This window comes from Ruegeria sp. SATB027 (assembly GCF_059613825.1).
On sequence record NZ_JBXWTH010000047.1, the window covers coordinates 110,172 to 165,796 of the forward strand.

Consider the following 55,625-nt stretch of genomic DNA (forward strand, 5'->3'; position numbering starts at 1 on the left):
TCCAGTGGGGTTTCGGTCGGTCAAGCTGATTGCTGAATCGGCGGCGGCTCTGCCCTTGATATTGCAGGGTCAGGGGCAGCGTTTCGATGCGCACCCGATTCTGGCCCTGTTGCGACGCCCGAATGCGGCGCAGGGGCGGGCAGAGATGCTGGAGGCCCTGTTCGGGCAGCTGCTGCTGTCGGGCAATGCTTATGTCGAGGCGGTGCAGGCCGAGGACGGGCTGCCGGTTGAACTGCATGTTCTGCGCTCGGACCGGATGAGCGTGGTGCCGGGGGCGGATGGGTGGCCCAAGGCCTATGATTACAGTGTCGGTGGCAAGACGCACCGGTTCGCGGCCGAGGCCATCTGTCATATCAAGACGTTCCACCCGCAGGATGATCATTATGGGTTCTCACCGATGCAGGCGGCGGCGACGGCGATTGATGTGCATAACAGCGCCTCGCGGTGGTCGAAATCGCTGCTGGACAATGCCGCGCGGCCCTCGGGGGCGCTGGTGTGGAAGGGCGGTGATGGGCACGGAATGATGGCCGAGGAGCAGTTCCGCCGCCTGTCCGACGAGATCGAGCAGAACTATCGCGGGGCGCGCAATGCTGGCCGTCCAATGGTTCTGGAGGGGGGGCTGGATTGGAAGCCGATGGGCTTTTCCCCCTCGGACATGGAGTTTCAGAAGACCAAGGAAGCCGCCGCCCGCGAGATCGCGCTGGCCTTTGGGGTCCCGCCGATGCTGCTGGGCATACAGGGCGACGCGACCTATTCAAACTATCAGGAGGCCAACCGGGCGTTTTACCGCCTGACCGTGCTGCCCCTGGTGACGCGGGTGGCGGCGGCGGTGTCGGAGTGGCTGACGGGCTTTACCGGCGAGGATCTGATCCTGAAGCCCGATCTGGATCAGGTAACGGCCCTGTCTGCCGAGAGGGATGCGCAATGGGCGCGGGTCAACCGGGCGGAATTCCTGAGCGATGTGGAAAAACGCAGGTTGCTGGGTCTGCCGGAGCGTGCCGATGGCTGAGGGGTATCCGCCGTTCGACTGCGCGCCGGGGCTACGTCTGGCCGCGCATGAGCGGGTGGCCGAGATCCAGCACGCGCATCTGTGCAGGCGGCTGGATCAGATCGAAGAGATGATGGAGCGGCTGGAGAAACGGCTGTGGCTGACAGTCTATGGTGTGGCCGCAGTGATCCTGGCGCAGGCGTTTCAGTCATTCCTGGTGGTAACGCCATAAGTTCAGTGGGTTACATGGAGAAGTTCATGGATTTGGAGCATAAGTTCGCAGGGTTCGGTGACATCCTGTCAGTGACCGAGGATGCGGTGATCGAAGGCTATGCCAGCCTGTTCGGGCAAGTCGATCAGGGCAGCGACATGGTGCAGCGCGGGGCCTATAGCGCCTCGCTTGAGGGGCTCGCCAAGGCGGGTCAGCGGGTCAAGATGCTGTGGCAGCACGACCCGGCGCAACCCATAGGTGTCTGGGACGAGGTGCGCGAGGACGACAAGGGCCTGTGGGTCAAGGGTCGCCTGCTGGAAAGCACCCAGAAAGGCCGGGAAGCGGCCGAGCTGATCCGGGCGGGTGCGATGGATGGCCTGTCGATCGGTTATCGCACCAAACGGGCCGTGAAGAATGACAAGGGCCAGCGGGTCCTGACGGAACTGGAGCTGTGGGAGGTGTCGCTGGTGACCTTCCCGATGCTGCCCAGTGCGCGGGTGGCGGCAAAGGGGAGCGACCCCGACGCCGAGAACACCTGGCGCAGTATTGCCGAGGTGTTCAACGACGCCCGGCAGGAGCTGGCGCGGACCTAGCGCGCCTCAAACCCACCCAAAAACAGGACATGCTGATGAGCAAGACCGAGATCCCGGCCTTGACCGGAGAGGGTGCGCCCCTGGTTCAGGAGGTGAAGCAGGCGATGGCTGGCTTCGTGAATGAATTCAAGGGCCTGAAGGCTGAAGTTAAAACCAAATTGCAACAGACAGAAGAGCGACTGACCATGCTGGATCGTAAATCAACCATCGCGGCGCGCCCGCATCTTGCGGCCTCGACCCTGGACGGTGCCCCGCACCAGAAGGCGTTCGACGCCTATGTACGCTCGGGCGAGGATGATGGGCTGCGCGGGCTGGAAATGGAGAGCAAATCGCTGTCCACCGCCGTCAACAGCGATGGCGGGTATCTGGTCGATCCGCAGACCGCCGAGACGATCAAGTCGGTTCTGAACGCAACCGCGTCAATCCGTTCGATTGCGTCGGTGGTGAATGTCGAGGCGAATTCGTTCGATGTGCTGATCGACCATACCGATGTCGGTGCAGGCTGGGCAGATGAGAATTCGTCCACTTCCGAAACCGGAACCCCGTCGATCGACCGCATCTCGATCCCGCTGCACGAGTTGAGCGCGCTGCCCAAAGCCTCGCAGCGCTTGCTGGATGACAGCGCGTTCGATGTCGAGGGCTGGCTGGCCGGTCGGATCGCCGACAAGTTCGCCCGTGCCGAGGCGGCGGCCTTTATCACGGGTGACGGTGTGGACAAACCCAAGGGTCTGATGATCCACCGTGCGGTATCCGATGACACCTGGTCCTGGGGCAGCCTGGGGTACGTTGCCACCGGCATCGATGGCGGCGTCGATGCGGATGCGATTGTCGATGTGGTTTATGCGCTGGGCGCGCAATACCGGGTCAATGGCACATTCGTCATGAACTCGAAAACGGCGGGTGTGATCCGCAAGCTGAAGGACAGTGATGGCCGTTTCCTGTGGTCGGACGGTCTGGCCGCCGGTGAGCCCGCGCGTCTGATGGGCTATCCGGTACTGATTGCCGAGGACATGCCGGATGCGGCCTCGGACAGCTTCTCGATCGCGTTTGGCGACTTCAAATCCGGTTACACCATCGCCGAGCGCCCCGATCTGCGCGTGCTGCGTGATCCGTTCAGCGCCAAGCCGCATGTCCTGTTCTATGCGACCAAGCGTGTGGGCGGCGATGTGAGCGACTTTGCAGCCATCAAGCTGGTGAAATTCGGCATCGCCTAAGCGGTGACGAATACGGGGGGCCATCGGCCCCTCGGGCGGCGGGCGCGGGCCGGGGTGAGATCCCCCGCGTTGTCTAGCTGCTCCCCTCCGTCCGAGCAACGTGGGGCGGCGCGTGCCCGTCATTTTCCTGACTGAGGCCCCCGGTGGGGTCCGAGATTGCGGAGTGAATGGATGATGTTGATCGAAGAAACCGCCATCGCGGATGCGGCGCTGCCGGTGGATCAGTTCAAGGCGCATCTGCGGCTGGGCAGGGGCTTTGCCGAGGATGACGTTCAGAACGAGGTGCTGAAGGGGTTCCTGCGGGCGGCCATGGCCGCGATCGAGGCGCGCACCGGCAAGGTTCTGATCGAGCGCGACTTTTCATGGAGCCTGAGCGGTTGGCGCGATCCGTCGGGCGAGGTTTTGCCGGTTGCTCCGGTGACATCGGTGCTGGCCGTGACGCTGACCGATGCGGCAGGTTCTGAAACCGTTGCGGATGCGGCGGTGTATCGGCTGGAACGCGATGGCCAGCGCCCGCGGGTGCGGCCGGTCGGGTCGGCCCTGCCTGCGATTGCAACGGGGGGTGCGGTGAAGATCTCCTTCACGGCCGGGATGGCCACGGATTGGGCCGGTTTGCCCGCCGATCTGGGCCAGGCGGTTCTGTTGCTGGCGGCGCATTATTACGAATACCGGGACGAGACCGCGCTGGGCGCGGGGTGTATGCCGTTTGGCGTCACCAGCCTGATCCAGCGCTATCGCATGGTGCGCTTTGGTGCAGGGGTGGTGCAATGAACACGCCGCGTCTGAACCGCAAGCTGGTGCTTGAGGCCCCGATGCGCAGCGCTGACGGGGCCGGGGGATATACCGAGGCATGGGCCGCGTTGGGAACGCTGTGGGCCGAGGTCACGGCGCGCAGTGGCGCGGAACGGCAGATCGCCGGCGTTTCCGTCTCGCGCGTGGGGTATCGCATCGTGGTGCGGGGCGCGCCCGAGGGGTCGACCATGCGCCCGGCGCCGGATCAGCGGTTTCGCGAAGGCAATCGCCGTTTCGTCATCCGCGCCGTGGCTGAGCGCGACGCGCGCGGCCAGTACCTGACCTGTTTCGCGGATGAAGAGGTGGCGGCATGAGCTATGGCGTATCAGCCGCCCTGCAGGCGGCGGTGTTTCAGCACCTGACCGGGGATGCGGATGTCAGCGGCCAGTCCGGTGGCGCGATCTATGACGCGGTGCCCACGGGAACGGTTCCGCAGACCTATTTGACTTTGGGCCCGGAAGAGGTCCGCGACGCCTCGGACCGGTCGGGCGCGGGTGCGATCCACCGCTTTACGGTTTCGGTGGTGTCCGAAGCCGCCGGGTTTGGCGCGGCAAAGACGCTGGCCGGGGCGGTGTGTGACGCGCTGGACAACGCGCCGCTGGTTCTGAGCCGCGGGCATCTGGTCGGGCTGTGGTTCGAGCGCGCCTCGGCCCGGCGAACCGGGACAGGCGGCAGCATCCGCCAGATCGACCTGAGATTCCGCGCCCGCGTGGAAGACGACTAAGCAATCAACGGAGAGAGCACATGGCTGCCCAGAACGGAAAAGACCTTTTGGTCAAAGTGGATATGAACGGCACGGGCCTGTTCCAGACCATTGCGGGCCTGCGGGCCACGCGGATCAGTTTCAACGCCGAAAGCGTGGATGTCACCAGCCTGGAAAGCCAGGGGGGCTGGCGCGAGCTGTTGTCGGGGGCGGGGGTCAAATCGGCCTCGATCTCGGGCTCGGGCGTGTTCAAGGATGCAGGTACGGACGAACGCGCGCGGCAGCTGTTCTTTGACGGCGAGACCCCGGCGTTTCAGGTGATTATCCCCGATTTCGGCATTGTCGAGGGGGCGTTTCAGGTGACGGGCATCGAATATGCAGGCTCGCACAACGGTGAGGCGACCTATGAGATGAGCATGGCAAGCGCCGGTGCGCTGAGCTTTACGGCGCTGTAATCGCATGGCCAATCCGTGGACGGGCGAGGTGGCACTGACCATCGATGGAGAGCGGCGGGTGCTCAAGCTAACGCTGGGCGCTTTGGCGGAACTGGAGCAGGAGCTGAACACCGGATCCCTGGTCGAGCTGGTGCAGCGGTTCGAGGGTGGTGCGTATTCCAGCAGTGACGTGCTGGCGCTGATCGTTGCCGGATTGCGGGGCGGGGGCCGGGATACCAGCCGCGCCGACCTGCTTCATGCCGAAATCGAGGGCGGCCCGATGGCTGCGGCCAAAGCGGCGGCCGAACTGCTGGCCCGCGCCTTCATGGTGCCGGAAACGACATGAGCGGGTTTGACTGGCCCGCCCTGATGCGGGCCGGGTTTCTGGGGCTGCGGCTGACGCCGGATCAGTTCTGGCGTCTGACCCCGGCAGAACTGCGGCTGATGCTGGGGCAGGGCGCCGGGATGTCCGCGATGAACCGGGCAGGGCTTGACGCGCTGCTGGCCGCCTTCCCGGACAAGCAACAAGGAGAGCGTGATGACGGATCGTGACGGGTTTGACGACTTGCAGGAGCGGGGCGCAGCGCTGGGCGATGCCCTGGGTGATGCTGCGACGATGGCCGCGGCGTTTGACAGCCAGATGAAGCGGATCAGCGCCGCGTTCGAGGAAACCGGCAAGGATGTCGCCACGTTGGAACGGGGCATGTCCAGCGGTTTGCGCAAGGCGTTCGATGGCGTGGTTCTGGACGGGATGAGCCTGTCGGGCGCACTGGATGTGCTGAAGAACTCGTTGATCCAAACGGCTTATGCAGCCGCGATCAAGCCGGTGACGGATCATTTTGGCGGATTGCTGGCAAACTCGGTCGGCGGGTTGGTGCAGGGTCTTCTGCCCTTTGCCGATGGCGGCAGTTTCAGCCAGGGCCGGGTGATGCCCTTTGCCAATGGCGGCGTGGTCAGCAGCCCGACGATGTTTCCGATGCGCGGCGGCACCGGGCTGATGGGCGAGGCCGGCCCCGAGGCGATCATGCCACTGGCGCGCGGCGCGGACGGCAAGCTGGGCGTGCGCACGCAGGGCGGCGGGCGTTCGGTGAATGTGGTGATGAACATCACGACCCCGGATGTGCAGGGGTTCCGCCGCTCGCAGGGACAGATTGCAGCACAGATGAGCCGTGCGTTGGGGCGCGGCAATCGCAACAGGTAAATCAGGGAGCAGGTGATGACTTTCCACGAGGTGAGATTTCCCGCCAGCCTGAGCTTTGGCTCGGTCGGGGGGCCCGAGCGGCGCACGGATATCGTGACGCTGGCCAACGGGTTCGAAGAGCGCAACACGCCCTGGGCCCATTCCCGGCGCCGGTATGACGCGGGGCTGGGGATGCGCTCGCTGGACGATATCGAGACGCTGATCTCGTTCTTCGAGGCGCGGCAGGGCCAGATGTATGGGTTTCGCTGGAAGGACTGGTCGGATTTCAAATCCGGCAAGGCCACGTTGGATGTCGATGTCGGAGATCAGGTTATCGCACGCGGCGACGGTGTGCGAACCGAGTTTCAGCTGATCAAGACCTATAGCTCGGGCGGGGTCAGCTATGCCCGCCCCATCGTCAAGCCGGTGCTTGGGACGGTGCGTCTGGGGCTGGATCAGGATGAGATCCGGGAGGGCGTGGAATTCGAGGTTGATCTGGCAACAGGCCGGATCACGTTTGCCGACCCGCCACCGGAAGAGGTGGATATCACCGCCGGGTTCGAATTCGATGTGCCGGTGCGGTTTGACACCGACAAGATCCACACCAGCGTCGCCAGTTTTCAGGCCGGAGAGGCGCCGAACGTTCCCGTGGTTGAGGTGCGTGTCTGATGGCTGTGGATGAACAGGGCCTGCACGCGCATCTGCAAAGCGGGATGACCACCGTGTGCCGGTGTTGGGCGATCAGACGCCGGGATGGTCAGGAATACGGGTTCACCGATCATGATCTGGAACTTGGCTTTGACGGATTGACGTTCAGGGCCAGCACCGGTTTGACGGCGGCGGCCATCGAGCAGGCCACTGGCCTGTCCATTGACAACACCGAAGCCATGGGCGCGCTGTCGGATGCGGCCATTCGCGAGGAGGATATCGAGGCGGGGCGGTTCGACGGGGCCGAAGTGCGCGCGTGGCTGGTCAACTGGGCCGACCCGGATCAGCGCATCCTTCAGTTCCAGGGCTCGATCGGGGAATTGCGGCGCGCAGGCGGTGCATTCCACGCCGAGTTGCGTGGCCTGACCGATTTGCTGAACCGCCCGTTGGGGCGCGTGTATCAGAAGCCTTGTACTGCCGTTTTGGGGGACCGGACCTGTCGGTTCGACATGGATACGCCCGGCTATTGGATTGAGGGCGCCGTCACCGGTTTTGATGGTGGAACCGTTCTGCTTGTCGCGGGCGGGGCAACCATCGAAGACGGCTGGTTCGAGCGCGGCAGGATTGACGTTGTGTCGGGAGCGGCGAAGGGGCTCTGGTCATCAGTCAAGCATGACCGGCAGGTGGCGGACGGGCGGCAGATTACGCTCTGGTCCGGTTTCGGGGAAAGCCTGGTGCCGGGTGACATGGTCAGGCTGCGGGCAGGGTGCGACAAACGCATGGAGACCTGTCGTTTGAAGTTCAACAACCTGCTGAACTTTCAGGGCTTTCCCGATCTTCCGGGCGAAGATTGGGTGATGGCCGTTCCCAAACAGAGCAAAGCCAACAGCGGAGGGAGCCTGAGGTGACGATACACAGGCAGGATATTGTCGCAGAAGCGAGCAGCTGGCTAGGGACGCCTTATGTGCATCAGGCCTCGACCAAGGGGGCGGGCACGGATTGTCTGGGCCTGCTGCGCGGCGTCTGGCGCGCCGTGATCGGGCAGGAGCCCGAGGCGGTTCCGGTCTACAGTCTGGACTGGTCCGAGCCGCAGGGCGAGGAACGCATGTGGGCGGCGGCGCGGCGGCATCTGGTCGAAAAACCGGCCGCCGATTTTGCGGTCGCAGATGTGCTGCTGTTCCGGATGCGCGATGGCAGCGTGGCCAAACATCTTGGCATCGTCAGCGTCGCAGGCCTGGAACCAAGGTTCATTCACGCCTATTCCGGTCATGGCGTCGTCGAGAACGCGCTGAGCGGCCCATGGCGCCGCAGGGTCGTTTCCTGTTTCGAATTCCCGTTGGAGGTGCTCTGATGGCTACTATTCTTCTTTCCGCAGCCGGGGCGGCGCTGGGCGGGTCAATCGGTGGTACCGTTGCGGGCCTGTCCACCGCGATCATCGGCCGGGCCATTGGCGCGACGGTTGGGCGGGTCATTGACCAGAGGTTCTTCAGCCAGTCCGTCATGGGCAGTGGCAGTGAAGTCGTCGAAACAGGCCGCATGGACCGGTTCAGGCTGACGGAAACCGGCGAGGGTGCACCGGTGACCACTGTCTTTGGGCGTATGCGCGTGGGCGGTCAGGTCATCTGGGCGTCGGACTTTCTTGAGACCGAGACCCGGGAAACGCAGGGCGGCGGAGGCGGCGGCAAAGGCAAACCCAAGGCACCCGAAGTGACCACCGTCAGCTACAGCTATTCGATTTCGCTGGCCATTGCCGTTGGTGCAGGCGAGATCGCCGATGTCGGGCGCATCTGGGCAGACGGGGAAGAACAGGACCGATCCGGGCTGAACATGCGCATCTATCACGGCACGCAGGACCAGTTGCCCGATCCCCTGATCGAAGCAATCGAAGGGGCGGGCACGGTGCCGGCCTATCGCGGTACAGCCTATGTCGTGATCGAGGATTTCCCGCTTGCGAGTTTTGGCAACCGGGTGCCGCAGTTCTCGTTCGAAGTGGTGCGCCCCGCGCAGCGCGACATGCCGGATTACCCAAGCGCCCTGCCGCAGATCGTGCGGGGCGTGGCGATGATACCGGGCACGGGCGAGTATGCGCTGGCCCGTTCGCAGGTGAATTATACGCAATCCGGGACAAGCTGGGCGGCCAATGCGCATTCCGCGTCCGGTGTATCGGATCTTGTGAGCTCGACCCGTGCGCTGGAGACCGAGTTGCCAAATTGCGACGCGGCCTCGTTAGTGGTGTCGTGGTTCGGTGACGATCTGAGATGCGGCACATGCACGATCCGGCCCAAGGTCGAACAGAGTGGTACGGACAGCCGCAACATGCCATGGATCGTGTCGGATCAGGTCCGCAGCACGGCGGGCCAGGTCGCGCGGCAGGACGGCCGCCCGGTCTATGGCGGAACACCCGCAGACCCGGCGGTGGTCGAGGCGATCCGACACCTCAACCAGTCGGGAAAGCGGGTCATGTTCTATCCGTTCATCCTGATGGAGCAATTGCAGGGAAACGGGATGCCGGACCCCTGGTCGGAGGCCACAAGTCAGCCCCACCTGCCTTGGCGGGGACGGATCACGCTGGATGTGGCGCCGGGGCGCGCAGGGTCTGCTGATCAGACCGCGGCGGCGGACGCGCAGGTGGCCGCGTTCTTTGGGACGGCAAGTGCTGCGGATTTTACGATCAACGAAGGTTTTGACGCCCCGGTGGACACCGGCGGTGGCAGCGGCACCAGCGGCTCGGGCTCGGGCCCGGTGCTTGGCGGGCGGCCGGATGATCGCGGGCCTGGCGATTTGCAATGGGTAAACGGTGGCGGCACGTTTGGCGGCTTGCTTGGCAATGGTCCGGTTCCGGCCACGAAGATCGTCAAATACTCTGGCCCGCAGGAATGGGGCCTGCGCCGGTTCATTCTGCACTATGCCATGTTGTGCAAGGCGGCTGGTGGGGTGTCATCCTTCTGTATCTCGTCCGAGATGCGTGGCCTGACCCAGATCCGCGGGGCTTCGGGGTTTCCCGCCGTTGCGCAACTGCGTGCGCTGGCGGCAGAGGTACGCCAGATTCTGGGCCCGGACACCAAGATCGGCTATGCGGCGGATTGGAGCGAGTATTTCGGATACCAGCCGGATGGAAGCGGAAACAGGTATTTTCACCTCGACCCGTTATGGGCGGATGACAACATCGATTTCATTGGCATCGACAACTACATGCCTTTGTCCGACTGGCGTGATGGAGAAAACCACGTGGACGCCGAGGCAGGTGCGCCGTCGGTCTACGACCTTGGGTATCTGCGCGGCAATATCGAGGGGGGCGAGGGGTATGACTGGTATTATGCCGCGCCGGAAGAGGCCGAGGCACAGATCAGAACGCCCATCGAAGATCAGGAGCATGATGAGCCATGGGTCTGGCGCTACAAGGACCTGCGCGGCTGGTGGTCAAGTCTGCATCACGAGCGGATCGGCGGTGTTCGTCAGCCCAATCCGACCGACTGGGTGCCCGGATCAAAGCCGATCTGGTTTACCGAGTTGGGATGTGCGGCAATCGACAAAGGCACGAACCAGCCGAACAAGTTTCTGGATCCGAAATCGTCTGAATCGCTGTTGCCTGCATATTCAAACGGACTGCGTGACGATTTCATTCAGGTTCAGTACCTGGCGGCGACCCTTGGATATTGGAGCGACCCGGACGTCAACCCGGTGTCGCAAGTCTATGGCGGACCAATGCTGGACCTGGCGAATGCCTATGTCTGGGCGTGGGATACCCGCCCGTTTCCGACCTTTCCAAATCAGCGAAGCCAGTGGGATGATGGGGCAAACTATGACCGGGGGCATTGGCTGAACGGTCGGTCCGGCTCGCGCACGCTGGCCTCGGTCGTGACTGAAATATGCCATGTGGCAGGGGTGACGGATATCGATGTTACCGGGCTTTATGGCGTGGTTCGGGGATATGTCATCGAAGATGTGACAAATGCGCGGTCGGCTTTGCAACCGCTGATGCTGCGCTATGGGTTCGACGCGATCGAACGGAACGGCATCTTGCGCTTTCAGATGCGGGATGGCTATGGCGCGATTGCCCTGAATCCCGATCATCTGGCGATCAGCGGTGATCTGGATGGCACGGTTGAACACCGGCGTGAAGCCGAGGCCGAGATGACGGGCCGCGTGCGCCTGCGCTTTGTCCAGTCGGATGCGGATCACGATCTGGTTGCGGAAGAGGCGGTTCTGCCCGAGGACAGCACGCATTCTGTCTCGGTCAATGAGATGCCGTTGTCCATGACACGCACCGAGGGCCGGCAAACGGCTGAGCGCTGGTTGAGCGAGGCCCGTGTTTCCCGCGATACGGTGCGGTTTGCCTTGCCGCCATCGCTGCTGCATCTGGGCGCAGGTGATCTGGTGCGGTTGTCAGAAACCGAAAACAGCCCCCTTTACCGGATTGACCGACTGGAATCGGCCGATCTGCAACTGGTCGAGGCGGTTCGGGTTGAACAGGGCGTGTATAAGGCATCGCAATTGCGCGACGACCCGGCGGTTGTCAGGCCCTATGCCGCGCCCGTTCCCGTGCTGCCGGTGTTTCTGGACCTGCCGCTGATCACCGGGGCAGAGGTCCCGCATGCACCTTATCTTGCGGTGACCGCTGATCCCTGGCCGGGGGCCGCGACGGTTTATTCCTCCTCAACCGATGAGGGGTACAGCCTGAGTGATGTGATCCCCGGTCAGGCCATTGTGGGCGTGACCGAAACGCCGCTGAGGCGCGCCAGTGTCGGCGTCTGGGACGAAGGCCCGGCCGTGACGGTGCGGCTGTTGGCCGGTCAGCTGGAATCGCGTCCGCGTGGCGCGGTTCTGAACGGTGTCAATCTGGCGGCCATCGGCGACGGAACACCCGGCAACTGGGAGGTGTTCCAGTTCTCGGATGCCACGCTTGAGTCCCCCGGCGTTTACGCGTTGTCCGGGCGGTTGAGAGGCCAGTTGGGGTCGGATGCCATGATGCCGGATGTCTGGCCGGACGGGTCCATATTCGTGGTGCTGAACGATCAGGTGCAGCAGATCAACCTGTTGCGCAACGAGCGGGGATTGGCCAAACACTATCGCATCGGCCCGGCGACCCGTGGTTACGATGATCCGGCTTACCAGCATCTGATCGCCACATTCGACGGCAATGGTTTGCGCCCGTTTTCCCCGGTTCACCTTCGGGTGCGATCCGACGCAACCGGCGATCACCTGACCTGGTTGCGGCGCACCCGGTTGGATGGGGATGACTGGTCAGGGCTGGAGGTTCCACTGGGCGAGGAAAGCGAATCCTATCTTGTGCGTGTCTTTGTTGGGGGAACCCTTGTCCGTGAAGAGATGACATCCCTGCCAGGGTGGTCCTATTCGGCGGCATTGAAGGCGGCAGATGGTCTGACCGGGTCATATGAGGTCGGGATTGCGCAGGTGTCGGCCATTTACGGCCCCGGCGCGATGGCGCGACTGGTTGTCGGGTAAGCGGCCCGATGCGACCGCTATTGCACGGTGATGTAAGTGCTGCGGCGCGCGCCTTGTTGGCGGCGCCGCCGCCAGAGCGGACCCGCTTATGCGTCCGGATGATCCATGAGGCGGAACTGGCCGACAATCACCGCGCGCGCACGGGTCGGCTGCATCCGGTTTACGGCAACGGATCGTTGATGGCGGTTGCGCGCAACAGGGTGCTGGCCGATGAGCCGGGGTTTGACGATTTGCAATATTGTCAGTGTTTCTCGCTGGTTTTGCACCATCTTGCCGAGTTTCTGATCACCCGGTCGCGCAGCTGACGCATTTGCTGGCAGCCAGATCCAGATACAATCGCCCATCGGGAATTCGGTCGCCGCAATCCTCGCAATATCCGTATTCCCCCTCATCCAGACGCTTTAACGCGGCCTGAAGGCGGCGGGTTTCGACATTGCGATTCACCTGTTGTGCCTTTGCCATCGCCTGGTTTTGCAACGCATCCATGCGGCTGAGCCGACCAACCGCCTGCTGATCCAGTTCAACAACGGCCTGAGCCTGCTGGCCTGATGCGGACAATTGATCCAGTTCGGCCAGACGCTCGTGAATTCGTGTTTCAAAATATGCGCGTTCGGACTCATTCATTTTCGTTGTATCGCGGATCACGGGTTTGCGTTTGGCCTTTTTGCCACTAAATGGCATTCTAGGCGCAGCAAAGGATCAAAAGCTATGTTTGAAAAACGCAGCCCCGTGACACCGGTCGATCCGGTCTGGAACCGTATCACATCCGAGGCCCAAGCAGCCGTCGAGACAGAGCCGCTTATGGGCGGGCTTGTGCACGCCTGTATCCTGCATCACCGCAGCCTTGAGCGTGCACTGTCCTATCGGATCGCGGCCAAGCTGTGTTCGAACGAAATGTCGATGATGGTTCTGCGCGAGATCGTGGACGAGGCTTATGCAAACGATCCCGGTTTGCTGGAAGCCGCCCGCGCCGATCTGATGGCGGTTTATGAGCGTGATCCGGCCTGCCATCGGTTGTTGCAGCCCATTCTGTATTTCAAGGGCTATCAGGCCATGCAGGCCTATCGTGTGGCGCATTGGCTGTGGCGCAAGGGGCGCTATGATCTGGCGTATTTCTTCCAGATGCGATCGTCGGAGATTTTCGGCATCGATATTCACCCGGCCGCGAGGATCGGCAAGGGGATCATGATCGACCACGCCCATTCCATCGTCATCGGTGAAACCGCCGTGGTCGGAGACAATGTGTCGATGCTGCATTCGGTGACGTTGGGCGGAACCGGCAAGGAAGAGGAAGACCGCCATCCCAAAATCGGAGACGGTGTTCTGATCGGGGCCGGGGCAAAGGTGCTGGGCAACATCAAAGTCGGCCATTGCAGTCGTATCGCCGCCGGTTCGGTGGTGTTGCAGGACGTTCCGCCGTGCAAGACCGTTGCCGGTATCCCGGCCAAGATCGTGGGCGAGGCCGGATGCGATCAGCCGTCGATCTCGATGGATCACATGCTGGGCAAAGATCAGTAAACGGTTTCAGTCCGAGCGGTTGTTGCGCCTTTCCAACCGCTCGCGACGCCTGTCTTCCCGCTTTTGCGTGCGCATTTCCCTGCGCTTTTTTTGCTCGGCTTTCTGACGCGCGATGACGGCGGGATCGTTCGAATTGAACTTCGAATTCTCGCCGGGATAGCTGTTGGGCTTTGCGGATACCGCATCAGGTGACGCCCCCGCGAGGAGTACAAAGACGAACAGGATTTGGATCAGGGATCGTAGGAACATCGCGCACCTTTCTTCGTTCAGCATCCGCAGGAAGAAGGTGGGGATGGCGCCAGTGCCGGGCAATCGGTTCGCCGATCACGGGGGCTCAATTCAGCGCCATAAAAAATGTGCCCTCGCCAGAGATGCTTTCTGGCGAGGGCGTTTATTGTGATCAGGCCAACATAACCATCGGGTTTTCAAGATTGTCGACAATGGCCTTGAGCAGCTCGGCCCCCAGCGCGCCGTCGATGACCCGGTGGTCAACCGACATGGTGACAGACATCACCGTTGCCACGGTCAGCTCGCCATCATCCCCGACAACCGGTTTCTTGACGCCGGTGCCGACGGCCAGAATTCCGGCATGGGGCGGGTTCACGATAGCATCGAAATTGTCGATGCCGAACATGCCCAGGTTCGAGATGGCAAAGGTGCCGCCCTGATATTCATGCGGAGCCAGCTTGCGCTCGCGGGCGCGGGCGGCAAGGTCTTTCATCTCGGTCGAAAGGGCTGACAGGGATTTCATGTCAGCGTCTTGCAGGACCGGCGTGAACAACCCGCCTTCGATTGCGACCGCAACAGCCACATCTGACGGTTTCAGTTGCAGCACCCGGTCACCTGCCCAGACGGCATTACAGGCCGGAACCTGTTGCAGCGCATTGGCAACGGCTTTGATGATGAAGTCATTGACGCTGAGCTTGACGCCACGGCCTTCGAGTTGCTTGTTCAGCTGACCACGGAATTTCAACAGCGCATCCAGCTTGATATCGCGGCGCAGGTAGAAATGCGGAATGGTCTGTTTGGCCTCGCCCAGGCGTGCAGCAATGGTTTTGCGCATACCGTCGAGCTTGATTTCCTCGTACGGGCGGCCTTCGTACATCCGCGCGACCATATCCGCCGATGGACCAGACGGAGCTGCTGGGGCAGCTGCGGGCGCGGCGGCGGCGGGAGCAGTGGCAGGAGCTGCTGCCGGAGCGGTGGCAGTTGCGCCTTCGACATCAACCTTGACGATGCGACCGTGCGGGCCGGAACCGGCAATCTGCGTCAGGTCGAGACCTTTTTGCGCAGCAATCCGGCGGGCCAGAGGCGAGGCAAAAATCCGACCACCATCAGCCTTGGCCGGAGCGGCCGGGGCAGGGGCGGGCGCCTCGGGTGCCGCTGGCGCGGCAGCCTCGTTGCCCGCGACGGCTGCGGGGGCAGCCGCCGGTGCAGCAGCCGGAGCCGTGCCAATGTCATCGGCGCTTTCGCCGTCTTCCAGCAAAACCGCGATGGCGGTGTTGACCTTGACCCCTTCGGTGCCCTCAGGGATCAGGATCTTGCCGATGGTGCCTTCGTCAACGGCCTCGAACTCCATCGTGGCCTTGTCGGTTTCGATCTCGGCCAGCAGGTCACCGGAGGAGATGGTGTCGCCTTCCTTGACCAGCCATTTGGCGAGCGTGCCTTCCTCCATCGTCGGGGACAGGGCGGGCATCAGAATTTCTGTAGGCATCTGTCTGTCGCTCCTTACCGGTAGGTCACTTGTTTGACGGCGGCGATCACCTCATCCGTGGTGATCAGGGCCAGCTTTTCGAGATTGGCGGCATAGGGCATCGGCACGTCCTTGCCAGTGCAATTGATGACTGGCGCGTCGAGGTAGTCAAACGCCTCCTGCATCACGACCGAGCTGATGTAGCTGCCGACAGATCCCTGCGGCCAACCTTCTTCGACGGTCACCAAACGATTGGTTTTCATAACCGAGTTGATGATCGCGCCAGTGTCCATCGGGCGGATGGTGCGCAGGTCGATCACTTCGGCGCTGATGCCGTCTTCGGCCAGCTTGTCAGCAGCTTCCAGCGCGTATTGCATGCCGATGCCAAAGCTGACGATGGTCACGTCCGAGCCTTCGCGCCAGATGCGGGCCTTGCCCAGCGGAATGGTGAGGTCATCCACCTGCGGCACTTCGAAAGAGCGACCGTAGAGGATTTCGTTTTCCAGGAACACAACCGGGTTGGGGTCGCGGATGGCCGATTTCAGCAGACCTTTGGCATCAGCAGCCGAATAAGGCATGACGACCTTCAGACCGGGGATCTGCATGTACCACGCGGCATAGTCCTGGCTGTGCTGTGCGGCCACGCGGGCCGCGGCCCCGTTGGGCCCCCGGAACACGATGGGGCAACCCATCTGACCACCGGACATATAAAGCGTTTTGGCCGCAGAGTTGATGATCTGGTCAATCGCCTGCATGGCGAAGTTGAAGGTCATGAACTCGACAATCGGTTTCAGACCGCCAAAGGCCGAACCCACCGCGATACCGGCAAACCCGTGTTCGGTGATCGGGGTGTCGATCACGCGTTTGGAGCCAAATTCATCCAGCAGGCCCTGCGAGATTTTATAGGCCCCCTGATATTCAGCGACTTCCTCGCCCATCAGATAGACGTTTTCATCACCGCGCATTTCCTCGGCCATTGCATCGCGCAAGGCTTCGCGCACGGTTTCGGACTTCATCTCGGCATCCGCGGGCCAGTCGGGTGACAGGTCCACCGCTGGAGCAGCGGGGGCCGCTGCGGCAGGAGCCGGGGCTGCTGTGGGGGCGGCCTCGGGCGCCGCTGCGGCTGCGGGGGTTGCTGCGGGCAGGGCCGAGGCGTCTTCGCCTTCTTCGACCAGCACTGCGATAGGGGTGTTCACCTTGACCCCTTCGGTGCCCTCGGCGATCAGGATCTTGCCGACGATGCCTTCATCGACGGCTTCGAACTCCATTGTTGCCTTGTCGGTCTCGATCTCGGCCATGATGTCGCCCGAGGATACGGTGTCGCCTTCCTTGACCAGCCATTTGGCCAGCGTGCCCTCTTCCATCGTGGGGGAAAGGGCGGGCATGAGAATTTCGGTTGCCATGTCTTATTCGTCCTCTCAGGCGTAAATGTCAGTCCAGAGCTCTTCGACCGAAGGCTCGGGGCTTTCTTTCGAGAATTCGGCGGCCTGATTGACGATCTCCTTGATTTCCTTGTCGATCGCTTTCAGGTCATCCTCGGTCGCGTGCTTGCCGGTCAGCAGCAGCTCACGCACATGTTCGATCGGGTCGCTTTGTTCGCGGACCTTCTGAACCTCTTCGCGGGTACGGTACTTGGCCGGGTCAGACATCGAGTGGCCGCGATAGCGGTAGGTCTTGATTTCCAGGATATAGGGGCCTTTGCCTGCGCGACAGTGCGCGACAGCTTTTTCACCCGCTTCCTTGACCGCCAGCACATCCATGCCGTTGACGATCTCGCCCGGAATGCCGAACGCCTCGCCGCGATGGAAGATGTCCTTGGTCGAGGTCGAGCGGGACTGTGCGGTGCCCATGGCGTATTGGTTGTTCTCGATCACGAAAATCACCGGCAAGCCCCAGATGGCCGCCATGTTGAAGGTCTCATACACCTGACCCTGGTTCGCGGCACCGTCCCCGAAATAGGTGAAGGTCACGCGGCCGTTTTCCTTGTACTTGTCGGCAAAAGCCAGCCCCGCGCCCAGCGGAACCTGCGCGCCGACGATACCGTGCCCGCCGTAGAAGTGCTTTTCTTTCGAGAACATGTGCATCGAGCCGCCCTTGCCTTTGGACAGGCCACCGATGCGCCCGGTCAGTTCGGCCATCACGCCGCCCGGATCCATTCCGCAGGCCAGCATGTGACCGTGGTCGCGATACGAGGTGATGCGCTTGTCGCCTTCCTCTGCAGCGGCCTCGAGCCCGACAACAACGGCCTCTTGTCCGATATAAAGGTGGCAGAACCCACCGATCAGGCCCATGCCATAAAGCTGACCGGCCTTTTCCTCGAATCGGCGGATCAGCAGCATCTCGCGGTAGTATGTCTGGAGTTCTTCCGCAGAAACATTTGGTTTCTTTGTGGTTTTTCGCGCAGCCATCGTGGCGATCTCCCCCTTTCGGACAGATAGTTTAGCGTTAAACTATCTCATAAAGCATTTGGGGCTTTCTGGCGAGGGGAAATGTGACGCAGCGTTCGGCGCGGCGCATCCTGGCCGAAACGCCGGGCCTGAGTTGCTTTTTCTGAAAAGGGTCCTTGATCAGCGGATCACAATTTCGTCCGACCGGATCATGCCCAGAACCGAGCGCGCCTGCTGGTCCAGCAGGTCCAGATCCAGATAGGTGTCGGACAAACGCCGTGTCAGGTTTTCCATCTCGGCGATTTCGACATTCAGTTTTTCCAGACTGCGTGACAGAGCGTCCCGTTCCGCCGCAATTTCGACCCGCCGAAACAGGCCGTAATCCCCCTGAACGGCGGCGAAGGTGAAATACACACCCAGCATGAAAGCCACCGAGAAGAAGAGAACTGCACCCAAACCGGGCCGATGGGAACGGGACACTCTGTTTACCGCCGTATGAAAACTTGCCTCAATAACGGGCTCTTTCCGAGCCTCTGATCGCACTATGTCACAGGCGATTCGGGTTGTGAATCCCCTGATTCGGTTTTTTCATCAGTATTTCGTGTGCGTCCCGGTCAAAGCTCAGCGCCAGGACTGAAGCTGCTGATTTCTTTCAAGCGTCTGCTCTTTCATACAGGTCCAGTAGAACATCGGCGCAGCGCTGCCGCCGCCGGACAGTTCCTTGTCGCAGGTGGCGTCCCGCGTCTTTAGCCACGCACGTTGTTCCGCCAGAAGGGCATTGCCGTTTCCACGTGCATCAGCGACCGGCTTGATCTGTTTCCATAACCGGTTGAGGTCGCGGTCAACGGCTTCCCATTGTTCCTTGGCACAGAAATTTGCGTCAAGCTGTGTCTGGCCACCGCAGCTGGATTGTGCTGTTGCAGGCCACGGCATCGCGAGAAGGACGAGCAGGTATAATGACCTCATGGTATAATCCCCCATTCAAATAGGGGATAATACCATGAACCGTTACAAGCGGCCAATTGCGGCCAGCGTCACTTAGTGTTCCAGCGCAGCGACACCGGGCAGGGTTTTGCCTTCCATCCATTCAAGGAACGCACCGCCTGCGGTCGAGATATAGGTGAAATCCTTGGCCGCCCCCGACGCGTTCAGCGCCGCAACCGTGTCACCGCCACCTGCGACCGAAATCAGCTGACCCGACCGGCTGAGGGCCGCGGCTTTCAGGGCCGCGGCATTGGTGGCCGCGTCGAACGGCTCCAGTTCGAACGCGCCCAGCGGGCCGTTCCAGATCAGGGTCTGGCTTTTGTCGAAAATCGCGGTAATCGCGGCGACGCTTTCAGGGCCCGCGTCCAGGATCATGCCATCCTCGGGGCACTGGTCGGCTGGCAGAACCTTGTGGGGTGCGTTGGCTTCGAATTTCTCGGCCACCACAATGTCACGCGGCAGGACGATCTGGCAGCCCGAGCTTTCGGCTTTGGCCAGAATTTCGGCTGCGGTGTCCTTCATTGCGGTTTCAGCCAGTGATTTGCCAACGCTGATGCCTTGGGCGACAAGGAATGTGTTCGCCATGCCACCACCGATCACCAGGTAATCGACCTTGTCGATCAGATTGCCCAGCAGTTCCAGCTTGGTCGAGACCTTGGCGCCGCCGACAACCGCCGTTACCGGGCGCTTGGGCGCACCCAGCGCGCTTTCCAGCGCCTGCAACTCGGCCTGCATCAGACGGCCCGCACAGGCGGGCAGCAGACGGGCGATGGCCTCGGTCGAGCTGTGGGCGCGGTGCGCGGCTGAAAACGCATCGTTGCAATAGACATCGCCCAGCTTGGCCATGCCAGCGGCCAGATCGGCGTCGTTCTTGGTTTCGGCCGCGTGAAAGCGCGTGTTTTCGAGCAGCAGGACCTGACCGGGTTGCAAGGCTCCGGCGGCCAGTTCCGCCTCGGCCCCGACGCAATCGGCGGCAAACAGAACCTTGGCACCAAAAGCGCTTTCCAAAGTCGGGACCAGTTGTTTCAGTGACAGGCTTTCACGCCGTTCGCCACCAGGACGGCCAAAATGGGCCAGAAGGATCGGTTTGCCGCCAGCGGCCAGAATATCGCGCACCGAGGGGACGATCCTTTGGATACGGGTGGCGTCGGTCACAACACCGTCAACCACGGGCACGTTGATATCCACACGCACCAGCACGCGTTTGCCGTTCAGGTCCATATCGTCCAGTGTTTTCCAGCCCATTGTGCGATCCTTGTCGTTGGCAACCGATTTAGGCGGTTCTTTTCCTGCATTTTGCCCTCAGGTCAATGCGTCACTTGGCATTCGCACGCGTGCGTCATAGGTATTTGCGCAAGATAAACGACAGGAGGGCCTCATGGCCGAGATCAAAGACCCCGAAAACACAATCATCATCGAGCTGAAAGGCGGCAATGTCGTCATCGAGCTGCTGCCGGATGTAGCGCCTTTGCACAGTGCGCGGATGAAGGAACTGGCCCGTGGCGGTGAATATGACAATGTGGCCTTTCACCGTGTGATCGACGGTTTCATGGCGCAAACCGGCGACGTGCAGCATGGCGATATGGAAGACGGGTTCAACCTGCGCATGGCGGGTACCGGCGGTTCGTCGCTGCCGAATGTTCCGGCAGAATTTTCCAAGCTGCCCCATGATCGCGGCACGCTGGGCGCGGCGCGCTCGCAGAACCCGGATTCGGCCAATTCGCAGTTCTTCATCAACTTCAAGGACAATCACTTCCTGAACGGTCAGTACACGGTCTATGGCCGCGTCATCGACGGGATGGAGCATGTGGACGCCATCGTACGCGGCGAGCCGCCTGCAAGCCCGGACCGCATGATCAGCGTCAAGGTGGCCGCAGATGCATAAACTGGCTGCGGCTTTTGCCTTGCTGGCAAGCCCGGCGCTGGCCAGCGGTTTGCAGATCGAGGTCGAAGGGGAAGGGGCCAATGGCACAATCTCGATCGACCTGTTCGAAGATGTGGCACCCCAGCATGTGGAACAGATCACCGCTCTGGCTGCTGACGGTCAGTATGACGGCGTCGTGTTTCATCGCGTAATCGATGGCTTCATGGCGCAAACCGGCGACGTGCAATACGGCAACTCGGGCGCGGACGGCTTCGACATGCGCTATGCCGGGCGCGGCGGGTCGGATCGCGCGGATCTGCCAGCCGAGTTCTCGGACGTGAGTTTTGACAGGGGTGTTGTCGGCATGGCCCGGTCCAGCGATCCGGATTCGGCCAATTCGCAGTTCTTCATCATGTTCGCCCCCGGCCCGTTTCTGGACGGCCAGTATACCGTGGTTGGTCAGGTGACCGACGGTATGGATGTGGTCGACGCGATCAAGCGGGGCGAAGGCCAGAACGGTGCGATCATCGGTGCACCGGATGTGATGAAAAAAGTTACCGTTACCGAATAAGATGATTTAGCCCGGCTCAAGCGCCGGGCTTTTTCTTTGGCCTATTGATCGATGAAATCGCGGATGGCGCGGGTATAGGCACCGGGATCCTGAAAAGATGCGAAGTGGCTGACATCTTCCAGAACAAGCAACTTGGCGCCCGGAATCGCGTCAGCAATTGCTTGTGAATGCGCCATCAGAATGGCCTCGTCATGTGCGCTTTGAACCACAAGTGTCGGGACGGTGATCGATGACAGCGCCTCAAGCCCACCGGGTTTTTCGGTGCCCCACATGGCGGCCACCCCACCAAGGAATGCCTCGAACCCGTCAGGAGTCGGGGACATGGCCGCATAATCTTGCGCCATCATGCCCACATAAGTGCCAAACACCTCGTTGGTTTCCACCGAAGGATCGATCCCGTCCAGTGTGACATTGCCTGCATGGGCAAAGTGACTGACCAGCCGATCCGGGTTGGTGGTCGAGATTGAATACCCGATATTTGCCCCGTCGGACCAGCCGACCAGATGCACCTGATCGACACCCAGATGATCCAGCAGCGCCAGATAATCCTGCGACAACAACGCGTAGGAATAGGGGCTGCCATCGTTGGTGGATCGTCCGTGCCCGCGCGTATCCGCCACGATTACCCTGTGATCCTGGGACAGGTCGGCAACCTGCGCGGCCCAGACATCGCCATGGGCAAGCCCACCGTGGATCATCAGAACCGGGGTGCCGCCCGCATCGCCATACGTGGCGTAATACATGTCGATGCCGTTGATCTCTGCCGTGCCCGCTTCGGTGGCGGCGGGCATCTGGGGGGCTTGCGGGATGCTCAGCCATTTGTCTTCGGCCCAGCCTGCCGTCGCGGCGCAGCTTAGGAAAAGTGCTGTGGTGAATGTCTTCATTGTATCCTCTCGTTGAACCAAAGGCCGTAACCAAGCCAGATTTGACGGAAGGATACCGTGTTTTTCAGTAAACGGGATAATTACCTTTCCCGCGCGGATCAGTCATCCGAGGACATTGCTTTCCAGATCAAGGCACCGATTGCGCCGCCAATCAGGGGGGCTACCCAGAACAGCCAGAGCTGAGCCAGTGCAGGGCCGTCGGCAAACAGGGCAACGCCGGTTGAGCGCGCCGGGTTGACGGAGGTATTCGTCACCGGGATTGAGATCAGGTGGATCAGGGTCAGCGCCAGACCGATGGCAATCGGAGCGAACCCGGCAGGTGCCTTGCCCGACGTCGCGCCCAGAATGATCAGAATGAAGAAAGCGGTCATCACGATTTCGATGATCAAAGCCGACATCAACGAATATCCCTGTGGTGAGGCCTCACCATACCCGTTTGACGCGAACCCTCCGACACCAGCGAAATCGGGTGCCCCGCTGACAATCAGGTACAGAACCACTGCGGCGGCAATTGCGCCAATGACCTGTGCAACCCAATAAGGCAGAAGGTCTTTAGCCGGAAACCGTCCTCCAATCATCAGGCCCAAACTGACGGCCGGGTTGAAATGCCCGCCTGAGATTGGGCCGACCGTGTAAGCCATCGTCAAAACGGTAAGGCCAAAGGCAAAGGAAACACCAAGCCAACCGATGCCGACATCTGCCACACCAGCCGCCAGAACGGCACTGCCGCAGCCCCCCAGAACCAACCAGAACGTGCCGAAGAACTCGGCAAGTAGTTTCGATGACATAGAAAATCCTCCGCCCAATAATGAGGTTAACCGTAATTCAAGAATTAGCTTATGTTAAATTGTTGCGAACGGGGAATTTTTTTCGGCGCTTCCTCAATCGGGTCAGAACGGACCGCTGTGCCACTGAGCGGGATCAAGATGAAAAAGCTTTGACAGCTGTTCATAGATTGCCGGGTCAGAGGATTTCAGTTCCTTCGGCCGTTCAAAGAACACTTCGACCGAAACGGCAAAGAACTCTTCGTGACCTTCCGCGCCGTAGGGATCGATCACTGTGGGTTTTCCGTTTTCCACGGCGTGAACATGTGTCTTGTAACCGTTCAGAAAGGCGGTTTCCCATTCGCCAAAGCTTTGGTTATTGCTGAGCACGGGAACACCATTGGTTGCGCCCGAGAGGTCATCAAGCTGGTGCGCGAACTCGTGAAAGACGACGTTCCGGCCATCGTGATCATTCAGGGCACCGCGCTGGCTGTGGGCCCAGGACAGGATCACGGGGCCGCGGTTCCAGCTTTCGCCGCTGCGGATGATTTCCTGTTCGGTGACGACATAGCCACTGTGGCGGCGCTGTTTTGACTTGAAGGCACCGGGGTAAACCAGAATGGTCGTCAGGTTGTCATACCACTGGTCCGTATTCACCACGAGCAGACAGGCTTGCGCGGCAATCGACACCTGCATGTCTTCGGTGACGTCCAGCCCGTCGCAGCCGACGAAATCGACCTGATCAAGAAACAGGTTGATCTTTCCTTCCAGCGCCCCGCGCAGGTCTTTGGGCAGTTTCCGGATAATTGGCACCTGAGCGTTCACAATATCGCGCTGGTGCTGGGACAGCGACGTGGCCAGCAAGGTCAGGCGGGATTGTCTTTTCGACCAGAAGTGAAAGGCCGCAGCGCCAGCGATCAGCGCGACAACCGTCAGAAAAAGCAACATGGATCGACTGTAGCGTGATCAGATAGGGACGAAAACGGGAAACCCGGATCAACCGGGCACGCAAAAGAAAAGACGCCACGGGTTTCCCCACGGCGTCCTGACAAGAATTGCAGTCTGCTTACTGTTTGACTTCTGCCGCCGGGTTCGATCCGGCTTTGGCGCTGCGGCCGGGGTTCAGGGGGTCGTCCTGACGCTGAACCGAGCCTTCGAAATGCGCGCCGCTTTCAATGGCGATGGTCTTGTGGATGATGTCACCTTCGACACGGGCGGTCGAGGTCAGGCGAACCTTGAGACCACGCACGCGGCCAACGATGCGACCGTTGATCACAACGTCATCTGCGGTGACTTCGCCCTTGATCGTTGCCGATTCACCAATGGTCAGCAGATGGGCGCGGATGTCGCCTTCGACAGTGCCTTCCACCTGAATGTCACCGCTGGTCTTGATGTTGCCGGTGATGTGCAGATCCGAGGACAGAACCGAGGCCGGCGGCTTGGGTTTGGGTGCCATTGCAGGTTTCGCGTCAGCCGGAGCAGGAGCCGCTGGGGTCGCCGGAGCGGCTGGTTTGGCCGCCTCGGGTGCTTTGGGTGCGGGCTCGTTGATTTTGCTTTTAGAAAACATTTTTCGCAGCCTTGATGTAAGTCATTGGGTTTACGGGATTTCCGTTCACGCGCACCTCGTAGTGCAGATGCGTGCCGGTGGACCGTCCGGTGTTACCCATATCAGCAATATGATCCCCGCGCGAGACCCTTTGGCCGACCTTTACGTTGATCTTGGTGTTATGAGCATAAAGTGTCTCAATTCCGAACGCGTGCTTGATTTTCACAAGGCGTCCGAAGCCTGATTGCCAACCGGCATGCGTGACCACGCCATCAGCGGTCGCAAAGATATCGGTGCCAGTCGCTGCGGCAAAATCCGTGCCGTTGTGCATCCGGCTACCGCCGGTTTTTGGGTCGCGGCGGCGACCATATCCGCTGGTAAAGCGAAACGCGCTTTTGACCGGGCTGGCGAAGGGGGCCTTTTCCGCCGCAATCCGGTACAGGTTCAGCTGATCCATCTGGCGCAGCAACGTGTTTGCGCGGACTTCTTCGGGCGAAAGCTCGTCTTCTTCGCCGCGTGTGCTAAGGGATAAAGGGGTCAGCGGACCGCCCATACCGCTATATCCGCGCCGGACCTCTTCGATGATGCGATCTGTCGGCATTCCGGCCTCTCGGAACATCTTGTCCAGAGGTTCGACCGAGATGACCATCGCCTCTTCCAACTGGCGGAAAATCTCGTCGCTGCGTTCCTGCATCAGACGGATTTCCAGTTCCAGATCGTCCCGCTGTTCCAGCGCGTCCTGCGCGTTGGTGGCGATCAGGTCGCGTTCTTTGGCGGTTCGCGCCAAGGCGTCCGTCATAAAGGCCATCTGCACCGGGGCGCTGGAAACCGCGGCATACATATCGGATCCGCTGGTGTCCTGTTTCAATTGGGCCAGCTCTGAGCGCGCCTCTTCGCGCTGTTTCATCGTGGCGCGCAATGTCGTCTGGATGACTTCAATACCTGTCTCAAGCTCGCGGCGACGGTTTTCCGAGGCCAGCAGTTCCGACTGCATCGCGGAAATCTGGTCCAGGGCGGCATTGAATCGGTCCTGAGCGGCCAGTGCCTCATGCGCACGGGAATCGCGTTCTGCCGACAGGGTGTTCAGGCGTTCCTGATAGATGGCCTGATCGCGCTTTGCCTGTTCCCGGAAATTCCCGGCCCCGATGCTGTCCATCAACAATATGGCTGTCGCAACCGCTGTCCATCCGACCATGACGGCAACGCCGGCCATTGCGACGACCTGAGTTTCCGAACTGAGCCGGATAAATTTTGTGTCTGTGTCGGATTTCAGAAAGACCCGGCGTTCCGGGAAATGCCTCTCAAGCAGTGAGTGCAGTTTTATTGCCAGACGTGTTCGCACGCGCCCTACCTTTCATCCCCAAGATCGGAACCGGTCGTGAGTGCCTGCCGTCCCTTGCGCCGATTGCATAAAGCGGCAGGGGCGTTCGGGCAAGTTTGTTGACCAATCAGGTGCAAATGGCGCTGAAATCCCGCAAAGATCGGCGAGATTTTGCCGAAAATAACGCAGAAGTGTCAGTTCGAGAGGTCTCCGGGTGCCGGCAGGTCTTCGGTCAGGGGCCAGTAGAAATCGGGGGGCAACCCGGCTTCGGCCCGTTTTTCTTCGTTGAAGGGGGGCTTGAGAACACCGTGGAAGTACCGCCGGACCAGCGCGTGAAACACATCCTTGGGGTCGGCGTTTTCGCGGCCACACAGGAAGTGGAACCATTTTGAGCCGTAAGCGACGTGGCCGACTTCTTCGGCATATATCACTTCGAGCGCGGCGATGGCCTGCGCGGCCTTGGCCTTGCGGAATATCTCGATCATGCCGGGAGTGACATCCAGCCCACGCGCCTCAAGCACCATGGGTACAACGGCCAGCCGCCCCATCAGATCTTCGGCTGTATCTTCGGCGGCGCGCCACATGCCAGCATGGGCGGGCAGGGCGCCATAGTGGCTGCCCATCTGTTCCAGACAATCGCAGACCATCTCGAAATGGCGCGATTCTTCTTCGGCGCATTTCACCCAGTCATCATAGAACCCGATGGGCATGGGTACATGGCCAAAGCGCGCGATGATGTCCCAGTGCAGATCGACGGCGTTCAGTTCGATATGGGCAACCGCGTGCAGCAGGGCAATGCGCCCGGCCTCGGTACCCGGTTTCCGTTTGGGTACTTCGCGCGGAGACAACAGCGCGGGCTTGTCCGGGCGCGCGGGGGACAGTGGCGGTGATGCGGTGCCGATCTCGATCGGCTCACCCTCGGCCTTGCGGGAGGCAAACCACGCGGCGGCATGGGCTTTGGACAGGGCGGTTTTGGCCCGCCCGTCCGCTGTTGTCAGAACCTCTGTCGCCATCTGTGTCAGTGTTTTGGGCACCGGGTCGCTCCGCCTTAGGCATGTCAGCGCGGGTGATAGACCAGATGGCGCGGCAGGTCGAGGGGGGCTTAGAGCGCCTTCACCGCTTCCAGCACCTCATCCACGTGGCCGGGCACCTTGACCTTGCGCCAGACCTTGGCAATGCGTCCCTCGCTATCAATGATAAAGGTCGATCGCTCGATCCCCATCGATTTCCGGCCATACATGTTCTTTTCAACCCATACGCCATAGTCTTCGCAGACGGTCGAACCTTCGTCCGACAAGAGCGGAGTGGTCAGCCCGTGTTTGGCGACAAACTTGTCATGCTTGGCGACGCTGTCCCGCGAAATGCCGAAAACGTGAGCCCCTGCATCGGTAAACGCCTGAAGCTGCTCTGAGAAACCGATGGATTCCTTGGTGCAGCCCGGCGTATCATCACGGGGATAGAAGAACAAAACCACGGTGCCACCGCGCAACGCCGAAAGCGTCACCTCGCCACCGCCGTCGCGCGGCAAAGTGAAGTCGGGGGCGATGTCTGAAACGTCGGGCATTGGAAACTCCGCTAAAGGTTTTTAAAGGCTGCCCGTCATCATAGGGCAACGCGTGCGGGTTGGAAGGCGTGGATAGCAAATTGAAGCAGCACGAAGACGACGAAGCAAAGCCGGGCAAGCCTGTGCGCCGTCGGTCGCGCCGCCGCACCGCTGGTCTGTGGGCCATGCGTGGGGCCATCGTGCTGGTGCTTCTGGCGATGTTCACCGGTTTCATGGTCGTGGGGCAGAGGATGCACGCGCCGGTCTGGCTGCGCGACAGGGTCGAAGCCCGGCTGGAACGGGCGTTGGGCGGGCTGCAAATCCGGTTTGGAGACGTCAGTTTCATCATCCACGAAGGCTGGCGCCCCCGTCTGCGGCTGACCGATGTTGCCATCAGTGACGCCGCAGGCCAGCAGATTGCGCAGGTATCCGATATGCGCGCCAGCCTGGCCATGCGCCCCTTGCTGCGTGGTCAGGTTCGGCCCAAGCGCATCATTCTGAGTGGCGCGCAGATCGCCATGACCCGCGATCAGGACGGGGCGCTGACCCTGACCGTGGGATCGGGCAGCGCGCCGGTGCAGGAAGCGCCGGACCTTGCACAGCTGATCGAGGGATCGGACGAGGTGTTTCAGTCTCCGCTCCTGTCGGCGCTGACCTCGGTCGAACTTGATGCGATTACGCTGGATTACCGCGACCTGCGGCAGGGGCGGTCGTGGGTTCTGGACGGTGGGCATATTCAGGCGAACCGCAGTGACAACGAAGTGCGGCTTGCGACCGGGTTTTCGGTTCTGGCCGGGCGTGACTATGTCAGCAGTATCGAAGCTAACTATACCAGCGTACTGGGCACGCCTGCCGCCAGTTTTGGCATCTCGGTCACCGATCTTCCGGCCGAAGACATAGCAGGCCAAAGCCCGGCCCTTGCCTGGTTGCAGGTTCTGCGCGCACCGATTTCAGGGGCTTTGCGGGGCAGTGTCGATGAGAACGGGGCCACAGGAACCGTGTTCGCAACCCTCAATCTGGGGGCCGGGGCGGTGCAGCCCAACCCGGAAACGCGCCCGGTTCCTTTCGAATCTGCCCGCACGTATTTCACCTATGACCCGAAAGCCCAGATGCTGGACTTCAATGAGGTATCGGTGGTGTCGGCCTGGGGCACAGTTCAGGCCGATGGAAAGGCGTTTCTGCAAGGGGCTGAGGACGGTGTGCTGGACAGTCTGGAGACGCAGCTGCGCTTGTCCGGGATCAATGTGAACCCGGCAAATCTTTTCCCGGAGCCGATTCAGTTGTCGCGTGCCAGCGTGGATTTCAAGATGGCGTTCAACCCGTTCCAGTTGCGCCTTGGCCAGATGACCATCGAGGATCCGGGCCATACCGTGCGCGCCTTCGGGGTTTTGCATGGTCGTCCCGATGGCTGGGCTGTGGCGCTGGATGCCCATCTGGATCAGATGAGCTCGGACAATGTTCTGAGTTACTGGCCCGAGCGTCTGGCGCCGAAGCCACGGGAATGGGTGACGGAACATCTTTATCAGGGGGTTTTGTCGGACATGGATTTCGCCCTGCGTCTGGAGCCCGGTTCCAAACCGGACCTGTATCTTGATTTCGGGTTCGAACAGGGCAAGGTCCGCTTTGCCAAGACCCTGCCGCCGATCGAAGATGCACAAGGTCAGGCCAGTCTGATCGACAGCCGGTTTACGGTCACCGCGCAGCAGGGGGTGGTGGTCGCCGATGACGGGGGGAGTGTGGATGCCGCGGGGACGTCCTTCATCATACCTGACACGGATATCAAGAAATCCGCACCCGGCATCGCGCGTATTCAGGCAAAGGGCAGCGTGACCTCTGCATTGTCGCTGCTGGACCGACCACCGCTGGAATTGCTGAGCAAGGCCGGGTTGCCCGTTGATGTTGCCAAAGGCACGGTCGCGTTGACCGGAACGCTGTCCCTGCCGCTGATAAAAGAGCTGAAGTTTCAGGATACCGAATTTCACTTCAACGGAACGCTGGCCAATCTGTCCAGTGACCGTCTGGTACCGGGATTTTCCGTAAGTGCCCCGATGCTGGATATTTCCGGCAATCAGTCGGGTGTTCAGATTCAGGGACTGGGTCAGTTCGGCGATGTTCCGCTAGAAGCACTTTGGCAGCAGCCTATTGACGGCGAAACCGAACAGCGCAGCACCTTGACCGGCCAGATCGAACTGTCCCCACGTCTGATGGATGAGATCAGGGCCGGCCTGCCGCCGGGGATGCTGACGGGCAAAGGGGTTGCCGAAATTACACTGGGCCTGGGCGCTGGGGCACCTCCGAAACTGTCTGTTGTTTCGGACCTTCAGGGCGTGGCGCTAGCTATCCCTGAACTCGGCTGGCGCAAGGCGGCGAACACCAAAGGATCGCTGACTGCCGACGCGACGTTGGGCGCGCAGCTGAAAGTGGACGACCTGCGGATCAACGCAGCGGGACTGCGCACAACCGCATCCATTTCCTTTCACGAAAACGGTGAATATGACCGTGTCCAGTTCAGCTCGTTCGATCTGGGGGACTGGCTGGCGGTTCCGGCGGAACTGATCGGGCGGGGGGCTGCTGTCCCGGATATCCGCGTCTTAGGCGGTGTGCTGAACATGGGGCGTGCAAACTTCGGGGAAAGCGGCGGATCGGGCGGAGGCGGAGGTGCCGGACCAAAACTGGACGTGACATTGGACCGTCTTCAGGTCACCGAAACCGTTGCGCTGACAGGTTTCCGGGGTGCGTTCCAGACGACCGGTGGCGTAAATGGCACTTTCACAGCGCGGGTGAACGGCGGAGCGGCTGTTGCCGGTCAAGTGACCCCGCGGGGAAATCGAAGCGCCGTTGACCTGACGTCGAAAGACGCGGGGGCCGTTTTGCGATCAGCCGGGGTTCTGACGCAGGCGCGCGGCGGTGATCTGGACCTCAAGCTTGAACCGGTGGCTGCGCCCGGCAGTTACGACGTGATCCTGAAAATCGTTAATACCCGGATCACCGACGCCCCGGCCATGGCCGCGATCCTGAACGCGATCAGCCTTGTTGGTCTGCTGGACGAGATGGCCGGGCAGGGGATCTTCTTTTCGGCGATTGACAGCCGCATGAGGATATCGCCCACTGACATCAAAGTGCTGAGTGGCAGCGCTGTTGGCCCGTCAATGGGGCTTTCGTTTGATGGCACAATCGACACCGTGAACAGCCTGCTGAACCTGCGGGGGGCGATTTCACCGATTTACCTTCTCAATGCCGTTGGCAGCGTGTTTACCCGCAAGGGTGAAGGCGTCATTGGGTTCAATTACACGCTGACCGGGCCGATATCTTCGCCCAAAGTCGCGGTGAACCCTCTGTCCGGTCTGGCGCCCCTGTTTCTGCGTGATCTCTTGCGTCAGCCTGCGCCAACGGTCTCGGATGGCCCCAATGCTGCGCCGGTGGAACCTGACGAGCCGAAACCGACTTTTGGCTCTCCTCCCAGTGACCGCTGACGGGATATGGCAGAATCTTTTGTGGGGTTGTAAGGCGCGGTCATGAAGCTCAGCGATTTTGATTTCGACCTGCCCGACGACCTGATTGCCACGCGGCCTGCCTGCCCGCGATCCTCTGCGCGCCTGCTTGTGGCGCAGGGGGGTGGTACAGTGGACAGCCACGTGTTCGATCTGCCCGATTTCCTGCGTCCGGGTGACCGGCTGGTGTTGAACGACACACGCGTTATCCCGGCGCGTCTGAACGGGCGGCGCCACAGGGACAGCGCGCAAGGCCCGGTTTCCGCCGGGGTCGAGGCCACTCTGCTGGATCCGCAGGCCGATGGCACCTGGTCTGCGCTCATCAAGCCGCTGAAGAAAGTGAAGCCGGGGGAAGAGATTGTATTTTCCGCCGATCTGAGCGCGACGCTGGATCGGGTGAAAGACGGGCAGGCCTTTTTGCGCTTCAATCTCAGCGGTCAGGATTTCGACAAGGCGCTGGATCAGGCCGGTGCGATGCCGTTGCCGCCCTATATTGCCGCCAAACGTCCGGCCGATGAGCAGGACAAGACGGATTATCAGACCATCTGGGCCCGCAAGTCCGGTGCGGTGGCAGCGCCGACCGCCTCGTTGCATTTTGACGATGCCCTGATGCAGGCTTTGTCGGAACGGGGTGTCGCCGTCACACATGTGACCCTGCATGTTGGCGCCGGAACCTTCCTGCCGGTCAAGGTCGAGGATGTGACAACCCACAAGATGCACGCCGAATGGGGGCAGGTCAGCGCCGAGGCTGTCGCCGAGATACAGGCCACCAAAGCTGCGGGCGGGCGTGTCATCCCGGTGGGCACCACTGCCCTGCGCCTGATCGAAAGTGCTGCGCGTTCGGGCACGATCGAACCGTGGGAAGGTGACACCGATATCTTCATCTATCCCGGTTTCCGGTTTCACGTTACCGATGCGCTGATGACAAATTTTCATCTGCCGAAATCCACGTTGCTGATGCTGGTTTCGGCGTTGATGGGTCAGGACCGGATGCGCGAGGTTTACACCCATGCCATCGCGCAGAAATACCGGTTCTTTTCTTATGGCGATGCGTCGCTTTTGATCCCCGGATAGGCGCGCATACGGCATCACCGACAGGGAATGTCGTAGACAAGCGCGATGGAAGCGGTCTTTGATCGCAGAACAAAACTCAAACAAGGTTGGCACCTATCGGAGGCCCAAATGATTCAGGTTCTGTCCAGCGCATGGGCATTGTTGCTCGGCATGGGGTTGCTGATGGTCGGAAACGGCCTTCAGGGCACGATCCTGGGTGTTCGTGGACAGCTTGAGGGATTTTCGACCCTTGAGATGTCTTTTGTAATGTCAGCTTATTTCGTTGGTTTTCTGGGCGGTTCACGGCTTGCGCCCGAGATGATCCGGCGTGTTGGCCATGTGCGGGTCTTTGCGGCACTGGCGTCTTTCATTTCGGCCGTGATGATCATGTATCCGATGCTGGCAGACCCGATTGCCTGGGTTCTGGGGCGCGTGGTGATCGGGTTCTGTTTCTCGGGTGTTTACGTCACTGCGGAAAGCTGGCTCAACAACGCAGCAAATAACGAAAATCGCGGGCAGGCCCTGTCGCTTTACATGATCGTTCAGATGTTGGGTATCATCGGCGCGCAGGGCCTTTTCCTGTTGGGCGACCCGGCCGGGTACGAAACATTCGTGATCGCCTCGATCCTTGTTTCGGTTTCTTTCGCACCGATTTTGCTGTCGATCTCACCAACTCCGGCGTTCGATACCACCAAGCCGATGACGCTGCGGGAGTTGATGAAAAGCTCTCCGCTGGGGTGTGTCGGCATGTTCCTGCTGGGGGGCGTGTTCTCGGCGCAGTTTGGGATGTCGGCGGTTTATGGGGCTCAGGCCGGATTGTCCTTGGTTGAAATCTCGGCATTTGTGGCGGCGTTCTATGTTGGGGCAATTGTCCTGCAATACCCGCTGGGCTGGTTTTCCGACCGGATGGACAGGCGTTTCCTGATCCTGTTGGTTGCGGCAACCGGGGCTGTTGGCGCCGTCAGTGGTATGCTTTATGGCTTTTCCTTCGAAATCCTTCTGGCGTCTGCTTTTGTGATCGGCGGAATGACCAACCCTTTGTATTCATTGCTGATTGCGCACACCAACGATTTTCTGGAATACGAAGATATGGCCGCGGCATCCGGCGGCCTGATCTTTATCAACGGCCTTGGGGCAATTACCGGACCTGTTATCACAGGTTGGCTGATGGGGGATGCAGTGTTTGGCCCGCCGAGCTTTTTCCTGATCATCGCCGTGTTGCTTGTCGCGTTGGCCGCCTATTCGGTCTACCGGATGACCCAGCGTGCAGCCATTCCTGTTGATGAAACCAGCACCATGTCGACGCTTTATCCAACCGCATCGCCCGTTGCATTCGAGGTTGCACAGGAAGTTGCGATAGAGGCGGCAGAAGCCGAGTTCGAAGAGGGTTCGCGCGAAACCGCTTGAGACACGGAATTATGTCGTTTGTGTTGCAATATGTTACTGTAACAGTTCTGTAAAAGGGACTTAAATGACGTTACGTCTGGGGCGCGGGCAATTGACGGAGTTTAAGGCAATGGTAACGCCTGAAGAAGTATTGAGTTTTTGGTTAGATGAAGTTGGCCCTAAGGGTTGGTATCTTGAGGATGAGGCGCTGGATGCAGACATTCGGGCGCGGTTTCAGCCAACTTGGGAAGCGGCGGCAGCGGGCCGGTTTTCGCTCTGGTTGACTTACCCCAGCGGGGCGCTGGCCTATATCATCCTGACAGATCAGTTCCCACGTAACATGTTCCGGGGGGAGGCGCGTGCCTTCTCGACTGATCGTGCGGCATTGGCGGCAGCAAAATGCGCAGTCGACAAAGGCTGGGACAAGAAGATCGACGAGCCGGCCAGACAGTTCTTTTACCTGCCCATGATGCACTCGGAAAACCTGTGCGATCAGGAACGCTGTGTGCGTCTGATCTGCCAAAACATGAGCAGCGACGCAAGCAACCTGCTGCACGCCAGAGCGCATCGCGAGGTGATCCGCAAGTTTGGTCGTTTCCCGTATCGGAACGCAGCGTTGTCCCGCAGCTCGACCCCGCATGAAACTGCCTATGTCGATATGGGCGGGTACGGCACGACCGTGCGCGAACTACAGGCAACGGGCTAATCGCTTAACCGCAACCGCGCTTTGGCCGCGGCTGCGCTTTATGACTCAGGCGTGCATCCCCTTAATGCCAGAACGCGTTCCGCTGCGATATCGGCACCGGTTTGGATCGCCTGCGCAATCAGCACTTCTGGCGTGTCAGCAAGTTCCGAAATCCGCTCCTGAACCGTTTGCAGCTTCTGTTCTGCTGCATTCAGGCGGCCCAGCGTTGCCCGGAGGTTTTGCGCGGCTTGGCTGTCTGCCAACGTGTCTTGCTGTGAAATCGCCGTCAAATCAGTCCGCAGCGCCGCAAGCTCGTCCCGAATGCCCTTCACCTCATCCCGGATGGGGGTCACGGCCTGAACCGTTTGCGAGACTTCAGCAGTGATGCTTTCGGCTTTCGACGCCAGTTTCCAGCCCAGAAACAGGCACAGCGCAACAAGTATCAATGTGGCGTTGAGCAGGGCAAGCAGCAGATCTTTCAGAGTTTTGGCCATGGTCAGCCCCTTGAATGGGTTGAGAAAAGAATAGGTCCGACCGGTGTCGGCGTTTCTTTTCTAGCCATTGCATGGCCCGGGGTATAGGCTGAAATCCGCAAGTTCAGGCATCGCTTACCCTGCGTCCTATTTGTCGCGGGACGGGTATATTGATGCGTTCCGAATAATAGTTTAATGGTAAACTAAATTTTCAACTCCTGCGCCGAGAGGAACACATGGCTGCACAATCCTATGATCTGATCGTAATCGGGGCTGGCCCCGGCGGCTATGTCGCTGCAATCCGCGCAGCCCAGCTGGGCTTGAAAACCGCGGTTGTCGAGCGCGAGCATTTGGGGGGGATCTGCCTGAACTGGGGCTGTATTCCCACCAAGGCGCTGTTGCGGTCGTCCGAAGTGTTCCATCTGATGGAGCGCGCCAAGGATTTCGGTCTGAAAGCCGAAAAGATCGGATATGACCTGGACGCGGTGGTCAAACGATCCCGTGGCGTAGCTGCGCAGCTGTCAGGTGGCATCGGCCATCTGCTGAAGAAGAACAAGGTTGCCGTTGTGATGGGTCAGGCCACGATCCCCGCAAAGGGCAGGGTCAGCGTCAAGACCGACAAAGGCACCGAGGAACTGACCGCCAAGAACATCATTCTCGCAACCGGGGCACGGGCGCGGGAACTGCCGGGCCTTGAAGCTGATGGCGATCTGGTCTGGACCTACAAGCACGCGCTGCAACCGCCGCGGATGCCGAAAAAACTGCTCGTCATCGGGTCTGGTGCGATCGGCATCGAATTCGCCAGTTTCTACAATACGCTGGGCGCAGACACCACGGTTGTCGAGGTGATGGACCGGGTGTTGCCGGTAGAAGATGCCGAGATCAGCGCATTGGCCAAGAAGGCGTTCACCAAACAGGGCATGACCATCATGGAAAAGGCCATGGTCAAGCAGTTGGATCGTGGCAAGGGGAAAGTGACCGCGCATATCGAGGTTAAAGGCAAGGTTGAAAAACACGAGTTCGACACAGTGATCTCGGCCGTCGGGATCGTTGGCAATGTCGAAAACCTCGGTCTGGAAGCTCTGGGCGTCAAGATCGACCGGACACATGTGGTCACGGACGCGTATTGCCGCACCGGGGTTGAGGGCCTTTATGCGATCGGTGACATCGCGGGCGCGCCCTGGCTTGCGCACAAAGCAAGCCACGAGGGTGTTATGGTCGCGGACCTCATCGCCGGTCAACATGCGCATCCGGTCAAACCCGAAAGCATCGCAGGGTGCACCTATTGCCAGCCTCAGGTTGCCTCGGTTGGATATACCGAAGCAAAAGCCAAGGAACTGGGTTACGACATCAAAGTCGGCCGCTTCCCCTTTATCGGCAATGGCAAGGCCATCGCTTTGGGTGAACCGGACGGGCTGATCAAAACCGTATTCGATGCAAAAACAGGCGAGTTGCTGGGCGCCCACATGATCGGTGCCGAAGTCACCGAACTGATTCAGGGATACGTGGTTGGTCGCCAGTTGGAGACAACGGAAGAAGACCTGATGAACACCGTCTTCCCGCACCCGACACTGTCAGAGATGATGCACGAAAGCGTGCTGGATGCCTATGGCCGCGTGATCCATATGTAAGATCGGCGTATTTGCCCCGACCGGGTGGGGGCTCTGCCCCCGCCGCGCGTGCCGCGCGCCTCCCCCGGGATATTTTGGGCCAGATGAAGCAGGGATCCTTTATTCATCTGGCTGCAAATATCCCGGAGCGCGAGGCAGAGCCTCGCAAAAAACCTATGTGTTCAAAGCATCCAGAATGCGCGCCCATGACCGGATGCCCTTGTGGAAGCTTTTCACGTCATATTTCTCGTTCGGCGAATGGATGGCATCATCTTCGTTTGCATATCCAACCAGCATCGAGTCGAGCCCCAGAACGGTGTTGAAATAGCCGACAACAGGGATTGATCCCCCCATGCCGGTGAACACTGCCTCGCGGTCCCATTCATCCGACAGCGCGCCGCGCGCGGCTTCGAATTCGGAGCGGGTGATATTCATGACCGAAGCGGGAGAGCCTTCCATGTCGTTGTCCCAGACCACTTTGGCGTCAGGGGAGAGCCGATCCTCGACATGTTTGCGGATTTTGGCGCGCAGCGCGTCCGGGTCCATGTCACCAACAAGGCGGCAGGTAATTTTGCAATGGGCCTTGGACGGAATAACGGTTTTGGAGCCCGCACCGTTATAACCGCCCCACAGACCGTTCACTTCGAGCGTTGGTCGTGCCCATTGTTGCTCCAAGGTGGAGTACCCCTTTTCGCCATGCGGTTGGGTGTAGCCGACCGAATTCAGATAATCCGCTTCGTCGAAGCCGCAATTCTGCCATTGGCGCAACTGGTCTTCGGGTACTTCATGCACACCTTCGTAGAACCCGTCGACCGCGACCCGCCCGGTTTCGTCGTCATAAAAAGAGGTCACGATTTTTGACAGTTCGCGCAGCGGGTTCAGGCCCGGGCCGCCATAGTGGCCGGAATGCAGGTCGATGCGCGGTCCCACGATGGTAAATTCGTCCTTCAGCATGCCCCTCAACTGCGCCGCAATCGACGGAACGCCGCGTGACACCATGGATGTATCGCAGACCAGCGCCAGATCCGCTTTGAGTTCTGCGGCATTTTCCTTGAGGAAGGGAACCAGTGAGGGCGAGCCTGACTCTTCTTCGCCCTCGAAAAAGAAAGTTATGCGGCACGGCAAGGATCCGTGCACGGCCTTCCAGGCGCGGCAGGCTTCGACAAAAGTCATCAACTGACCCTTGTCGTCTGATGCTCCGCGTCCGCGGATGACCGGACCGGTTTCGGTGTCCTCAATGGCGGGATCGAACGGATCCCGGTTCCACAGGTTCAGCGGATCGACCGGCTGCACATCGTAGTGGCCGTAAAACAGGAAATGCGGCGCAGTCGCGTCCTCACCCACGTGACCGACAACCATTGGGTGGCCAGGTGTTTCCCGTTTCTCAGCCGCAATTCCGATACTGTTCAGATCGGCAACCAGCCAGTCCGCGGCGCGGCTGACCTCGGCCTTGTATGCGGGGTCGGTCGAGATCGACGGGATGCGCAGCAGTTCCATCAGGCGGTCGATCGAGGTTTGCAGATCTTCGTCAATCCGGTTCAGCACGGCGTCTAGCGACATGGGGGGCTCCTGCCTGTTTTTTGTTCCTGCGAACCCTAGCAGCGTTGTCGGCGCCGTCCAGAGGTGTTGACACGGATTGCGGCCCGGCAGTGTAAGCTTGGGTAGGGCGGCGAGCCCTGCGTCGTTTCCACGCGTCCGATGGCCGTAACTTTACTTGTCGGACGGGGTGCAAACTTATATTTGATGCAAATCAAAGTTGGGTTCACCTTTTCGGCTGTAACCAGCTGAATAAGGGAACACAAAGCCACCGAAACAGGGTAAGCTGTGGGAGGTGGCGAAAATATCGCCCAGTGGGAAACCGGATACGGGCGTTCAAGGAGGGTCCTTTGGACTATACTGCTCAGCTCGATTCAGCGATTGCCAGGCTGCATGATGAAGGTCGTTACCGGACCTTTATCGATATCGAACGTCGCAATGGACATTTCCCCCATGCGGTGCGCACGCGTCCGGACGGGTCACAGCAGAATATCACCGTATGGTGCGGCAACGATTATCTGGGCATGGGGCAAAACCCGGTCGTTCTGAATGCAATGCACGAAGCTGTTGATGCAGCCGGTGCAGGTTCGGGCGGTACACGCAATATCTCGGGCACCACAGTTTATCACAAAAGGCTTGAGGCTGAACTGGCCGATCTGCACGGCAAGGAAGCCGCGCTGCTTTTTACCAGCGCCTATATCGCCAATGACGCAACGCTCAGCACGCTGCCCAAACTGTTCCCTGGCCTGATCATCTATTCTGACGCGCTGAACCATGCCTCGATGATCGAAGGCGTACGCCGGAATGGCGGGGCTAAGCGCATCTTCCGGCACAATGACGTGGCGCATCTGCGCGAATTGCTTGAGGCGGATGACCCCGCCGCGCCCAAACTGATCGTATTCGAGTCGGTTTATTCAATGGACGGCGATTTTGGTCCAATCGAAGAAATCTGTGATCTGGCAGATGAATTCGGCGCACTGACCTATATCGACGAAGTTCATGCGGTAGGCATGTATGGCCCCCGCGGGGGCGGTGTGACCGAGCGCGATAACCTTGCCCACCGAATCGACATCATCAACGGCACGCTGGCAAAGGCCTATGGCGTGATGGGCGGCTATATCGCGGCCAGCGCTAAGATGTGCGACGCCGTGCGGTCATACGCACCGGGCTTTATCTTTACCACGTCCCTGCCACCTGCGGTTGCGGCCGGGGCTGCCGCATCTGTTGCCTACCTGAAAACTGCACCTGAACTGCGCGAGCAGCATCAGACGCAGGCCAAAATCCTCAAGCTGCGGTTGAAGGGGATGGGACTGCCGCTGATCGACCACGGAAGCCATATCGTGCCCGTGATCGTCGGAAACCCGGTCCATACCAAGAAGCTCAGCGATATGCTGTTGGATGATTACGGCATTTATGTGCAACCGATCAATTTCCCGACCGTTCCGCGCGGAACCGAGCGTCTGCGCTTTACCCCTTCTCCGGTGCATGGACCTGACGAAATGAACCGTCTGGTACAGGCGATGGACGAACTTTGGTCACATTGTGCGCTAAATCGCGCCGAACTTGCCGGTTAACCTCACGCCAAAGTGTGCAACGTATTTGCCGCGTGTTAAGCTTACGCTAACAAAATTGGCAGACGAATCGTTTTGGGGATGATTCGCCGCTAACGCGAAACACGCGACAGGCAGAATGGGGCAGCAGGAATGATTGGGCGCAGATCACAGCGCGAATCTGATGAGGACGTAGATGTCAGACCCAAAGGGTTTGATGACTACGAGGTACGCCTTGGTGACAAGATGCGCGGCGAACGCGCAACCATGGGCAAATCTCTGTTGGATGTTCAGCGCGAGTTGAGGATCAAAGCCAACTACATTGCTGCCATCGAAAACGCGGATCCCGACGCCTTTGACACGCCCGGCTTTATCGCCGGGTATGTGCGTTCTTATGCGCGTTATCTGGGTATGAACCCGGATGAAACATTCTCGACTTTCTGCGCGGAAAGCGGTTTTTCGGTCGCGCATGGCATGTCGGCCGAGGCTTCGGTGGTGCGAAAGCCGACCGGCGCGCTTCCGGCGCGTGGGCCAATGGGACGCGATCCCTTCATCTCGCCCAATACGCCGTACATTCCGGGCAAGGAACCTCTGGTCAGTCAGATTGAACCGCGCGCCATCGGCTCGTCGCTGGTGCTGTTGGCGGTAATTGGCGGCATCGGCTATGGCGGGTGGGCCGTTCTGAACAAGATCCAGCAGGTGCAGGTCAGCCCGGTTGAACAAGCGCCTATGGTGCTGTCCGACCTTGATCCGCTGGATGCCGTGCGCGGCGGCGTTGTCGATGATGTGGTTGCTGCGGCGAATACCGAGGCACTGGACCGTCTCTATCGTCCGCAGGCGTTGGATGTTCCAGTTCTGGTCGCTCGGGATGCGCCGATTTCGACCCTTGATCCGCGCGATGTCGGAACCTTCCGCCCGCCAAGCCTGCCGCAGTTCGAAGTTGCCGAAGTGCACACGGTTGAACGACCAGCTTTGCCTCAGGTTGTGGAACAGGTTGATACCACGCTGAAAATCGTTGCTGTCGATCCTTCTTGGATGCGGGTAACGGCGGCAGATGGCAGTGTCATTTTCGAAGGGACGCTTGGGACGGTCGAGCAAGGCAGTGTCTTTGAGGTTCCGCTGACAGAAGAACCGCCGCTGTTGCGGGCAGGGGCGTCGGGATCGGTTTATTTCTCGATGAACGGCGAGCACTATGGCCCGGCAGGGGCACCCGGCACGGTTGCCAAAGGGGTGATCCTTTCGAAAGACGCAGTTTCGGAAGTTTATGCCGTTGCTGATCTTGAAGCGGATCAGAACAGCGCGCTCAAGCAGCTGGTGGCTGAACTGCAAACCGCGGCGACAGAAGTGCCCGCCGAGTGATCTTGCCATTGCGGTAACCCCTTTGCCGGACTATCTACTGTCGCAACTCAGGCAGACGCGGATCCGTCCTTATGTCCCTTAATCACGTGCGCCCTTGGCGCGACATTTATCGTCGTAAATCCCGTCAAATCATGGTCGGCAACGTCCCTGTCGGGGGCGATGCCCCGATCGCCGTTCAGACCATGACCAACACCCTGACCACCGATGTGGCGGCAACAGTGGCGCAGGTTCAGGCCGCAGCCGAGGCTGGCGCGGATATCGTGCGCGTTTCAGTCCCCGATGAGGCGTCGGCTAAGGCATTGAAAGAGATCGTGCGCGAAAGCCCGGTGCCCATCGTTGCGGACATCCATTTTCATTATCGCCGTGGTATCGAGGCGGCCGAGGCAGGCGCTGCCTGTCTGCGCATCAATCCCGGCAACATCGGCGATGAACGCCGGGTGAAAGAAGTCATTCAGGCCGCGCGCGACCACAATTGCTCGATCCGGATAGGCGTGAATGCGGGCAGTCTGGAAAAGCACCTGCTTGAGAAATATGGCGAGCCGTGCCCCGAAGCGATGGTCGAAAGCGGGTTGGAACATATCCGCATCCTTCAGGACAATGATTTTCATGAGTTCAAAATCAGTGTGAAGGCCAGCGACGTTTTCCTGTCCGCCGCCGCATATCAGGGCATAGCCGAAGCCACTGATGCGCCCATCCATCTGGGTATCACCGAGGCGGGCGGACTGGTGTCCGGCACCATCAAATCTGCCATCGGGTTGGGCAACCTGCTGTGGATGGGGATCGGCGACACGATCCGCGTCAGCCTGTCTGCCGATCCGGTGGAAGAGGTGAAGGTTGGCTTTGAAATCCTCAAGTCCCTTGGTCTGCGCCACCGGGGCGTCAACATCATCTCATGCCCGTCCTGCGCACGGCAGGGGTTTGACGTCATCAAGACCGTCGAGGCGCTGGAACGCCGTCTGGAACACATCAAGACACCGATGAGCCTGTCGATCATCGGCTGCGTGGTCAACGGACCGGGCGAGGCGTTGATGACCGATGTCGGGTTTACCGGTGGCGGGGCAGGGTCCGGGATGGTCTATCTGGCAGGCAAGGCCAGCCACAAGATGTCCAACGATCAGATGATCGACCACATCGTGGAACAGGTCGAACAGAAAGCCGCGGAACTGGATGCGGCTGCGGAAGCCGCAGAGTAGTGTGGGGTTGGCTGTGTCGGTAAGGCAGGCATAGCGACCTTACTCATCCCTTGCCCTGATGCCTGAGCTGTTGCAAACTTGTTTCGTGACTGAACGATGCCTGTTTCGCCGCCGGTTCTGTCGGTAAACAGACCCGCGCGGACCCATGCTTTGGGAGGAGTGTGTCATGACATCCAAGACCGCGGGCCCTACGCCACCTGAGAATCTGACGCCACACCAGCAGGCCATGCCCAATGTCATTCGGGTTACTTCGGATGATATAAAGGCGTCGCTGAAAGCTGGGTTTTCCGATTTTCTGGCGCACCCCTTCATGAGCGGTTTCTTCGGGCTTTTCTATGCGGCTTTTGGAATCCTGATGGTTTGGAGCTTGGTCTGGCTTGGCAAGATCTGGATGATCATTCCAGCGATTGTCGGGTTTCCTCTGGTCGCGCCTTTCGCCGCTGCGGGACTTTATGAGATGTCCCGGCGGTTACAGAAGGGCGAGGAATTTGGCTGGTATGAAATCCTCACTGTCATGGCCGATCAACGCAAGCGCGAAATGGGCTGGATGGCCTTTGTCACACTGTTCATTTTCTGGGTTTGGGTTTACCAGGTCCGGCTTTGGCTTGCGATCATCCTGCAGAACTCATCCTTTTCGGATTTTGATGGATTCTTGAACATCATCTTGTTCACTCCGCAGGGGTGGACATTCCTTGCAATCGGCACCTGTGTCGGAGCGTTTCTGTCGGCTGTCCTGTTTTCGGTCACTGTCGTCGCCATGCCCATGCTTCTGGACCGGGAAACCAATTTCGTTTCAGCCATGTTGACGTCCTTACGCGTCGTCTCAGAAAGCCCTGTGGTCATGCTTGGCTGGGCAGCGATCATCTCGGTCACAATGTTATTGTCGATGGTTCCGGCGTTTATGGGCTTGATCTTCACCTTGCCGATCCTTGGCCATACAACGTGGCATCTTTATCAACGGGCCGTGGAACCGGCAGACGGCTGAGGTCAGCGATCAGTTTGTCTTTTTTGTCTGGGGGCAGCTGTGCCGCCCCCAATACCAATCAACCCTGTTCCGCGCGAACGCCATCTGCAATTTGCTGCATCTGATCGGCGGGCAGATAGCCGCGCAGCAACTCGGTTCCCAGCACGAATGAGGGCGTGCCCGAAATCTGCATCCGTTGCGCCAGGGCACGGGTGCGGCTGATCTCATCCGTGACGCTGTCGCTGTCCATCGCGGCGATGATCGCGTCGCTGTCCAGGCCCAGCCCGTCTGAGATGCGGCGCAGGGTAACTTCGGACGGTTCGCCGTTGAAGGCCATCAGGGCATCGTGAACCTGTTTATAGGCGTCACCACCAGCGACGTGTTTGGTGGCCACTGCAAAGCGCGAGGACAAAACAGATGCGTCGCCCAGAATTGGCAGCTCTTTGATCACAAACCGGATATTGCCGTCGCTGGCCAGCAGGTTTGCCACTTCGGGCACCGCACGGCGGCAATAGCCGCAGCGGTAGTCCATGAATTCAACCAGCGTGATATCGCCATCCGGGTTGCCGCCGACCCAGCTATAGCCATCGTCGAACAGTTCGGCCGCATTGGAGGCGACCAGTTCTTTGTCGGCGGCCGCTTCGGCCACTGCGTTTCGCTGTTCGAGTATATTGATTGCCTCGATAATGACTTCGGGGTTTTCCAGCAGGTATTCGCGTACCTGAGCGCCAAACTCTGCCTTTTCGGCATCATTCATCGCGTTCAGGTCCAGCGCCTGTGCCGAGGTCGCCGCCATGGAAAGCCCCAGAAGGGCAGGTGCAGCATGTCTGAGGATCATTTCCGTTTCCTTTTATCTTTCTTGAGTCGTTCTGAGGCAATCAGCACGTCTTGTGCCCTTTGCCAACCCGGAGAGCCTTCGGGCAATTGTCCTACAGCTCGTTTCGCGTGAATTCCGGCATCCTCCATCCGACCTTGCAGCGCATAGCGCTCTGCCGTCACGGTCGAAGCCATGCCGTTATTTCCGACCTGCGCATAAGCCACACCCAGGTCCTGCATCAGGCGCGCATTACGAAAATCGCGCGCGCGCGCCTGTTCCAGTGCGTTCAATGCCTGTTTCGTTTCCCCCTGTGCCAGCAGGGCACGCCCGTAGCTCGCAAGGATCAACGCATTGTTCGGGGCCAATTCAACAGCGCTAGCATAAGCTTTAACAGCTTCGCTTACACGTCTGTTTTCCAACAGTATTTGCCCCTTCAGATCGTAATAGAACGGGTCATCAGGACGCTCGGCGAGCGCTGCGTCAATTGCGGCACGGGCGCGGGACAGATCGCGGTTCTGATGATAGGCCGAAGCCTCTCGCATCAGGCGGATGTCTCGGTAGGATTCTTCGCCGGCGCGCCGCAAGGTCCAACTGGGCGACCGCAGAAAGGCCGACAGCTTGCCTTTAACCCGCGCAAACCAGTAATCCGCATTGGGGTTTGGAACGGCTCGGTCGCCAAACTCATCCAGGAAAGCCTCGGCGGCGCGCAGACGATCACGGCTTGTCGGGTGTGATCGCATATAGGGGTCCTGGTTGGCGACACTCAGCAGTTCCTGACCGGCGAACTTTCGGTGCAACTCCACCATCCCGCTGGGTGAGATTTCGGCCCATCGCAGGTAACTTGCGGCGCTGCGGTCGGCGGATGCCTCTTCCGCGCGGGTGTGACCCAGAAAACCGCGGATTGCCGCGCCTTGGGTGCCAGCAGCGATCCCGATGGCGGCCTCGCCCCCACCCGCCGCTGCAGCCAGCAGGGCCAAAGCCGTGCCGAGGCTGGCGTTGCGCTGCGCCGCTTTCAGGTTCTCAGCCCGTCGTGCCAGATGACCATTCGAGATATGTGCGGCCTCGTGGGCGATGACAGCCTGCAACATCTCGGGGCTTTCGACGGTCAGAATCAGCCCGTAGTTCACATAAATCGCGTTGTAGTCGATGACGAATGCATTGAACGTGTTGTCGTTTACGACCAGAATCTGAACCCGGTTCGTGTTCAGCCCCGCAGCCCGCAACACCGGAAAGGCCAGTTCACGCAGGCCATGTTCGATATCAGGGTCGCGGATCAGGCTTTGCGCGTGCGATTGCACCGCTGCCGCCAGCCAGACGACAACGGCAACCATCAAGGCCGGGATTGACGCCAACCGGGATACGCGCTCAAAAGCCATGACTGCAACATGGGAGATGGGCATGAGAAACTCAACCCGGTCCGGGGTCGATCCCTTCATCGTGATGGATGTGATGGAGGCGGCACGCAAGGCCGAAGAGGCAGGTCGCCACGTGATCCACATGGAAGTCGGCCAGCCCGGAACCGGCGCGCCAAAGGGTGCGACCGAAGCTTTGGCCGCGGCGATGGAGCAAGGCCCGCTGGGCTATACGGTTGCCCTGGGTCTGCCCGCCCTGAGGCAGCGGATCGTCCGGCTTTACGGCGATTGGTACAATGTCGACCTGAACCCCGAGCGGGTGGTGATCACACCTGGCTCGTCCGGCGGATTCCTGCTGACCTTTACCGCTTTGTTCGACAGTGGCGACCGTGTCGGTATCGGGGCGCCCGGCTATCCGTCCTATCGCCAGATCCTGAAGGCGCTGGGTCTGGTCCCGGTCGACCTGCCGACCGCGCCGGAAAACAGGTTGCAGCCTGTGGCGGCGGATATTCAGGGGTTGGATCTGAAGGGGCTGATGGTGGCCTCACCCGCAAATCCGACCGGTACGATGTTGGACCGGGCCGCCATGGGCGCCCTGATCGAGGCGGCGCACGGGCAGGGCGCGTCGTTCATCAGTGATGAGATTTACCACGGGCTGGAATACGAAGCCAAGGCCGTGACGGCGCTGGAACTGACAGATGAATGCTATGTGATCAACTCGTTCTCGAAGTACTTTTCGATGACAGGATGGCGCGTAGGTTGGATGGTGGTGCCCGAGGATCAGGTGCGCGTGGTCGAACGGATCGCTCAGAACATGTTCATCTGCGCCCCCCACGCCAGTCAGGTCGCAGCGCTGGCTGCTATGGATTGCGACGACGAATTGCAAACCAATCTGGACGTGTACCGCCGCAATCGCGCGCTGATGCTGGACGGTCTGCCCAAAGCCGGGTTTTCGAACATCGCGCCACCCGACGGGGCGTTTTATGTCTATGCCGATGTGTCTGATCTGACCGATGACAGCCGCGCATTTGCTGCCGAGATTCTGGAGCAGGCCGGTGTGGCCGTGACACCTGGGCTGGATTTTGACCCACAGCGCGGCCATACCACATTGCGATTTTCCTATGCGCGCGCGACGGATGACATTCAGGAAGGGCTTGAGCGTTTGCGCCTGTTTATGATCCGGCGCGGTGCTGTCACGGAACGGGCCTGAGCCGTTCACAAACCGCCCCTTGTGGTATAGGGTGACCGACAAACGATCTCGGGAAAACTTGAGGCCATGAGCAGGATCTTCTTTAGCATTGCGCTGTTCTGGGCGTTGGCTGGTGGTGCCATTGCGCAGGATTTCAGCGCGTTGGCGCGTGTCCAGCCTGAGCAGAGCCGTATTACGGATGTCGGGCGTACCGGTGTTCGGGTGGACATCGCCCTCAGTCAGGGCGTTCCCTACAGGATTTTCACCTTGCAGGATCCCTACCGTATGGTTCTGGACTTCAACGAAGTGGATTGGGCCGGGCTGACCCGCGAAGACTTCCTGCAATCCGATCGCATCAGCGGTGTGCAGTTTGGCGCATATGTTCCGGGTTGGTCACGTCTGGTGCTGGAACTGGGTGCGCCGATGGCAGTGACGAAAGCAGAATTGTCGGTGGCAGAGGATTCGGGGGCCGCATTGCTGTCGCTCGACCTCAAGGGGACGGATTTCGATGCTTTCAACGCCTCGGCGGGTGCGCCGCGAAACCCGGGCTGGGACCTGCCGGAACCGGCGGATGTGCCGCAAGCCGCGGTGCGCAGTGCCGACCGACCCTTGCGTGTCATGCTGGATCCGGGCCACGGAGGCATTGATCCGGGGGCCGAGACTGACGCGATTGATGAAAAAACCCTTATGCTGACTTTCGCGCGTGAGCTGCGCGAAATCCTTCTAAGATCAGGCGGGTACGAGGTGGTTCTGACACGGGTCGACGATCAGTTCGTCTCGCTGGAGCGCCGAATTGCGCTGGCGCACCGGGCCGGTGCGGACCTGTTCATTTCGCTGCACGCTGATTCCCTGTCCGAAGGGCGGGCGCATGGCGCGGTGGTGTATACCCTGTCCAACGATGCCTCGGATGTGGCCAGTGCGAAGCTGGCAGAACGGCATGACCGCGGGGATTTGATTTCCGGTATCGATCTGAACGGGGCAGATGATCAGATCACGGATGTTCTGCTGGACATGGCCCGTCAGGAAACGATGCCACGCACAAGCGCGCTGGCCAAAGCCATTGCAAACGGTCTGGCACAACAAGGCGGGCCGATGAACGGCAAACCCCTGCGTACCGCATCTTTTTCAGTACTCAAGGCGGCGGACATCCCGTCGGTTCTGGTCGAGCTTGGGTTTCTGTCCAGCCCCAGAGACCTCAAGAACCTCAAAGATCCTGATTGGCGGGCAAGAATGGCGCTGGGAATTCATCGGGGGCTTGAAGATTGGCGCCAGCAAGATGTGATCCGCAAATCCCTTATTGGCCAGTGACCTTGCGGCGCAAAACGGCTAGAATACGCTCGGTGTTTTGACCCTTGGGCGGCGCATCACTATATAGGCGGCACCGCGAGAAAAAGGCAGTAACGTGATCCGGTTCATTCTTTCGATTTTCGGGGCGATTTTCAGCCTCGTGACATTGGGTATTTTCATGGCCGCGCTGGTGATCGGTGCGGTGTTCTGGATGTATGGGCGCGATCTGCCCAGCCACGAGTCGCTGGCACAGTACAAACCACCCACAATCAGCCGGATCTATTCGGGTGAAGGCAAGCTGATTGATGAATTCGCGCAGGAACGCCGCCTGTTCACCCCGTCCGAGGAAATCCCGGATCTGGTGAAGCAGGCGTTTATTTCGGCGGAAGACAAGAATTTCTACAACCATCAGGGCTATGACCCGCGCGGCATCATTGCCGCCGGGGTCGAGGCGGTGCGGACCAAGGGCGAAACCGTACGCGGTGCGTCGACCATCACGCAGCAGGTCATGAAGAACTTTCTGCTGTCCGGTGACCGCCGGGCTGAGCGCAAGATCAAGGAAATCATTCTTGCGACCCGGCTTGAGGATACATTGGACAAGGAACAGATCCTCGAACTTTATATGAACGAGATCTTTCTGGGCCAGAACTCGTACGGTGTGACTGCCGCCGCGCAGACCTATTTCAACAAGACCCTCCAGGAACTGGCCCCGCATGAGGCCGCCATGCTGGCTGCCATGCCCAAAGCGCCGTCAGATTACCACCCGGTATCGGAAAAAGAACGTCTTCTGGCCCGGCGCAATTACGTGTTACGCGAGATGCAGCAAAACGGTTACATTGATCAGGCGACTTATGAGGCCGAGGTCGAGTTGCCTCTGCGCTCAGTCCAGAACGGAGATTTTGAAAGCTTCCGTACGGCCCTGCCGCCCCGCGACTATTTCACCGATGAAATCCGTCGCCAGCTGAGCGAAGATTTTGGTGAGGGCGAGTTCTTTACCGGCGGCTTCACCGTGCGTGCATCGGTGGATGAGGAAATGCAGGTTGAGGCCGCACGGGCCCTGCGCGAGGCGCTTGAGAAATACGACCGCTCCCGTGGCAAATGGCGCGGAACAGGTGACGTGATCCCGGAAGAAAAACTGGCGGATGAGGCGCAATGGCGCGAGGCGCTGGCGGCCATGGAAATTCCGCGCGACGTTATTCTGCCAACCCGTTGGTATCCCGCCGTGGTTCTGGGCGTGACCGACCAGCAACTGACCGTTGGTGTCGAAGAAGGTCCTGCCGATGGGACTATCCCGCGCGCGGACATCAAGTGGATGCAGGGTGATTTTGCGGCCAACTTCAAGCGCGGTGACGTCATTTTTGTCGTTGCGGGTGAAGATGGGCAGTGGTCGGCGCGCCAGGTGCCCGAGGTACAAGGCGGCTTTGTCGCGATGGATGTGAACTCGGGTCGTGTTCTGGCGATGCAGGGCGGGTTCTCGTATCAGGATACCGTGTTCAACCGGGCCACACAGGCACAGCGTCAGCCGGGATCGTCGTTCAAGCCGTTTGTCTATGCTGCTGCGCTGGATAGCGGATACAGCCCCGCGACCATCGTTGTCGATGCACCCATCGAAGTGAACACGCCGCAGGGTCTGTGGCGCCCCAAGAACTCCTCCAACAAGTTCTACGGTCCAACTCCTTTGCGTACTGGGATCGAACAGTCGCGGAACCTGATGACCATCCGTCTGGCGCAGGAAGTTACAATGCCCGTCGTTGCCGGCTATGCGGAACGGTTCGGTGTCTATGACCGGATGGGCGCGTTTCTGGCCAACTCGCTGGGGGCCGAGGAAACCACGCTTTACAAGATGGTCGCGGCCTATGCGATGTTTGCAAACGGCGGCCAACGTGTGGAACCCACTCTGGTCGACCGCATTCAGGACCGGTTCGGAAAAACCATCTATCGCCACGATGACCGTCAGTGTCTGGACTGTAACTCGACCTGGCTGGAACCAGATGAATCGCCCACCCTTGTCACGGATCGCGCACAGGTCATGGATGCGATCACCGCCTACCAGCTGACATCGATGATGAAAGGTGTGGTCGATCGCGGGACGGCATCCAGCGTTGTGAATCTGCCTGTGCCAACAGCGGGCAAAACCGGAACCACCAACGACTCGAAGGATGCGTGGTTCATCGGCTTTACGTCGAATATCGTGGCCGGTTGCTACATCGGTTATGATCGACCGCGTCCGATGGGACGTGGGGCCTATGGTGGCACGCTGTGCGGCCCGGTCTTCCAGAGCTTCATGGAAAAAGCGGTCGAGAAATACGGCGGCGGTCCGTTCGAAGTGCCCGAAGGCGGCCATTTCATCAAGATCGACCGCTTCAGCGGGGCCCGTCTGCCCGATGATGCCACCGGTGACTATGTCGTGGCCGAATTCTTCCGCGACGGTGTCGATGGTTTCATCGACCGTGTCTATGATGGTGGTTTTGCCATCGGATCGGACCTGCCATTGTTTGAAGAAGTCCAGCGCGCGGGGGTTCAGGTCCAGACGTCAACGGGCGAGACCGTGACCGTTGGACCGAAAGCTTCCCAAGGGGACCTGAGCACCGGTGGGCTTTACTGACCGGCCGCTTTCAGAAACAGGTTTAGTAGATCAGCTTCTGCGTCACCGCAGATCGGGTCGTCAGATCGCCAGTAGATGGACAATGCGCATTTCGCGGCAGCCCATTGAGCCAGCCGTATTCGTGGAACACTCATTGCTTTGGAATACTCCGACAGACAGGTTTCGATTTGCAGGGGTTGGCGCACAAGATCCGGCATTCCCTTAGGGTGTCGCAACGCGTTGGCCAGTTCAAAAGCGGGATCGCCTAGATAACCTTTTGCATCGATGATCCGGGGTCCTGATAGTGTCATAATGACATTGTCTGGGTGAAAATCCCCGTGAAGAGGTACGGGTGAAGGTTGGCTGTCTAACAGGTCTTCACTTAGTGCAATCGCCGACTTCACCGCGTTACGCAGTTGGGCGGGGCACTCGGCCGCAAAGGTGCATTCAGCCAAAGGGGCGAACACCTGTTGCAAGGGTTTCATTCCAGTGGCGCTGACCGGGTCCCCTGCGTGCAAACACGCTGCTGTTTCCGCAAGTGTCTTGACGGCGTCTTCGGGCCTGCCCGCGCGGGCGATATCTCCCAGAAATGGTCCATCCAACCACTCCATCAGTACGGCGCTCCGTGCCTCTTCCAGAATCCGAACAGCGCCCCTGTCGCGCCACCCGACCAACAAGTTTGTGCCCGGTTTTTCGTTCCCGCGATCTTGCCTGCGATAAAGCTTCAAGGCAGCCGGGCCGCAATTGGATTGTACTTTCCACACTCTTGCATGACCGGTGTCCGCAACCAGTTCAGGAAAGTGCAAATCCCATCTGCCCAGAAACTCTTCGACTGTGTTTTGCATTCAGGTCCAGCCTGTCTTGTGGTGTCTCGCACCTCTTGCTATCACGCAGGCCTGATTGAGCAAGTTGGGACAAGACCATGCGCGCCGAAACCCAGAACATCGTGGCGGATATCAAAAAGTCACTGGAGCTGCTGGCGCAGCGTATGGACTATGAAACCGCGCCGCATCGCCTTGAAGAATTCAACGCGCGCGTCGAAGACCCCAACCTTTGGGATAACCCTGAAAATGCGCAGAAACTGATGCGCGAACGGCAGTTGCTGGTCGATGCAATCGAAACGTATGAATCCATCAAGACCGACCTCAGCGACAATATAGAACTGATTGAGTTGGGCGAGATGGAGGAAGACCAAGAAGTCGTTCAGGATGCCGAAGCCGCGATTAAGACGCTGAAAACCAAGGCCGCAAAAAAAGAGCTTGAGGCGCTGCTGGACGGCGAGGCTGACAGCAATGATACCTTCCTCGAAATCAACTCGGGCGCGGGGGGAACCGAAAGCTGCGACTGGGCGTCGATGCTGGCGCGCATGTATGTGCGCTGGGCCGAGAAAAAGGGTTACACGGTCGAGCTGCAATCCGAGACACCGGGCGAAGAAGCGGGGATCAAATCCGCAGCCTACAAGATTTCCGGTCACAACGCCTATGGCTGGCTGAAATCGGAAAGCGGCGTACACCGGCTGGTGCGGATCTCGCCCTATGACTCGGCGGCAAAACGCCATACGTCTTTCAGCTCGGTCTGGGTCTATCCGGTGGTCGACGACAATATCGAGATTGAGGTGAACCCGGCCGATATCCGCATCGACACCTACCGGTCTTCGGGGGCTGGTGGCCAGCACGTGAACACCACCGACTCGGCCGTTCGGATCACGCACATCCCGACCGGGATTGTTGTGACCAGTTCGGAAAAGTCGCAGCACCAGAACCGCGATATTGCCATGAAAGCCCTGAAATCGCGCCTGTACCAGCAGGAACTGGATCGCCGCAACGCGGATATCAACGCGGCGCACGAGGCCAAGGGCGATGCGGGCTGGGGCAACCAAATCCGGTCTTACGTGTTGCAGCCCTATCAGATGGTCAAGGACCTGCGAACCAATCACGAAACCTCGGATACCAAAGGTGTTCTGGACGGGGATCTTGACGGATTCATGGCGGCAACCTTGGCGCTGAACGTGTCAGGCAAAAGCCGGTCAGAGGCGCAGGGCGACAGCTAAGGTGACACGCCAGCGTTCCTTTCTGGACCTGCTGAAAGGGCACTGGCAGCTAATCCTGATCACCGGTCTGGTCTTTGCGCTCTGGAACACGCCGTTTGTTGTTCCGCTGAAAATTCTGGTCGTCTTTCTGCATGAGCTGTCTCATGCCGTGACAATCCTACTGACTGGCGGCTCGGTCGAGAGTTTCACGATCTCACCCCAGCAAGGTGGAATGGTGATCGGCCGGGGCGGCAACAGGTTTCTCAGCCTGTCCGCCGGCTATCTCGGCTCGCTTGTGTTTGGTATGGCGCTTTTGATCATTGCCTTGCGGACAAATGCTGACCGGGCTGTTCTGGCTGTTTTCGGCGCAATCATGTGTCTGATCGCACTGCTGTACATACGCGATGCTTTCGCCTTGCTTTTTTGCGCAGGTGTCGGGGCGGCAATGATTGCGACAGCGTGGTTTCTGAGCTACGAGGTCAGTGATCTGGTGCTGCGCGTTGTCGGGCTGACCAGCATGATCTACGTGCCGTTTGATATCTTTGATGACACCATCCGACGATCCGGCGCACGCTCGGACGCGTTCTTGTTGGCCGAGGAATTCGGCGGCACCGCGATGCTGTGGGGTGGGGTCTGGCTGGTGTTGAGTGGTGGCGCCATTGCCCTTTGTCTACGGTATTGGTTGGGCCGGGACAGCAACCTGCCATTGAACCGCAGAGCGTTGTGATGTTGTTGTTTGTGAGACAAGAAAAGATACATCTAAACAGTGGGTTTAAATGAGGTGAACCGCTCGCTAGGCTGTTGAAGACCAACAACAGACTGGCGTGTTATGGACCTGACCCGGATATCTGCCACAGAGCTTCTGAACCAACTGGCTACCCGGCAGGTTTCGGCCACAGAAGTCATGCGGGCCACGCTGGATCGCATTGCCAAAGTCAACGGTGACGTGAACGCCATCGTGGCGCTGCGGGACAAGGGCGAGCTGATGGCCGAAGCGCAGGCCCGCGACAGCGGTCCTGTCACTGGCCCGCTGCACGGCCTGCCAATTGCGGTCAAGGATTTGGTCAATGTGGCAGGTATTGTTTCGTCGCACGGATCGCCTGTTTTCAGGGATGTCGTCCCTGACAGGGATGATCTGATTGCCGCCAGGATGCGGGCCGCGGGCGCCATCCTGATCGGCAAGACCAATACGCCGGAATTCGGGCTGGGCTCGCACACGTTCAACCCGGTCTATGGTGCGACGCGCAATCCTTATGACGCCAGTTACACCTGCGGTGGCTCATCAGGTGGGGCAGCAGTGGCTTTGGCGACGGGTATGGTCGCATTGGCCGACGGGTCCGACATGATGGGCAGCCTGCGCAACCCGGCGGCCTGGAACAATGTTTACGGCTTTCGCCCAAGCTGGGGCAGGGTGCCGTCTGATCCGGTCGGCGATAGTTTCCTGCATCAGCTGTCCACATTGGGTCCAATGGCGCGCAGTCCCGAAGATCTGGGCATCCTGCTCGACGTGATCTCGGGGCCCGATCCGCGCCTGCCATTGGTCGGAGAATATGCACCGGTTTCCCCTGTTGTCGCAGCAGATCTGACCGGGCTGCGCATTGGCTGGCTGGGCGATTGGGGCAGGGCCTTTCCAACAGAGGCCGGAATTCTTGAGCTGTGCCGAGATGCGTTGAAGGTGTTCGAAGCGCGGGGCGCGCGTGTTGAACATGTCGCCCCACCTTTCGATGCCGAACGGTTATGGACCAGTTGGATCACCCTGCGGTCCTGGAGTGTCGCCGCAGGGCTGGAACCTTTGGCTGAACGACGGGACCATCTGAAAGACACAGCCCAGTGGGAGCTGGACCGGGGTCTGACGATGAGTGCCATGGACGTGCATCACGCCAGCGTAATCCGGTCAGAATGGTTCCGGTGCGCGGCGGAACTGTTCAAGCAGTTTGATGCCCTGGTCCTGCCATCCGCACAGGTTTGGCCGTTTGGGATCGAAACACCTTACCCCACCCGGATCGCGGACCGCGCAATGGATACATATCATCGCTGGATGCATGTCACGGTACCGGTCAGCCTGATTGGCTTGCCTTGTCTGGCCGCGCCCGCCGGGTTTGGTGTGCAGGGCCTGCCCATGGGCTTTCAACTGTTTGGACCAAAAGGATCGGATCAGAAATTACTGTCGGTCGGGGCGGCGTATCACACCGAAACCGACTGGCCCAACAAGAGGCCGGCGATGTCATAACGCCGATCAGGGAGGAGACTAAATGGAAAAGCCATTTGGCGTTCCGGACATGCGTCCGGTAGATACAGCCATGCTGCGCACAGCGTTGAAGCGCGCCTGGGCCGACTTTCGACGCGCGCCGCAGTTCGGGTTGATCTTTGCCGGGTTCTACGTGCTTGCTGGATGGGCGATGGCATGGGTCACCATCCAGACTGGTACAACCTTCTGGCTGGTTCTGGCAGCTATCGGCTTTCCGTTGATCGGCCCGTTTGCCGCTGTTGGCCTTTACGAGGTGTCGCACCGGCTGGAACAGGGCGAACCGCTGGATCTTGGCGCAATCTTTGGTGTCGTGCTGCAACAAAGCCGTCGGCAATTGCCGTCGATCTGCGCCATCATCGTCGTGGTGTTTCTGTTCTGGTTTTTCCTGGGGCACATGATCTTTGCCCTGTTCCTTGGGCTGGCCACGATGACTAACGTGTCATCCTCGCTTGAGGTCTTTCTGACGGCGAATGGCCTGACAATGCTGGCTGTGGGCACGGTGGTCGGGGCGGTATTCGCAACCGTTCTTTATATGATCACCGTATTGTCGATCCCACTGCTGCTGGACCGCGAACTGGATTTTGTCACGGCGATGATTGCAAGCTTTACCTATGTGTCCGGAAATTTTCCGGTGATGCTTGTCTGGGGGGTAATCATCGCTGTTCTGACGTTCCTGGCCATGGTGCCCTGGTTTCTGGGCCTTCTGGTGGTCCTGCCGCTGTTGGGTCACGCCAGTTGGCACCTGTATAGGCAAATCACCCAAGTCGAAGGCGAGGGCACATCGTCCTGAAAAAACCGGTCAGGGTTGCTGGGCCGGATTGTTGGTCGACAAACGCGCAGCGGCGAAAATCGCCGTTGCATCGTGCCCGAGATATTTCAGAACCACGGGTTACGGTGCCTCAGGGGCGGCTGGGCTTATGACCGTACCGCGCCACTGAACCGCTGTTCCCGTGGGATCGGGTGAAATCATATAAACGCGGCTGTTCTGACCCGCTCGCTGAGAGGTCAGCATATAGACGGAACTGCCGGTGCAGGCGACGATCCCTTGTATTTCGCGCGCCTGCGGCGTTGCTTCGGGCATTGCGGCGCGCGAGACATATCCGCGTATCAATGTGCATTGGGCCAGTGGTCGGGCGTGCAGCAAGGTCATGCGGTGCGAGGCCGAGACGCTTTCGATCACTGCATAAAACCCCGGAGAAAACGCAGTTCTGGCGATCATGTCCACACCTGATCCCAGAAACTCGGTCAAGGCCGCCGCTGCGGGGTGGTCCTCGATCTTTTCAATTTCGTCCAGGGGCTTCAGGAGGATGCGCGCATCCACGTCGAAAAACCGGCAGATGCGATCCAAAACATCCGGCCGTGGAACACTTTCACCCGAAAGATACCTGTTGAACTGCGTCCGATTCACGCCAAGCTTGCGGCACAGTGCCGAGACCGACCGATACCTTCGTGCCAGTTGCCGCAGATTCGCGCCAAACATCGCGCGAAGTTCAGCCGGGCTGCGAATGTCGTCGG

The 55,625-nt window shown here is 59.9% G+C and carries 56 protein-coding genes (2 of these 56 cut by a window edge); 35 read left to right on the forward strand and 21 right to left on the reverse strand.

What is annotated here, in order from left to right; translation table 11 throughout:
• From AC2FPW_RS14220 to AC2FPW_RS14295, 16 genes are all read left to right on the forward strand, one after another.
• Window positions 1-1,009, forward strand: partial view of a phage portal protein gene (locus tag AC2FPW_RS14220; RefSeq protein ID WP_267365008.1) — the 3' portion only. It extends 155 nt beyond the left edge of the window; only the last 1,009 of its 1,164 coding nucleotides appear in the window; its start codon lies beyond the left edge, outside the window; the stop codon is at window positions 1,007-1,009.
• A complete protein-coding gene (locus AC2FPW_RS14225; protein WP_480480401.1) occupies window positions 1,002-1,220 on the forward strand; it encodes a GTA head formation protein, RCAP_rcc01685 family in 219 nt (72 codons plus the stop codon). Before AC2FPW_RS14220 ends, AC2FPW_RS14225 begins: the two co-directional genes overlap by 8 nt.
• 14 nt (window positions 1,221-1,234) lie before the next feature.
• On the forward strand, window positions 1,235-1,792 hold the full coding sequence (locus AC2FPW_RS14230) for an HK97 family phage prohead protease (RefSeq protein WP_496814220.1): 558 nt from the start codon (window positions 1,235-1,237) through the stop codon (window positions 1,790-1,792).
• A 35-nt stretch (window positions 1,793-1,827) separates the two neighbouring features.
• Window positions 1,828-3,006 carry a phage major capsid protein gene (locus AC2FPW_RS14235; protein WP_480485291.1) on the forward strand — a complete coding sequence of 393 codons (1,179 nt, stop codon included), beginning with the start codon at window positions 1,828-1,830 and terminating at the stop codon, window positions 3,004-3,006.
• A gap of 171 nt (window positions 3,007-3,177) precedes the next feature.
• Window positions 3,178-3,777 carry a head-tail connector protein gene (locus tag AC2FPW_RS14240; protein ID WP_496814221.1) on the forward strand — a complete coding sequence of 200 codons (600 nt, stop codon included), beginning with the start codon at window positions 3,178-3,180 and terminating at the stop codon, window positions 3,775-3,777.
• Window positions 3,774-4,112: a phage head closure protein gene (locus tag AC2FPW_RS14245; RefSeq protein ID WP_480480407.1), complete on the forward strand. Its 339-nt coding sequence runs from the start codon at window positions 3,774-3,776 to the stop codon at window positions 4,110-4,112. The genes AC2FPW_RS14240 and AC2FPW_RS14245 overlap by 4 nt, the downstream gene beginning before the upstream one ends.
• Window positions 4,109-4,522 (forward strand): DUF3168 domain-containing protein, encoded by a 414-nt coding sequence (locus AC2FPW_RS14250; RefSeq protein ID WP_496814222.1) that lies wholly within the window; start codon window positions 4,109-4,111, stop codon window positions 4,520-4,522. Before AC2FPW_RS14245 ends, AC2FPW_RS14250 begins: the two co-directional genes overlap by 4 nt.
• 20 nt (window positions 4,523-4,542) lie before the next feature.
• Window positions 4,543-4,956, forward strand: coding sequence for a phage major tail protein, TP901-1 family (locus tag AC2FPW_RS14255; RefSeq protein WP_267364994.1), 414 nt, complete (start codon window positions 4,543-4,545; stop codon window positions 4,954-4,956).
• 4 nt (window positions 4,957-4,960) lie between these two features.
• Window positions 4,961-5,281: a gene transfer agent family protein gene (locus AC2FPW_RS14260; RefSeq protein WP_267364992.1), complete on the forward strand. Its 321-nt coding sequence runs from the start codon at window positions 4,961-4,963 to the stop codon at window positions 5,279-5,281.
• Window positions 5,278-5,487, forward strand: coding sequence for a rcc01693 family protein (locus AC2FPW_RS14265; RefSeq protein ID WP_267364990.1), 210 nt, complete (start codon window positions 5,278-5,280; stop codon window positions 5,485-5,487). The genes AC2FPW_RS14260 and AC2FPW_RS14265 overlap by 4 nt, the downstream gene beginning before the upstream one ends.
• Window positions 5,474-6,136 (forward strand): RcGTA-type gene transfer agent tail tape measure protein, encoded by a 663-nt coding sequence (locus tag AC2FPW_RS14270; RefSeq protein WP_480480413.1) that lies wholly within the window; start codon window positions 5,474-5,476, stop codon window positions 6,134-6,136. The genes AC2FPW_RS14265 and AC2FPW_RS14270 overlap by 14 nt, the downstream gene beginning before the upstream one ends.
• A gap of 15 nt (window positions 6,137-6,151) precedes the next feature.
• Window positions 6,152-6,784 carry a phage distal tail protein, Rcc01695 family gene (locus tag AC2FPW_RS14275; protein WP_267364987.1) on the forward strand — a complete coding sequence of 211 codons (633 nt, stop codon included), beginning with the start codon at window positions 6,152-6,154 and terminating at the stop codon, window positions 6,782-6,784.
• Complete coding sequence (locus AC2FPW_RS14280; RefSeq protein ID WP_496814223.1) at window positions 6,784-7,671, forward strand: phage/gene transfer agent baseplate hub protein; 888 nt, start codon at window positions 6,784-6,786, stop codon at window positions 7,669-7,671. Before AC2FPW_RS14275 ends, AC2FPW_RS14280 begins: the two co-directional genes overlap by 1 nt.
• Window positions 7,668-8,114, forward strand: coding sequence for a C40 family peptidase (locus AC2FPW_RS14285; protein WP_496814224.1), 447 nt, complete (start codon window positions 7,668-7,670; stop codon window positions 8,112-8,114). The genes AC2FPW_RS14280 and AC2FPW_RS14285 overlap by 4 nt, the downstream gene beginning before the upstream one ends.
• Complete coding sequence (locus AC2FPW_RS14290; protein WP_496814225.1) at window positions 8,114-12,229, forward strand: baseplate multidomain protein megatron; 4,116 nt, start codon at window positions 8,114-8,116, stop codon at window positions 12,227-12,229. The genes AC2FPW_RS14285 and AC2FPW_RS14290 overlap by 1 nt, the downstream gene beginning before the upstream one ends.
• An 8-nt stretch (window positions 12,230-12,237) precedes the next feature.
• Entirely contained in the window at window positions 12,238-12,534 is a 297-nt protein-coding gene (locus AC2FPW_RS14295) for a DUF7742 family protein (protein WP_480584850.1), read from the forward strand.
• Here the strand turns inward: AC2FPW_RS14295 and AC2FPW_RS14300 are convergent.
• On the reverse strand, window positions 12,515-12,853 hold the full coding sequence (locus tag AC2FPW_RS14300) for a TraR/DksA family transcriptional regulator (protein ID WP_480564273.1): 339 nt from the start codon (window positions 12,851-12,853) through the stop codon (window positions 12,515-12,517). The two genes, AC2FPW_RS14295 and AC2FPW_RS14300, sit on opposite strands and share 20 nt — an antisense overlap.
• Window positions 12,854-12,937: 84 nt before the next feature.
• Here AC2FPW_RS14300 and cysE point away from each other — a divergent pair, with 84 nt between their 5' ends.
• Window positions 12,938-13,747 carry a serine O-acetyltransferase gene (gene cysE / locus AC2FPW_RS14305; protein ID WP_267364267.1) on the forward strand — a complete coding sequence of 270 codons (810 nt, stop codon included), beginning with the start codon at window positions 12,938-12,940 and terminating at the stop codon, window positions 13,745-13,747.
• A gap of 6 nt (window positions 13,748-13,753) precedes the next feature.
• On the opposite strand, the gene AC2FPW_RS14310 is transcribed toward cysE, so the two are convergent.
• The 7 genes from AC2FPW_RS14310 to AC2FPW_RS14340 all read right to left on the reverse strand — a co-directional run bounded on the left by AC2FPW_RS14310 (window position 13,754) and on the right by AC2FPW_RS14340 (window position 20,056).
• Window positions 13,754-13,996 (reverse strand): hypothetical protein, encoded by a 243-nt coding sequence (locus AC2FPW_RS14310; RefSeq protein WP_496814227.1) that lies wholly within the window; start codon window positions 13,994-13,996, stop codon window positions 13,754-13,756.
• A gap of 151 nt (window positions 13,997-14,147) precedes the next feature.
• Entirely contained in the window at window positions 14,148-15,461 is a 1,314-nt protein-coding gene (locus AC2FPW_RS14315; protein ID WP_496814229.1) for a pyruvate dehydrogenase complex dihydrolipoamide acetyltransferase, read from the reverse strand.
• Window positions 15,462-15,475: 14 nt separating this feature from the next.
• On the reverse strand, window positions 15,476-16,843 hold the full coding sequence (locus AC2FPW_RS14320) for a pyruvate dehydrogenase complex E1 component subunit beta (protein WP_496814231.1): 1,368 nt from the start codon (window positions 16,841-16,843) through the stop codon (window positions 15,476-15,478).
• Between the two features lie 15 nt (window positions 16,844-16,858).
• A complete protein-coding gene (gene pdhA / locus AC2FPW_RS14325; protein ID WP_209503593.1) occupies window positions 16,859-17,848 on the reverse strand; it encodes a pyruvate dehydrogenase (acetyl-transferring) E1 component subunit alpha in 990 nt (329 codons plus the stop codon).
• Between the two features lie 159 nt (window positions 17,849-18,007).
• The gene (locus tag AC2FPW_RS14330) at window positions 18,008-18,307 is read right to left on the reverse strand and encodes an FtsB family cell division protein (RefSeq protein ID WP_209503595.1); all 300 of its coding nucleotides are present in this window, start codon (window positions 18,305-18,307) and stop codon (window positions 18,008-18,010) included.
• A gap of 141 nt (window positions 18,308-18,448) precedes the next feature.
• Complete coding sequence (locus tag AC2FPW_RS14335; RefSeq protein ID WP_496814233.1) at window positions 18,449-18,793, reverse strand: lysozyme inhibitor LprI family protein; 345 nt, start codon at window positions 18,791-18,793, stop codon at window positions 18,449-18,451.
• Window positions 18,794-18,865: 72 nt separating this feature from the next.
• On the reverse strand, window positions 18,866-20,056 hold the full coding sequence (locus AC2FPW_RS14340) for a phosphoglycerate kinase (RefSeq protein ID WP_496814235.1): 1,191 nt from the start codon (window positions 20,054-20,056) through the stop codon (window positions 18,866-18,868).
• A 133-nt stretch (window positions 20,057-20,189) separates the two neighbouring features.
• On the opposite strand from AC2FPW_RS14340, the gene AC2FPW_RS14345 reads away from it, so the two are divergent.
• Both AC2FPW_RS14345 and AC2FPW_RS14350 read left to right on the forward strand, forming a co-directional pair.
• Window positions 20,190-20,696 carry a peptidylprolyl isomerase gene (locus AC2FPW_RS14345; protein ID WP_209503601.1) on the forward strand — a complete coding sequence of 169 codons (507 nt, stop codon included), beginning with the start codon at window positions 20,190-20,192 and terminating at the stop codon, window positions 20,694-20,696.
• Window positions 20,689-21,246 carry a peptidylprolyl isomerase gene (locus tag AC2FPW_RS14350; RefSeq protein ID WP_209503603.1) on the forward strand — a complete coding sequence of 186 codons (558 nt, stop codon included), beginning with the start codon at window positions 20,689-20,691 and terminating at the stop codon, window positions 21,244-21,246. The genes AC2FPW_RS14345 and AC2FPW_RS14350 overlap by 8 nt, the downstream gene beginning before the upstream one ends.
• Before the next feature lie 41 nt (window positions 21,247-21,287).
• Here AC2FPW_RS14350 and AC2FPW_RS14355 read toward each other — a convergent pair whose 3' ends face one another.
• The 7 genes from AC2FPW_RS14355 to AC2FPW_RS14385 all read right to left on the reverse strand — a co-directional run bounded on the left by AC2FPW_RS14355 (window position 21,288) and on the right by AC2FPW_RS14385 (window position 27,325).
• A complete protein-coding gene (locus tag AC2FPW_RS14355) occupies window positions 21,288-22,130 on the reverse strand; it encodes an alpha/beta fold hydrolase (RefSeq protein WP_496814237.1) in 843 nt (280 codons plus the stop codon).
• Window positions 22,131-22,228: 98 nt separating this feature from the next.
• On the reverse strand, window positions 22,229-22,918 hold the full coding sequence (gene aqpZ, locus AC2FPW_RS14360; protein WP_496814239.1) for an aquaporin Z: 690 nt from the start codon (window positions 22,916-22,918) through the stop codon (window positions 22,229-22,231).
• Window positions 22,919-23,020: 102 nt separating this feature from the next.
• A complete protein-coding gene (locus tag AC2FPW_RS14365; protein WP_496814240.1) occupies window positions 23,021-23,842 on the reverse strand; it encodes a M90 family metallopeptidase in 822 nt (273 codons plus the stop codon).
• A gap of 118 nt (window positions 23,843-23,960) precedes the next feature.
• The gene (locus AC2FPW_RS14370) at window positions 23,961-24,461 is read right to left on the reverse strand and encodes a bactofilin family protein (RefSeq protein WP_209596778.1); all 501 of its coding nucleotides are present in this window, start codon (window positions 24,459-24,461) and stop codon (window positions 23,961-23,963) included.
• Entirely contained in the window at window positions 24,451-25,782 is a 1,332-nt protein-coding gene (locus AC2FPW_RS14375) for a DUF5930 domain-containing protein (protein WP_496814241.1), read from the reverse strand. Before AC2FPW_RS14375 ends, AC2FPW_RS14370 begins: the two co-directional genes overlap by 11 nt.
• 173 nt (window positions 25,783-25,955) lie before the next feature.
• Complete coding sequence (locus tag AC2FPW_RS14380) at window positions 25,956-26,774, reverse strand: ferritin-like domain-containing protein (RefSeq protein WP_267364278.1); 819 nt, start codon at window positions 26,772-26,774, stop codon at window positions 25,956-25,958.
• 89 nt (window positions 26,775-26,863) lie between these two features.
• Window positions 26,864-27,325 (reverse strand): peroxiredoxin, encoded by a 462-nt coding sequence (locus AC2FPW_RS14385; RefSeq protein ID WP_480584825.1) that lies wholly within the window; start codon window positions 27,323-27,325, stop codon window positions 26,864-26,866.
• Window positions 27,326-27,393: 68 nt separating this feature from the next.
• Between AC2FPW_RS14385 and AC2FPW_RS14390 the strand changes: the two genes are divergently transcribed.
• The 4 genes from AC2FPW_RS14390 to AC2FPW_RS14405 all read left to right on the forward strand — a co-directional run bounded on the left by AC2FPW_RS14390 (window position 27,394) and on the right by AC2FPW_RS14405 (window position 33,940).
• Complete coding sequence (locus AC2FPW_RS14390) at window positions 27,394-30,777, forward strand: YhdP family protein (RefSeq protein WP_496814242.1); 3,384 nt, start codon at window positions 27,394-27,396, stop codon at window positions 30,775-30,777.
• Between the two features lie 42 nt (window positions 30,778-30,819).
• Complete coding sequence (gene queA / locus AC2FPW_RS14395; RefSeq protein WP_480485320.1) at window positions 30,820-31,869, forward strand: tRNA preQ1(34) S-adenosylmethionine ribosyltransferase-isomerase QueA; 1,050 nt, start codon at window positions 30,820-30,822, stop codon at window positions 31,867-31,869.
• Between the two features lie 108 nt (window positions 31,870-31,977).
• Window positions 31,978-33,255: an MFS transporter gene (locus AC2FPW_RS14400; RefSeq protein ID WP_496814244.1), complete on the forward strand. Its 1,278-nt coding sequence runs from the start codon at window positions 31,978-31,980 to the stop codon at window positions 33,253-33,255.
• Window positions 33,256-33,364: 109 nt separating this feature from the next.
• Window positions 33,365-33,940, forward strand: coding sequence for a DUF924 family protein (locus AC2FPW_RS14405; protein WP_267364025.1), 576 nt, complete (start codon window positions 33,365-33,367; stop codon window positions 33,938-33,940).
• Between the two features lie 38 nt (window positions 33,941-33,978).
• Here AC2FPW_RS14405 and AC2FPW_RS14410 read toward each other — a convergent pair whose 3' ends face one another.
• The gene (locus AC2FPW_RS14410) at window positions 33,979-34,413 is read right to left on the reverse strand and encodes a hypothetical protein (protein WP_496814246.1); all 435 of its coding nucleotides are present in this window, start codon (window positions 34,411-34,413) and stop codon (window positions 33,979-33,981) included.
• 215 nt (window positions 34,414-34,628) lie between these two features.
• Here AC2FPW_RS14410 and lpdA point away from each other — a divergent pair, with 215 nt between their 5' ends.
• Window positions 34,629-36,023 carry a dihydrolipoyl dehydrogenase gene (gene lpdA / locus AC2FPW_RS14415; RefSeq protein WP_267364003.1) on the forward strand — a complete coding sequence of 465 codons (1,395 nt, stop codon included), beginning with the start codon at window positions 34,629-34,631 and terminating at the stop codon, window positions 36,021-36,023.
• A 153-nt stretch (window positions 36,024-36,176) separates the two neighbouring features.
• On the opposite strand, the gene AC2FPW_RS14420 is transcribed toward lpdA, so the two are convergent.
• On the reverse strand, window positions 36,177-37,562 hold the full coding sequence (locus AC2FPW_RS14420) for a M20/M25/M40 family metallo-hydrolase (RefSeq protein WP_267364004.1): 1,386 nt from the start codon (window positions 37,560-37,562) through the stop codon (window positions 36,177-36,179).
• Between the two features lie 326 nt (window positions 37,563-37,888).
• Between AC2FPW_RS14420 and hemA the strand changes: the two genes are divergently transcribed.
• From hemA to AC2FPW_RS14440, 4 genes are all read left to right on the forward strand, one after another.
• The gene (gene hemA, locus AC2FPW_RS14425) at window positions 37,889-39,112 is read left to right on the forward strand and encodes a 5-aminolevulinate synthase (protein WP_267364005.1); all 1,224 of its coding nucleotides are present in this window, start codon (window positions 37,889-37,891) and stop codon (window positions 39,110-39,112) included.
• A 129-nt stretch (window positions 39,113-39,241) separates the two neighbouring features.
• The gene (locus tag AC2FPW_RS14430; protein WP_496814248.1) at window positions 39,242-40,447 is read left to right on the forward strand and encodes a helix-turn-helix domain-containing protein; all 1,206 of its coding nucleotides are present in this window, start codon (window positions 39,242-39,244) and stop codon (window positions 40,445-40,447) included.
• Between the two features lie 71 nt (window positions 40,448-40,518).
• Window positions 40,519-41,640: a flavodoxin-dependent (E)-4-hydroxy-3-methylbut-2-enyl-diphosphate synthase gene (ispG, locus tag AC2FPW_RS14435; RefSeq protein ID WP_480558137.1), complete on the forward strand. Its 1,122-nt coding sequence runs from the start codon at window positions 40,519-40,521 to the stop codon at window positions 41,638-41,640.
• 166 nt (window positions 41,641-41,806) lie between these two features.
• Complete coding sequence (locus tag AC2FPW_RS14440) at window positions 41,807-42,625, forward strand: DUF2189 domain-containing protein (RefSeq protein WP_267364008.1); 819 nt, start codon at window positions 41,807-41,809, stop codon at window positions 42,623-42,625.
• Window positions 42,626-42,683: 58 nt separating this feature from the next.
• On the opposite strand, the gene AC2FPW_RS14445 is transcribed toward AC2FPW_RS14440, so the two are convergent.
• The gene (locus AC2FPW_RS14445; protein ID WP_267364009.1) at window positions 42,684-43,442 is read right to left on the reverse strand and encodes a DsbA family protein; all 759 of its coding nucleotides are present in this window, start codon (window positions 43,440-43,442) and stop codon (window positions 42,684-42,686) included.
• Complete coding sequence (locus AC2FPW_RS14450) at window positions 43,439-44,821, reverse strand: M48 family metalloprotease (RefSeq protein ID WP_496814250.1); 1,383 nt, start codon at window positions 44,819-44,821, stop codon at window positions 43,439-43,441. Before AC2FPW_RS14450 ends, AC2FPW_RS14445 begins: the two co-directional genes overlap by 4 nt.
• Between AC2FPW_RS14450 and AC2FPW_RS14455 the strand changes: the two genes are divergently transcribed.
• The 3 genes from AC2FPW_RS14455 to AC2FPW_RS14465 all read left to right on the forward strand — a co-directional run bounded on the left by AC2FPW_RS14455 (window position 44,820) and on the right by AC2FPW_RS14465 (window position 49,854).
• A complete protein-coding gene (locus AC2FPW_RS14455) occupies window positions 44,820-45,983 on the forward strand; it encodes a pyridoxal phosphate-dependent aminotransferase (RefSeq protein ID WP_496814252.1) in 1,164 nt (387 codons plus the stop codon). The genes AC2FPW_RS14450 and AC2FPW_RS14455 overlap by 2 nt on opposite strands.
• Before the next feature lie 66 nt (window positions 45,984-46,049).
• Window positions 46,050-47,270 (forward strand): N-acetylmuramoyl-L-alanine amidase, encoded by a 1,221-nt coding sequence (locus AC2FPW_RS14460; protein WP_496814254.1) that lies wholly within the window; start codon window positions 46,050-46,052, stop codon window positions 47,268-47,270.
• A 94-nt stretch (window positions 47,271-47,364) separates the two neighbouring features.
• Window positions 47,365-49,854 carry a penicillin-binding protein 1A gene (locus AC2FPW_RS14465; RefSeq protein WP_496814255.1) on the forward strand — a complete coding sequence of 830 codons (2,490 nt, stop codon included), beginning with the start codon at window positions 47,365-47,367 and terminating at the stop codon, window positions 49,852-49,854.
• Here the strand turns inward: AC2FPW_RS14465 and AC2FPW_RS14470 are convergent.
• Window positions 49,848-50,678, reverse strand: a complete 831-nt coding sequence (locus tag AC2FPW_RS14470) for an aminoglycoside phosphotransferase family protein (protein WP_496814256.1) — start codon at window positions 50,676-50,678, stop codon at window positions 49,848-49,850. The two genes, AC2FPW_RS14465 and AC2FPW_RS14470, sit on opposite strands and share 7 nt — an antisense overlap.
• A gap of 77 nt (window positions 50,679-50,755) precedes the next feature.
• Here AC2FPW_RS14470 and prfB point away from each other — a divergent pair, with 77 nt between their 5' ends.
• The 4 genes from prfB (at window position 50,756) to AC2FPW_RS14490 (ending at window position 54,900) form a co-directional block, all read left to right on the forward strand.
• Window positions 50,756-51,883 carry a peptide chain release factor 2 gene (gene prfB, locus AC2FPW_RS14475; protein WP_209503633.1) on the forward strand — a complete coding sequence of 376 codons (1,128 nt, stop codon included), beginning with the start codon at window positions 50,756-50,758 and terminating at the stop codon, window positions 51,881-51,883.
• Window position 51,884: 1 nt separating this feature from the next.
• Entirely contained in the window at window positions 51,885-52,589 is a 705-nt protein-coding gene (locus tag AC2FPW_RS14480) for a M50 family metallopeptidase (protein WP_496814258.1), read from the forward strand.
• Between the two features lie 102 nt (window positions 52,590-52,691).
• Window positions 52,692-54,092, forward strand: coding sequence for an amidase (locus tag AC2FPW_RS14485; protein WP_496814259.1), 1,401 nt, complete (start codon window positions 52,692-52,694; stop codon window positions 54,090-54,092).
• 22 nt (window positions 54,093-54,114) lie between these two features.
• Window positions 54,115-54,900 (forward strand): DUF2189 domain-containing protein, encoded by a 786-nt coding sequence (locus tag AC2FPW_RS14490; RefSeq protein ID WP_496814260.1) that lies wholly within the window; start codon window positions 54,115-54,117, stop codon window positions 54,898-54,900.
• A 99-nt stretch (window positions 54,901-54,999) separates the two neighbouring features.
• On the opposite strand, the gene AC2FPW_RS14495 is transcribed toward AC2FPW_RS14490, so the two are convergent.
• Window positions 55,000-55,625, reverse strand: the 3' portion of a protein-coding gene (locus AC2FPW_RS14495) for a helix-turn-helix domain-containing protein (RefSeq protein WP_496814262.1). 4 nt of this gene lie beyond the right edge of the window; only the last 626 of its 630 coding nucleotides appear in the window; its start codon lies beyond the right edge, outside the window — the gene reads right to left on this strand; the stop codon is at window positions 55,000-55,002.

Excerpts from the sequence above, each read along its gene's own strand:
- AC2FPW_RS14280 (WP_496814223.1), top strand. The coding sequence starts at position 6,784 with ATGGCTGTGGATGAACAGGGCCTGCACGCGCATCTGCAAAGCGGGATG.
- prfB (WP_209503633.1), top strand. The coding sequence starts at position 50,756 with ATGCGCGCCGAAACCCAGAACATCGTGGCGGATATCAAAAAGTCACTG.
- AC2FPW_RS14350 (WP_209503603.1), top strand. The coding sequence starts at position 20,689 with ATGCATAAACTGGCTGCGGCTTTTGCCTTGCTGGCAAGCCCGGCGCTG.
- pdhA (WP_209503593.1), bottom strand. The coding sequence starts at position 17,848 with ATGGCTGCGCGAAAAACCACAAAGAAACCAAATGTTTCTGCGGAAGAA.
- AC2FPW_RS14420 (WP_267364004.1), bottom strand. The coding sequence starts at position 37,562 with ATGTCGCTAGACGCCGTGCTGAACCGGATTGACGAAGATCTGCAAACC.
- aqpZ (WP_496814239.1), bottom strand. The coding sequence starts at position 22,918 with ATGTCATCGAAACTACTTGCCGAGTTCTTCGGCACGTTCTGGTTGGTT.
- AC2FPW_RS14300 (WP_480564273.1), bottom strand. The coding sequence starts at position 12,853 with ATGAATGAGTCCGAACGCGCATATTTTGAAACACGAATTCACGAGCGT.
- AC2FPW_RS14310 (WP_496814227.1), bottom strand. The coding sequence starts at position 13,996 with ATGTTCCTACGATCCCTGATCCAAATCCTGTTCGTCTTTGTACTCCTC.
- AC2FPW_RS14485 (WP_496814259.1), top strand. The coding sequence starts at position 52,692 with ATGGACCTGACCCGGATATCTGCCACAGAGCTTCTGAACCAACTGGCT.
- AC2FPW_RS14365 (WP_496814240.1), bottom strand. The coding sequence starts at position 23,842 with ATGTTGCTTTTTCTGACGGTTGTCGCGCTGATCGCTGGCGCTGCGGCC.
- AC2FPW_RS14230 (WP_496814220.1), top strand. The coding sequence starts at position 1,235 with ATGGAGAAGTTCATGGATTTGGAGCATAAGTTCGCAGGGTTCGGTGAC.
- AC2FPW_RS14410 (WP_496814246.1), bottom strand. The coding sequence starts at position 34,413 with ATGGCCAAAACTCTGAAAGATCTGCTGCTTGCCCTGCTCAACGCCACA.
- AC2FPW_RS14370 (WP_209596778.1), bottom strand. The coding sequence starts at position 24,461 with ATGTTTTCTAAAAGCAAAATCAACGAGCCCGCACCCAAAGCACCCGAG.
- AC2FPW_RS14440 (WP_267364008.1), top strand. The coding sequence starts at position 41,807 with ATGACATCCAAGACCGCGGGCCCTACGCCACCTGAGAATCTGACGCCA.
- AC2FPW_RS14400 (WP_496814244.1), top strand. The coding sequence starts at position 31,978 with ATGATTCAGGTTCTGTCCAGCGCATGGGCATTGTTGCTCGGCATGGGG.
- AC2FPW_RS14345 (WP_209503601.1), top strand. The coding sequence starts at position 20,190 with ATGGCCGAGATCAAAGACCCCGAAAACACAATCATCATCGAGCTGAAA.
- AC2FPW_RS14315 (WP_496814229.1), bottom strand. The coding sequence starts at position 15,461 with ATGCCTACAGAAATTCTGATGCCCGCCCTGTCCCCGACGATGGAGGAA.
- AC2FPW_RS14355 (WP_496814237.1), bottom strand. The coding sequence starts at position 22,130 with ATGAAGACATTCACCACAGCACTTTTCCTAAGCTGCGCCGCGACGGCA.
- AC2FPW_RS14295 (WP_480584850.1), top strand. The coding sequence starts at position 12,238 with ATGCGACCGCTATTGCACGGTGATGTAAGTGCTGCGGCGCGCGCCTTG.
- ispG (WP_480558137.1), top strand. The coding sequence starts at position 40,519 with ATGTCCCTTAATCACGTGCGCCCTTGGCGCGACATTTATCGTCGTAAA.
- AC2FPW_RS14255 (WP_267364994.1), top strand. The coding sequence starts at position 4,543 with ATGGCTGCCCAGAACGGAAAAGACCTTTTGGTCAAAGTGGATATGAAC.
- AC2FPW_RS14270 (WP_480480413.1), top strand. The coding sequence starts at position 5,474 with ATGACGGATCGTGACGGGTTTGACGACTTGCAGGAGCGGGGCGCAGCG.
- AC2FPW_RS14320 (WP_496814231.1), bottom strand. The coding sequence starts at position 16,843 with ATGGCAACCGAAATTCTCATGCCCGCCCTTTCCCCCACGATGGAAGAG.
- AC2FPW_RS14405 (WP_267364025.1), top strand. The coding sequence starts at position 33,365 with ATGGTAACGCCTGAAGAAGTATTGAGTTTTTGGTTAGATGAAGTTGGC.
- AC2FPW_RS14455 (WP_496814252.1), top strand. The coding sequence starts at position 44,820 with ATGAGAAACTCAACCCGGTCCGGGGTCGATCCCTTCATCGTGATGGAT.
- AC2FPW_RS14275 (WP_267364987.1), top strand. The coding sequence starts at position 6,152 with ATGACTTTCCACGAGGTGAGATTTCCCGCCAGCCTGAGCTTTGGCTCG.
- AC2FPW_RS14460 (WP_496814254.1), top strand. The coding sequence starts at position 46,050 with ATGAGCAGGATCTTCTTTAGCATTGCGCTGTTCTGGGCGTTGGCTGGT.
- AC2FPW_RS14490 (WP_496814260.1), top strand. The coding sequence starts at position 54,115 with ATGGAAAAGCCATTTGGCGTTCCGGACATGCGTCCGGTAGATACAGCC.
- AC2FPW_RS14240 (WP_496814221.1), top strand. The coding sequence starts at position 3,178 with ATGATGTTGATCGAAGAAACCGCCATCGCGGATGCGGCGCTGCCGGTG.
- AC2FPW_RS14265 (WP_267364990.1), top strand. The coding sequence starts at position 5,278 with ATGAGCGGGTTTGACTGGCCCGCCCTGATGCGGGCCGGGTTTCTGGGG.
- AC2FPW_RS14235 (WP_480485291.1), top strand. The coding sequence starts at position 1,828 with ATGAGCAAGACCGAGATCCCGGCCTTGACCGGAGAGGGTGCGCCCCTG.
- cysE (WP_267364267.1), top strand. The coding sequence starts at position 12,938 with ATGTTTGAAAAACGCAGCCCCGTGACACCGGTCGATCCGGTCTGGAAC.
- AC2FPW_RS14340 (WP_496814235.1), bottom strand. The coding sequence starts at position 20,056 with ATGGGCTGGAAAACACTGGACGATATGGACCTGAACGGCAAACGCGTG.
- AC2FPW_RS14250 (WP_496814222.1), top strand. The coding sequence starts at position 4,109 with ATGAGCTATGGCGTATCAGCCGCCCTGCAGGCGGCGGTGTTTCAGCAC.
- AC2FPW_RS14430 (WP_496814248.1), top strand. The coding sequence starts at position 39,242 with ATGATTGGGCGCAGATCACAGCGCGAATCTGATGAGGACGTAGATGTC.
- AC2FPW_RS14225 (WP_480480401.1), top strand. The coding sequence starts at position 1,002 with ATGGCTGAGGGGTATCCGCCGTTCGACTGCGCGCCGGGGCTACGTCTG.
- AC2FPW_RS14445 (WP_267364009.1), bottom strand. The coding sequence starts at position 43,442 with ATGATCCTCAGACATGCTGCACCTGCCCTTCTGGGGCTTTCCATGGCG.
- AC2FPW_RS14245 (WP_480480407.1), top strand. The coding sequence starts at position 3,774 with ATGAACACGCCGCGTCTGAACCGCAAGCTGGTGCTTGAGGCCCCGATG.
- AC2FPW_RS14385 (WP_480584825.1), bottom strand. The coding sequence starts at position 27,325 with ATGCCCGACGTTTCAGACATCGCCCCCGACTTCACTTTGCCGCGCGAC.
- AC2FPW_RS14260 (WP_267364992.1), top strand. The coding sequence starts at position 4,961 with ATGGCCAATCCGTGGACGGGCGAGGTGGCACTGACCATCGATGGAGAG.
- queA (WP_480485320.1), top strand. The coding sequence starts at position 30,820 with ATGAAGCTCAGCGATTTTGATTTCGACCTGCCCGACGACCTGATTGCC.
- AC2FPW_RS14470 (WP_496814256.1), bottom strand. The coding sequence starts at position 50,678 with ATGCAAAACACAGTCGAAGAGTTTCTGGGCAGATGGGATTTGCACTTT.
- AC2FPW_RS14380 (WP_267364278.1), bottom strand. The coding sequence starts at position 26,774 with ATGGCGACAGAGGTTCTGACAACAGCGGACGGGCGGGCCAAAACCGCC.
- lpdA (WP_267364003.1), top strand. The coding sequence starts at position 34,629 with ATGGCTGCACAATCCTATGATCTGATCGTAATCGGGGCTGGCCCCGGC.
- AC2FPW_RS14335 (WP_496814233.1), bottom strand. The coding sequence starts at position 18,793 with ATGAGGTCATTATACCTGCTCGTCCTTCTCGCGATGCCGTGGCCTGCA.
- AC2FPW_RS14450 (WP_496814250.1), bottom strand. The coding sequence starts at position 44,821 with ATGCCCATCTCCCATGTTGCAGTCATGGCTTTTGAGCGCGTATCCCGG.
- AC2FPW_RS14290 (WP_496814225.1), top strand. The coding sequence starts at position 8,114 with ATGGCTACTATTCTTCTTTCCGCAGCCGGGGCGGCGCTGGGCGGGTCA.